The sequence below is a fragment of the Streptomyces sp. SLBN-31 genome, assembly GCF_006715395.1.
In the GTDB taxonomy this organism is placed as follows: domain Bacteria; phylum Actinomycetota; class Actinomycetes; order Streptomycetales; family Streptomycetaceae; genus Streptomyces.
Genome location: NZ_VFNC01000002.1, coordinates 3,174,454 through 3,232,124 on the forward strand (window position 1 = coordinate 3,174,454; position 57,671 = coordinate 3,232,124).

General features: G+C 71.5%; 47 protein-coding genes and 2 tRNA genes (2 of these 49 only partly in view). 10 read left to right on the forward strand and 39 right to left on the reverse strand.

Annotated features, from left to right (window positions below; genetic code table 11):
- From FBY22_RS34465 to hrcA, 8 genes are all read right to left on the reverse strand, one after another.
- Positions 1-665 carry the 5' portion of a ribonuclease Z gene (locus FBY22_RS34465; RefSeq protein ID WP_142151892.1) on the reverse strand. The gene continues 241 nt to the left of window position 1, outside the view, so the window shows 665 of its 906 coding nt (coding positions 1-665); it begins with the start codon at positions 663-665; the stop codon falls past the left edge of the window.
- A 10-nt stretch (positions 666-675) separates the two neighbouring features.
- The gene (locus FBY22_RS34470) at positions 676-1,029 is read right to left on the reverse strand and encodes a histidine triad nucleotide-binding protein (protein ID WP_142151893.1); all 354 of its coding nucleotides are present in this window, start codon (positions 1,027-1,029) and stop codon (positions 676-678) included.
- Positions 1,030-1,123: 94 nt separating this feature from the next.
- Positions 1,124-4,324, reverse strand: coding sequence for a S41 family peptidase (locus FBY22_RS34475; protein WP_142151894.1), 3,201 nt, complete (start codon positions 4,322-4,324; stop codon positions 1,124-1,126).
- A gap of 45 nt (positions 4,325-4,369) precedes the next feature.
- Complete coding sequence (locus FBY22_RS34480) at positions 4,370-4,933, reverse strand: hypothetical protein (protein WP_174267332.1); 564 nt, start codon at positions 4,931-4,933, stop codon at positions 4,370-4,372.
- A gap of 106 nt (positions 4,934-5,039) precedes the next feature.
- A complete protein-coding gene (locus tag FBY22_RS34485; protein ID WP_142151896.1) occupies positions 5,040-5,792 on the reverse strand; it encodes a 16S rRNA (uracil(1498)-N(3))-methyltransferase in 753 nt (250 codons plus the stop codon).
- A complete protein-coding gene (locus tag FBY22_RS34490; protein WP_142151897.1) occupies positions 5,789-6,865 on the reverse strand; it encodes a nitronate monooxygenase in 1,077 nt (358 codons plus the stop codon). The genes FBY22_RS34485 and FBY22_RS34490 overlap by 4 nt, the downstream gene beginning before the upstream one ends.
- A 237-nt stretch (positions 6,866-7,102) precedes the next feature.
- Entirely contained in the window at positions 7,103-8,239 is a 1,137-nt protein-coding gene (dnaJ, locus tag FBY22_RS34495; protein WP_142151898.1) for a molecular chaperone DnaJ, read from the reverse strand.
- On the reverse strand, positions 8,240-9,256 hold the full coding sequence (hrcA, locus tag FBY22_RS34500) for a heat-inducible transcriptional repressor HrcA (RefSeq protein WP_142151899.1): 1,017 nt from the start codon (positions 9,254-9,256) through the stop codon (positions 8,240-8,242). It abuts the gene before it with no gap.
- Positions 9,257-9,406: 150 nt separating this feature from the next.
- Here hrcA and FBY22_RS34505 point away from each other — a divergent pair, with 150 nt between their 5' ends.
- Together FBY22_RS34505 and FBY22_RS34510 are read left to right on the forward strand one after the other, a co-directional pair.
- Positions 9,407-10,138: an MBL fold metallo-hydrolase gene (locus FBY22_RS34505; RefSeq protein WP_142151900.1), complete on the forward strand. Its 732-nt coding sequence runs from the start codon at positions 9,407-9,409 to the stop codon at positions 10,136-10,138.
- 31 nt (positions 10,139-10,169) lie between these two features.
- Positions 10,170-10,979, forward strand: coding sequence for a DUF3097 domain-containing protein (locus FBY22_RS34510; protein ID WP_142151901.1), 810 nt, complete (start codon positions 10,170-10,172; stop codon positions 10,977-10,979).
- Between the two features lie 12 nt (positions 10,980-10,991).
- Here the strand turns inward: FBY22_RS34510 and hemW are convergent, their stop codons facing one another.
- Together hemW and FBY22_RS34520 are read right to left on the reverse strand one after the other, a co-directional pair.
- Positions 10,992-12,224, reverse strand: coding sequence for a radical SAM family heme chaperone HemW (hemW, locus tag FBY22_RS34515; protein ID WP_142151902.1), 1,233 nt, complete (start codon positions 12,222-12,224; stop codon positions 10,992-10,994).
- Between the two features lie 31 nt (positions 12,225-12,255).
- The gene (locus tag FBY22_RS34520) at positions 12,256-14,172 is read right to left on the reverse strand and encodes a SpoIIE family protein phosphatase (RefSeq protein ID WP_142151903.1); all 1,917 of its coding nucleotides are present in this window, start codon (positions 14,170-14,172) and stop codon (positions 12,256-12,258) included.
- Positions 14,173-14,274: 102 nt separating this feature from the next.
- Between FBY22_RS34520 and FBY22_RS34525 the strand changes: the two genes are divergently transcribed.
- Complete coding sequence (locus tag FBY22_RS34525) at positions 14,275-18,447, forward strand: HAMP domain-containing protein (RefSeq protein ID WP_174267333.1); 4,173 nt, start codon at positions 14,275-14,277, stop codon at positions 18,445-18,447.
- Between the two features lie 12 nt (positions 18,448-18,459).
- Entirely contained in the window at positions 18,460-19,014 is a 555-nt protein-coding gene (locus FBY22_RS34530) for a two-component system response regulator (RefSeq protein ID WP_142151904.1), read from the forward strand.
- A gap of 237 nt (positions 19,015-19,251) precedes the next feature.
- Here the strand turns inward: FBY22_RS34530 and FBY22_RS34535 are convergent, their stop codons facing one another.
- Both FBY22_RS34535 and lepA read right to left on the reverse strand, forming a co-directional pair.
- A complete protein-coding gene (locus tag FBY22_RS34535) occupies positions 19,252-21,126 on the reverse strand; it encodes a long-chain fatty acid--CoA ligase (protein WP_142151905.1) in 1,875 nt (624 codons plus the stop codon).
- A gap of 279 nt (positions 21,127-21,405) precedes the next feature.
- A complete protein-coding gene (gene lepA / locus FBY22_RS34540) occupies positions 21,406-23,274 on the reverse strand; it encodes a translation elongation factor 4 (protein WP_142151906.1) in 1,869 nt (622 codons plus the stop codon).
- Between the two features lie 222 nt (positions 23,275-23,496).
- Between lepA and rpsT the strand changes: the two genes are divergently transcribed.
- Entirely contained in the window at positions 23,497-23,763 is a 267-nt protein-coding gene (gene rpsT / locus FBY22_RS34545; RefSeq protein WP_015660447.1) for a 30S ribosomal protein S20, read from the forward strand.
- Positions 23,764-24,177: 414 nt separating this feature from the next.
- Here rpsT and holA read toward each other — a convergent pair whose 3' ends face one another.
- From holA to leuS, 8 genes are all read right to left on the reverse strand, one after another.
- Positions 24,178-25,167 carry a DNA polymerase III subunit delta gene (gene holA, locus FBY22_RS34550; protein WP_186363028.1) on the reverse strand — a complete coding sequence of 330 codons (990 nt, stop codon included), beginning with the start codon at positions 25,165-25,167 and terminating at the stop codon, positions 24,178-24,180.
- 78 nt (positions 25,168-25,245) lie between these two features.
- Positions 25,246-25,491: a hypothetical protein gene (locus FBY22_RS34555; protein ID WP_142151908.1), complete on the reverse strand. Its 246-nt coding sequence runs from the start codon at positions 25,489-25,491 to the stop codon at positions 25,246-25,248.
- A 29-nt stretch (positions 25,492-25,520) separates the two neighbouring features.
- Positions 25,521-26,318, reverse strand: a complete 798-nt coding sequence (locus FBY22_RS34560) for an arylamine N-acetyltransferase (protein WP_142151909.1) — start codon at positions 26,316-26,318, stop codon at positions 25,521-25,523.
- A 4-nt stretch (positions 26,319-26,322) separates the two neighbouring features.
- On the reverse strand, positions 26,323-28,752 hold the full coding sequence (locus FBY22_RS34565; RefSeq protein ID WP_313905471.1) for a ComEC/Rec2 family competence protein: 2,430 nt from the start codon (positions 28,750-28,752) through the stop codon (positions 26,323-26,325).
- A 317-nt stretch (positions 28,753-29,069) separates the two neighbouring features.
- Positions 29,070-30,194: a ComEA family DNA-binding protein gene (locus FBY22_RS34570; protein WP_142151910.1), complete on the reverse strand. Its 1,125-nt coding sequence runs from the start codon at positions 30,192-30,194 to the stop codon at positions 29,070-29,072.
- Positions 30,195-30,332: 138 nt separating this feature from the next.
- Complete coding sequence (locus FBY22_RS34575) at positions 30,333-31,178, reverse strand: DegV family protein (RefSeq protein ID WP_142151911.1); 846 nt, start codon at positions 31,176-31,178, stop codon at positions 30,333-30,335.
- 72 nt (positions 31,179-31,250) lie between these two features.
- A complete protein-coding gene (locus FBY22_RS34580) occupies positions 31,251-31,982 on the reverse strand; it encodes a hypothetical protein (protein ID WP_142151912.1) in 732 nt (243 codons plus the stop codon).
- A 131-nt stretch (positions 31,983-32,113) separates the two neighbouring features.
- A complete protein-coding gene (leuS, locus tag FBY22_RS34585) occupies positions 32,114-34,996 on the reverse strand; it encodes a leucine--tRNA ligase (RefSeq protein ID WP_142151913.1) in 2,883 nt (960 codons plus the stop codon).
- Between the two features lie 419 nt (positions 34,997-35,415).
- On the opposite strand from leuS, the gene FBY22_RS34595 reads away from it, so the two are divergent.
- Positions 35,416-36,735, forward strand: coding sequence for a ferric reductase-like transmembrane domain-containing protein (locus FBY22_RS34595; protein ID WP_174267334.1), 1,320 nt, complete (start codon positions 35,416-35,418; stop codon positions 36,733-36,735).
- Positions 36,732-38,348: an NADH-quinone oxidoreductase subunit NuoF family protein gene (locus FBY22_RS34600; RefSeq protein WP_142151915.1), complete on the forward strand. Its 1,617-nt coding sequence runs from the start codon at positions 36,732-36,734 to the stop codon at positions 38,346-38,348. Before FBY22_RS34595 ends, FBY22_RS34600 begins: the two co-directional genes overlap by 4 nt.
- 132 nt (positions 38,349-38,480) lie before the next feature.
- Here the strand turns inward: FBY22_RS34600 and FBY22_RS34605 are convergent.
- The 4 genes from FBY22_RS34605 to FBY22_RS34620 all read right to left on the reverse strand — a co-directional run bounded on the left by FBY22_RS34605 (position 38,481) and on the right by FBY22_RS34620 (position 40,512).
- Positions 38,481-38,553: transfer RNA gene (locus tag FBY22_RS34605), tRNA-Ala, on the reverse strand.
- Between the two features lie 114 nt (positions 38,554-38,667).
- Complete coding sequence (locus tag FBY22_RS34610; RefSeq protein WP_003976229.1) at positions 38,668-38,901, reverse strand: hypothetical protein; 234 nt, start codon at positions 38,899-38,901, stop codon at positions 38,668-38,670.
- 3 nt (positions 38,902-38,904) lie between these two features.
- Complete coding sequence (locus tag FBY22_RS34615; RefSeq protein ID WP_142151916.1) at positions 38,905-39,078, reverse strand: hypothetical protein; 174 nt, start codon at positions 39,076-39,078, stop codon at positions 38,905-38,907.
- A gap of 69 nt (positions 39,079-39,147) precedes the next feature.
- On the reverse strand, positions 39,148-40,512 hold the full coding sequence (locus FBY22_RS34620; protein WP_260845335.1) for an MFS transporter: 1,365 nt from the start codon (positions 40,510-40,512) through the stop codon (positions 39,148-39,150).
- 238 nt (positions 40,513-40,750) lie between these two features.
- On the opposite strand from FBY22_RS34620, the gene FBY22_RS34625 reads away from it, so the two are divergent.
- A complete protein-coding gene (locus FBY22_RS34625) occupies positions 40,751-41,659 on the forward strand; it encodes a helix-turn-helix transcriptional regulator (RefSeq protein ID WP_142151917.1) in 909 nt (302 codons plus the stop codon).
- A 68-nt stretch (positions 41,660-41,727) separates the two neighbouring features.
- Here FBY22_RS34625 and FBY22_RS34630 read toward each other — a convergent pair.
- The 7 genes from FBY22_RS34630 to FBY22_RS34655 all read right to left on the reverse strand — a co-directional run bounded on the left by FBY22_RS34630 (position 41,728) and on the right by FBY22_RS34655 (position 46,053).
- Positions 41,728-41,800 (reverse strand) — tRNA-Ala (locus tag FBY22_RS34630).
- A gap of 71 nt (positions 41,801-41,871) precedes the next feature.
- Positions 41,872-42,543 (reverse strand): histidine phosphatase family protein, encoded by a 672-nt coding sequence (locus tag FBY22_RS34635; RefSeq protein WP_142151918.1) that lies wholly within the window; start codon positions 42,541-42,543, stop codon positions 41,872-41,874.
- On the reverse strand, positions 42,543-42,986 hold the full coding sequence (rsfS, locus tag FBY22_RS34640; RefSeq protein ID WP_142151919.1) for a ribosome silencing factor: 444 nt from the start codon (positions 42,984-42,986) through the stop codon (positions 42,543-42,545). Before rsfS ends, FBY22_RS34635 begins: the two co-directional genes overlap by 1 nt.
- Before the next feature lie 123 nt (positions 42,987-43,109).
- Positions 43,110-44,795, reverse strand: a complete 1,686-nt coding sequence (locus FBY22_RS34645) for an LCP family protein (protein ID WP_142151920.1) — start codon at positions 44,793-44,795, stop codon at positions 43,110-43,112.
- A gap of 17 nt (positions 44,796-44,812) precedes the next feature.
- Positions 44,813-45,511 (reverse strand): nicotinate-nucleotide adenylyltransferase, encoded by a 699-nt coding sequence (nadD, locus tag FBY22_RS34650; protein WP_142151921.1) that lies wholly within the window; start codon positions 45,509-45,511, stop codon positions 44,813-44,815.
- A gap of 80 nt (positions 45,512-45,591) precedes the next feature.
- A complete protein-coding gene (locus FBY22_RS44325) occupies positions 45,592-45,747 on the reverse strand; it encodes a hypothetical protein (protein WP_174267336.1) in 156 nt (51 codons plus the stop codon).
- Between the two features lie 144 nt (positions 45,748-45,891).
- Positions 45,892-46,053, reverse strand: coding sequence for a hypothetical protein (locus tag FBY22_RS34655; protein WP_133041023.1), 162 nt, complete (start codon positions 46,051-46,053; stop codon positions 45,892-45,894).
- A 128-nt stretch (positions 46,054-46,181) separates the two neighbouring features.
- Here FBY22_RS34655 and FBY22_RS34660 point away from each other — a divergent pair, with 128 nt between their 5' ends.
- Positions 46,182-47,294, forward strand: coding sequence for a M48 family metallopeptidase (locus FBY22_RS34660; protein WP_142151922.1), 1,113 nt, complete (start codon positions 46,182-46,184; stop codon positions 47,292-47,294).
- Between the two features lie 25 nt (positions 47,295-47,319).
- On the opposite strand, the gene FBY22_RS34665 is transcribed toward FBY22_RS34660, so the two are convergent.
- The 5 genes from FBY22_RS34665 to proB all read right to left on the reverse strand — a co-directional run bounded on the left by FBY22_RS34665 (position 47,320) and on the right by proB (position 52,277).
- The gene (locus tag FBY22_RS34665; protein ID WP_142151923.1) at positions 47,320-48,390 is read right to left on the reverse strand and encodes a hypothetical protein; all 1,071 of its coding nucleotides are present in this window, start codon (positions 48,388-48,390) and stop codon (positions 47,320-47,322) included.
- A 113-nt stretch (positions 48,391-48,503) separates the two neighbouring features.
- Positions 48,504-49,070, reverse strand: coding sequence for a hypothetical protein (locus FBY22_RS34670; protein WP_260845250.1), 567 nt, complete (start codon positions 49,068-49,070; stop codon positions 48,504-48,506).
- Between the two features lie 138 nt (positions 49,071-49,208).
- A complete protein-coding gene (locus tag FBY22_RS34675) occupies positions 49,209-50,495 on the reverse strand; it encodes a glutamate-5-semialdehyde dehydrogenase (protein ID WP_142151925.1) in 1,287 nt (428 codons plus the stop codon).
- 61 nt (positions 50,496-50,556) lie between these two features.
- Entirely contained in the window at positions 50,557-50,985 is a 429-nt protein-coding gene (locus tag FBY22_RS34680; RefSeq protein ID WP_058925325.1) for a hypothetical protein, read from the reverse strand.
- A 185-nt stretch (positions 50,986-51,170) separates the two neighbouring features.
- A complete protein-coding gene (gene proB / locus FBY22_RS34685) occupies positions 51,171-52,277 on the reverse strand; it encodes a glutamate 5-kinase (protein ID WP_142151926.1) in 1,107 nt (368 codons plus the stop codon).
- Positions 52,278-52,489: 212 nt separating this feature from the next.
- On the opposite strand from proB, the gene FBY22_RS34690 reads away from it, so the two are divergent.
- The gene (locus tag FBY22_RS34690; RefSeq protein ID WP_142151927.1) at positions 52,490-53,893 is read left to right on the forward strand and encodes a polysaccharide pyruvyl transferase family protein; all 1,404 of its coding nucleotides are present in this window, start codon (positions 52,490-52,492) and stop codon (positions 53,891-53,893) included.
- 5 nt (positions 53,894-53,898) lie between these two features.
- On the opposite strand, the gene FBY22_RS34695 is transcribed toward FBY22_RS34690, so the two are convergent.
- The 3 genes from FBY22_RS34695 to FBY22_RS34705 all read right to left on the reverse strand — a co-directional run.
- A complete protein-coding gene (locus FBY22_RS34695; protein WP_399212344.1) occupies positions 53,899-55,047 on the reverse strand; it encodes a glycosyltransferase family 2 protein in 1,149 nt (382 codons plus the stop codon).
- A 215-nt stretch (positions 55,048-55,262) separates the two neighbouring features.
- Positions 55,263-57,374: a CDP-glycerol glycerophosphotransferase family protein gene (locus FBY22_RS34700; protein WP_260845251.1), complete on the reverse strand. Its 2,112-nt coding sequence runs from the start codon at positions 57,372-57,374 to the stop codon at positions 55,263-55,265.
- A 141-nt stretch (positions 57,375-57,515) separates the two neighbouring features.
- Positions 57,516-57,671: the 3' portion of a bifunctional cytidylyltransferase/SDR family oxidoreductase gene (locus FBY22_RS34705; protein ID WP_142151929.1), read on the reverse strand. The gene runs 1,341 nt beyond the window's last position; 156 of the gene's 1,497 nt are visible here — the last part of the coding sequence; its start codon lies off the right edge, out of view; the stop codon is at positions 57,516-57,518.

Consider the following 57,671-nt stretch of genomic DNA (forward strand, 5'->3'; position numbering starts at 1 on the left):
ACGAGCAGGTCGCAGCCGTCGGCCAGCGCGTACACGCCCTCGCACAGGCGGGTGTCCATGACGAACGCGAACCGCTGGCCGCGGCGGACCTCGCTGACGTCGTCGAGCGAGACGCCGTCCAGCGAGCCCTCGCGCTGCAGCCGGCCCACGTCCGGGCCCTTGACGCCGTGCGCGGCGAGACGGTCGGGCAGCATGCGGCGGCCGTCGGGCTCGGTGAGGCGGTAGCCGAAGGACTCCACGGGGTGGGAGAGCCGGTGGGCGTCCAGGGTGTACGACGGGGTGGTGGCCAGCGGGCCGTCGCGGTCCACCGGCGCCTCGGTGAGGCCGACGGTCTCGCGGTACGCCGTCGCGTACCGCAGACGGTCGAAGAAGCGCTGCCCGGACTTCGGGTAGTGGGCGGTGACCTCGTGCGGGACCTTGTCGAGGTTGATCCGCTGGATGACGCCGGCCAGCCCGAGGGAGTGGTCGCCGTGGAAGTGGGTGACGCAGATGCGGTTCAGGTCGTGCGCGGCGACCCCGGCGCGCAGCATCTGGCGCTGGGTGCCCTCGCCGGGGTCGAAGAGGATGCCCTCGCCGTCCCAGCGGAGCAGATAGCCGTTGTGGTTGCGGTGCCTGGTCGGGACCTGGCTGGCCGTGCCGAGGACCACCAATTCGCGTACGGACACGGTGCGTCGGCTAGCCGGGGGGCCACTGCAGGCCGCGGCCGCCGAGGACGTGGGCGTGCGCGTGGAAGACGGTCTGGCCGGCGCCTGCGCCGGTGTTGAAGACGACGCGGTAGCTGTCGAGCTTCTCCTCGTCGGCGACGGACCGGGCCTCTCGGAGGACGTCGGCGGCGAGGGTCGGCTCGGCGGCGGCCAGCACGGCGGCGTTCTCGTAGTGCGCCTTGGGGATCACCAGGACGTGGGTGGGGGCCTGGGGGTTGATGTCCCTGAAAGCGATGGTGGTGTCGGTCTCCTGGACGATCGTCGCGGGGACGTGCCCTGCGATGATCTTGCAGAACAGGCAGTCGTCCTGCGGTTCCCCGGCCATATCGGTTCCTCCAGGCGGTTGATCGTCTACGTGGGCATCGTATCGTCGCCGGGTGCGGGTGGTGCGTGGTTGATCGCGCCGTTCCCCGCGCCCCTCAGGTCGGCAGACCGGGCGGCGTTTTCGCCGGACGCTCCTCCAGGGCCTCCAGCGCCAGCCGGATCGCCTCGTCCAATTGCACGTCCCGGCCGGCCGCGTAGTCCTGCGGGCGCTGTACGACCTCCACGTCCGGGTCGACGCCGTGGTTCTCCACGCCCCACTCGTAGCCCTCCAGCCAGAACGCGTACTTCGGCTGGGTGACGAGCGTGCCGTCGACCAGGCGGTAGCGGCTGTCGATGCCGATGACCCCGCCCCAGGTGCGGGTGCCCACGACCGGGCCGATGCCGAGGGCCTTGATGGCCGCGTTGACGATGTCGCCGTCGGAGCCGGAGAACTCGTTGGCGACGGCGACGACGGGTCCCCGGGGGGCGTCCTCGGGGTAGCTGTAGGGGCGCAGGCCGCGGGGGAGGTCCCAGCCGACGATCTTGCGGGCCAGTTTCTCGACGACGAGCTGGGAGGTGTGCCCGCCTCGGTTCTCGCGGACGTCGACGACCAGTCCCTCACGGGCGACCTCGATCCGCAGGTCGCGGTGGATCTGGGCCCAGCCGGGGGCCTGCATGTCGGGAACGTGCAGGTAGCCGAGGCGGCCGCCGGACTTCTCGTGGACGTAGGCGCGGCGGTCGCCGACCCAGGCGTGGTAGCGGAGGGGTTCCTCGTCGGCGACGGGGACGACCACGGCGTGGCGGGGGTCGCCGCCGCCGGAGGGCAGCACGGTGAGTTCGACCGGCTTGCCCGCCGTGCCGACCAGGAGGGGGCCGGGCCCCGTCACCGGGTCGACCGGCCGGCCGGCCACCGCGACGATCGCGTCACCGGGGCGTACGGCGACGCCGGGCGCGGCGAGCGGGGAGCGCGCGTCGGGGTCGGAGGTCTCGGCGGGCAGGATCCGGTCGATGCGCCAACTGCCGTCCTCGTGACGGGAGATGTCGGCGCCGAGGAGCCCCTGGCGCTCGCCGTGGCCGTGGCCGCCGCGCGGGGTGACGTAGGCGTGCGAGGTGCCGAGTTCACCCTGCACCTCCCAGAGGAGGTCGACCAGGTCCTCGTGGGTGGCGACCCGGTCGAGGACGGGGCGGTAGCGGTCGAGTACGCCGGCCCAGTCGACGCCGCCGAGGTCGGGACGCCAGAAGTTGTCCCGCATGAGCCGGCCGGTCTCGTCGTACATCTGGCGCCACTCGGCGGCCGGGTCGACGGTCTGGCGGATGCGGGAGAGGTCGACGGTGATGTTGGTGTCGCTCTCGTCGTCGTTCGAGGCCCGCCGGTCGCTGGGGACGACCTTGAGTTTGCCGTCGGTCCACAGCAGGACGCGCTTGCCGTCGCCGCTGACGGCGAAGTGGTCGGCGTCGGAGGCCAGGTGCTCGATGCGCTGCTGGGCCAGGTCGTAGCGTTCGAGCCGGCTCTCGGGGTCGGGGTCCTCCGGGTTGGCCCGGGAGGCGCCGAGGACACCGCGCACCGGGTGGCGCAGCCACAGCACGCCGTCCTTGGCGGCGCGCAGGGTGGAGTAGCGGGCGGCCTCGACCGGGAACGGCACGATCCGGTCGGCGAGGCCCTCGAGGTCGATACGGGTGCTGGGGGCGCCCTCGCTGTCCGGCGTCTCGTCCTTGTCCGGCGCCTCGAAGGGGCGGCCGTGACGCTGCGGGCCGAACGGGGACGGGGTGGTCGCCGCCAGGGTGATCAGGTGCGGGCGGGACCCGCCGACGAACGCCAGGTCGAAGACGTGCTCGTCGTAGACGGGGTCGAAGGAGCGCGCCGAGAGGAAGACGAGGTGCTTGCCGTCCAGGGTGAAGGTGGGCGAGTAGTCCCGGAAGCGGAGCGGGGTCGCCTCGGTGACCGACAGGTCGGTGGTGTTGGCCAGCCGGAGCTGGCGCAGCGGACGCGGGCCGGGGTGGGACCAGGCCAGCCAGCCGGAGTCGGGCGAGAAGACCAGGCCGCTCACGTCTCCGTCGGCGCTGCGGTCGACCTCGCGGACCTCGCCGCTGTCCCGCTCGACGAGCAGCACGCGGCCGTCGTGGGTGGCGACCGCGACCCGGCTGCCGTCGGGGGCGACGGCGAGGCCGAGGACCCGGCCGAGTTGTCCGGCGGCCAGCCGGCGCGGGGTGGCGCCGGGCGCGGTGCCGGTGGCGGGCGCGAACTCCAGGGCGTCGTCGCCCTCGGCGTCGGTCACCCAGACGACGTGCTCCTCGCCGTCGGCGCGGAAGGTGCGCGGCAGCCGGGCGCGTACGCCCGGTTCGGCGGCGAGGGCGCGGGCGGGGCCGGAGCGGTGGGTGACCCAGTGGACCGAGCCGCGGACGGCGACCGCGCTGCCGCGGGCGGTGTGGTCGGGGTGGGCGGAGCCGAACCAGCGGACGGTGTTCACCGGGAACGGCTGGAGGTCGACGCGGGGCCCGCCGAGCCGGACGTCGAGGCGGCGGGGCTCGGCGCCGTCGAGGTCGTCGAGGATCCACAGCTCACCGGCGGACATGTACACCAGCCGGCCGCCGTCACCGGCCAGGTGGCGGGCGTAGAAGCCGTCGGTGGGGGTGTGCCCGCGCAGATCGGAGCCGTCGGCGAGGGAGGAGTACACGGCGCCGACGCCCTCGTGGTCGGAGAGGAAGGCGATGCGGTCGCCGGCCCAGACGGGGCTCTCCAGATTGCCGTCCAGCTCCTCGTGCAGGCGTACGAACTCGCCGTCGCCCTCCCGGTCGATCCACAGCTTGCCCGCCGTACCGCCCCGGTAGCGCTTCCACCAGGCGGCCTCGCGGCCCATCGGCGCGGACAGCAGGACGGTGGCGGGGCCGAAGGCGACGTCGCCGACGGGGCCGTGCGGGAGGGTGGTTGCCGGGCCGCCGTCGAGCGGGACGGCGCGCGCCCAGCTGCGGCGCAGGCTCGCCTGGCCGTGGGTGCTGATGGCGAGGACGTGGCCGTCCGGGGTCCAGCCGCGCACCTGGGTGCGCGAACTCCCCCAGTGGGTGAGGCGTTTGGCGGGGCCGCCGTCGACGGGGGCGACGTGCACCTCGGGGGCGCCGTCGCGGGCGGAGGTCCAGGCCACGGTGGCGCCGTCGGGCGAGATGCGCGGGTGGTCGACGGGGACGTTGTCGGCGCTGACCCGCCAGGCCCGGCCGCCGTCGAGGGGCGCGATCCACACGTCGTCCTCGGCGGTGAAGGCGATCAACTCGCCGTGCAGGTGCGGATACCGGAGATACGCGGAAGCTGCGAGCTGAGTCACCCGATCACTCTAGGCAGCCGCACCGTCGCGGGACAGGGGTTTGGATCACTTGCCCTGGACCGGCCAGCACTTCGGGTCGCCCTTGCACCAGATGGTCCGGGTGACGGTCACGGTGACCGTCGGGCCGGGCCGGTTGCCGCCCCCGGGGTTGTTGGCGATGGGCGACGGCGTGGAGGTGCAGTTGCCCAGTCCGCTGACGTGGAACCAGGTCTTGCCGCCGACCTTGGCGGTGAGATCGCCGCGCACACAGGCGCCGTCGACGGCGCGCGTGACCTTTCCGGTGACGGTGATCTCCTTGCCGTCCTTGGTCTGCCCCTGGCAGTCGACGTCGGCGACGGTGGTCTCGCTCGCCGAGGGCATCGAACTGCCGGAGGTGGAGTTCTTGTTGTTGTCGCCGTAGTTGGCCGTACAGCTGAGCCACTGGACGTTCACGTGCTGCCGCTTGAGCTCCGCCGTCGCCGTCTGGTCGGTCGTGTAGGCCACGGACGCGGCGCTGAGCCCGGCCGGATCACAGGCCACGACCCCGCCGAAGGCCAGCAGGGCAAACCCCGCCACAGCCGCCACCCGCCGTCCCCGCGGCCGCCGCCAGTTCCGCCTCAACGCCCCCATGGAGGGCAGCCTGCCACTGACAGCGGTCGCGCGGTAGAGCGCATACGGCCACGAAAGCGCCCCCCGCGCCCCGTTCCCCACGAGCGCAGGTCCTACCCGGCCGGTGTCACGACCAGCGGCCGGTGCGGCCGAGGAGCAGGGCGGTGGCCGCGGTGCCCGCCGTCGAGGTGCGCAGCACGCTGCGCCCGAGCCGGTACGCCTTCGCTCCCGCCTCCTCGAAGAGCGCCAACTCCTCCGGGGAGACGCCTCCTTCGGGCCCGACGACCAGCAGGATCTCGCCCTGGGCGGGCAGTTCGGCGGTCGCCAGCGGCTCGCTGCCGTAGTCCCGGTCCTCGTGCAGTACGGCGGCGAAGTCGGCTTTGGCGAGAAGTGCCGCAACCTGCTTGCTCGTCGCCGCGTCCGCGACCTCCGGGAAGCGCAGCCGACGGGACTGCTTGCCGGCCTCGCGGGCGGTGGCCCGCCACTTGGCGAGGGCCTTCAGTCCCCGCTCGCCCTTCCACTGGGTGATGCAACGGGCGGCCGACCAGGGGACGACGGCGTCCACGCCGGTCTCGGTCATCGTCTCGACCGCCAGTTCGCCGCGGTCGCCCTTGGGCAGGGCCTGGACGACGGTGATCCGCGGGGACGGCTCGGGTTCCACCGGGAACTCGAAGGGCTCGACGACGAGACGGTCCTTGCCGAAGACGCTGAGGACGACTCCGGCCGCCCCGCGGCCCCTGCCGTCGGTCAGCACCACGTCCTCGCCGGCCTGCAGCCGCCGTACCGACACCGCGTGCCGCCCCTCGGGCCCCTCCACCTCCACGACCGAGCCGGGGCCGACGCCCTCCAGCGAGTCGACGACGAACACCGGCGCGGTCATCGCAGTCCTCCCTTGTCCGACAACGCTGTCCGGGCCGCGTCGAGTTCGGCGGCCAGGACCTCCACCAGCTGTCCGGCGGGCATCTCGCGCGCCATGCGGTGGCCCTGCCCGGCCCACAGCGCCATGCCCTGCGCGTCCCCGCCCGCGGCGGCCTTCTTGCGCAGCGGCGCGGTGAGGTGGTGGACGGCGGGGTAGGCGGCGGGGGCGTACGGGCCGTGCTCGCGCAGGAAGCGGTTGACCAGGCCGCGGGCGGGGCGGCCGGAGAAGGCGCGGGTCAGTTCCGTACGCACGAACAAGGGGTTGGTCAGGGCCTGCTTGTGGACAGCGGCCGCACCGGACTCGGGGGTGGCGAGGAACGCGGTGCCGAGCTGGGCCGCGGTCGCGCCCGCCGCGAGGACGGCGGCGATCTGGCTGCCGCGCATGATGCCGCCGGCGGCGACGATCGGCAGGCCCACGGTCTCGCGGACCTGCGCGACGAGGGAGAGCAGGCCGATGCCGGAGCCGTCGTTCTCGGGGAGGTCGCGGTGGCTGCCCTGGTGGCCGCCGGCCTCCACGCCCTGCGCGATCACCGCGTCGGCGCCGGCCCGCTCGACGGCGAGGGCCTCCTCGGCGGTGGTCGCGGTGACGAGGGTGTAGGTGCCGAGGCGGTGCAGCGAGTCGATGACCTCCTGGCTCGGCACGCCGAAGTGGAACGACACCACCGGCACCGGGTTGTCGAGCAGGACGGCGAGTTTGGCGTCGTAGCCGTCGTCCCGGCCGCTGTCGGGGTCGCCCAGCTCGGTCTCGTACCAGGCGGCCTCGCCGGCCAGCTGGTGGGCGTAGACCTCGACGGCGGACCGGTCGGTGTGGTCGGGCTGCGGCATGAAGAGGTTGACGCCGAAGGGGCGCTTGGTCAGTCCACGGAGCTGTTTGATCTCCTGGTACATGCCGTCGGCGGTCTTGTACCCGGCGGCCAGGAACCCCAGCCCTCCGGCCTCGGACACGGCCTGCGCGAGATGCGGTACGGAAACGCCACCCGCCATGGGGGCCTGCACGATCGGGTGTGGGAAGAGATCGGTCAGCGCGGAGGACATGCCCGCATGTTGTCACGTCCCCCGAACAAGTCCGAATCGGGCCGTCCCCTTGGCGCACGGGGCCGCATCACGGCTGGTCCGTCGCTACGAGACGGGGGCCGGCCCAGGGCTTCGCCGTGGCGCCGGCCCGCGCGATTCCAGCCCGTCCGGCGGTTGAGGACGAGGCCCGTTCAGGGCCGAAGCGGGGATCCGGGGGCCGCGGGCCCCCGGCCACGGCGAGCGACCCCCACCCCCGGCTCAGCGACCGTTGAACGCGTCCTTCAGCCGCGAGAACAGCCCCTGCTGCCCCGGTTGGAACTGCCCCTGCGGGCGCTCCTCGCCGCGCAGCTTGGCCAGCTCGCGCAGCAGCCGCTCCTGCTCGGGGTCGAGCTTGTTCGGGGTCTGGACCTCGACGTGGACGACGAGGTCGCCCCGGCCGCCGCCGCGCAGATGCGTGACGCCCCGGCCGTGCAGCGGGATCGACTGGCCGGACTGGGTGCCGGGCCGGATGTCGACCTCCTCCATGCCGTCCAGCGTCTCCAGCGGCACCTTGGTGCCGAGGGACGCCGCCGTCATCGGGATCGTCACCGTGCAGTGCAGATCGTCGCCGCGCCGTTGGAAGGTGGAGTGCGGCAGCTCGTGGATCTCGACGTACAGGTCACCGGCCGGGCCACCGCCCGGACCGACCTCGCCCTCGCCCGCGAGCTGGATGCGGGTGCCGTTGTCCACGCCGGCGGGGATCTTGACCGTCAGCGTGCGACGCGAGCGGATGCGGCCGTCGCCGGCGCACTCCGGGCACGGCGTCGGCACGACCGTGCCGAAGCCCTGGCACTGCGGGCAGGGCCGGGAGGTCATGACCTGGCCCAGGAAGGACCGGGTCACCTGCGAGACCTCACCGCGGCCGCGGCACATGTCGCACGTCTGCGCGGAGGTGCCGGGGGCCGCCCCCTCGCCGTTGCAGGTGTTGCAGACGATGGCCGTGTCGACCTGGATGTCCTTGGTCGTGCCGAAGGCCGCCTCGTCCAGCTCGATCTCCAGCCGGATCATCGCGTCCTGGCCGCGCCGGGTGCGCGAGCGAGGACCGCGCTGGGACGCCGTACCGAAGAAGGCGTCCATGATGTCCGAGAAGTTCCCGAAGCCGCCGGCGCCGAAGCCGCCCGCGCCACCGCCGCCCGCCTGTGAGAGCGGGTCGCCGCCGAGGTCGTAGACCTGCTTCTTCTGCGGGTCCGACAGCACCTCGTAGGCGGCGTTGATCTCCTTGAACCGCTCCTGGGTCTTCGGATCGGGGTTGACGTCCGGGTGCAGCTCGCGTGCGAGCCGCCGGAAGGCCTTCTTGATCTCTTCCTGCGACGCGTCGCGGCGCACGCCGAGAACGGCGTAGTAGTCCGTGGCCACTTACGACTCCGCCAGGATCTGTCCGACGTACCGTGCCACTGCGCGTACCGCTCCCATCGTTCCCGGGTAATCCATGCGGGTCGGTCCGACCACGCCGAGCTTGGCGACTGCCTCGCCGCCCGAACCGTAGCCGACCGAGACCACGGACGTGGAGTTGAGTCCCTCGTAGGCGTTCTCATGACCGATGCGTACGGTCATGCCCGAATCCCCGGCCTCGCCAAGCAACTTGAGGAGCACGACCTGCTCCTCCAGCGCCTCGAGCACGGGCCGGATGGTGAGGGGGAAGTCATGTCCGAAGCGGGTCAGATTGGCGGTTCCGCCGATCATCAGCCGCTCCTCGTTCTCCTCGACGAGGGTTTCGAGGAGGGTGGAAAGCACTGTCGAGACGGTGCCCCGGTCCTCCACGTCGAAACCCTCGGGCAGGTCCTCGACCAGCCGCGGCACGTCCGTGAACCGGCGTCCCGCGACCCTGCTGTTCAGCCGCGCCCGCAGGTCCGCGAGCGAGGCCTCCCCGAAGGGCGCCGGGCAGTCGACCATCCGCTGCTCCACCCGCCCGGTGTCCGTGATCAGCACGAGCATCACGCGCGCGGGGGCGAGCGAGAGCAGCTCCACGTGCCGCACGGTCGAGCGGGTCAGCGACGGATACTGCACGACGGCGACCTGCCGCGTCAGCTGCGCGAGCAGCCGCACGGTGCGGGCCACCACGTCGTCCAGGTCGACGGCGCCGTCGAGGAAGTTCTGAATCGCGCGCCGCTCGGGCGCGGTCATCGGCTTGACGCCGGCGAGCTTGTCGACGAACAGGCGGTAGCCCTTGTCGGTCGGGATGCGCCCGGCGCTGGTGTGCGGCTGGGCGATGTACCCCTCGTCCTCCAGGGCCGCCATGTCGTTGCGGACCGTGGCCGGGGAAACACCGAGGTTGTGCCGCTCGGTCAGGGCCTTGGACCCGACCGGCTCCTCCGTGCCGACATAGTCCTGGACGATGGCGCGCAGTACCTGGAGCCGTCGTTCACTCAGCATCGCGCACACCTCCAGATGTCGTCCCCTGTTGCCTGGCCTGGCACTCTGTCCGTCCGAGTGCCAGCACTCCCCGGCCCAGTGTACGGCGGTCGGGTACCACCAGGGCAAGGTCGGTCCCGCCCCACCGGCTCCTGCGGCTAGCGTCGCCGTATGACGGTGACTTGGGAAGAGCTCGGGTGGGAGCGGCTGGCGGCCGGGGTCGGGCGGTGCCGGCTGCCCGGCTGGGACTGCACGGCGGGGCTGGTCGTCGGGGACGGCGCGGCCCTGGTGATCGACGCGGGGTCGAGCCTCGCGCAGGGCGCGCTGCTGCGTTCGCAGGCCGTGGAACTGGCCGGTCAGCGTGTGACCCATCTCGCGCTGACCCACCCGCATTTCGACCATGTTCTCGGTGCGGCGGCGTTCGCGGGCGCGGAGGTGTACGGCGCGGTGGGCATGGACGCGCTGCTCGGCGCCCGGCACGCGCGCGAGGCGCTGCGCGAGGACGCGGTGCGCAACGGGCTGGACGCGCGCGTGGCCGACGAGGCGGTGGACTCCCTGGCCCCGCCCCGGCATCACGTCTCCGGCGAGTGGACCCTGGACCTGGGCGGCGACCGGCAGGTGCTGCTGGCGAACGTGGGGCCCGGCCACACAGCCCGCGACCTCGCCGTCCTGGTGCCCGGCTCCCCCGAGGTCGTCTTCTGCGGCGACCTGGTCGAGGAGTCCGGCGAGCCGCAGGCGGGTCCCGACGCCGTACCGTCCCACTGGCCCGCTGCCCTCGACCGCCTGCTCGACCTGGGAGGCGAGGACGCGTTGTACGTGCCCGGTCACGGAGCGGTGGTGGACGCGGGGTTCGTCCGGGCGCAGCGGGACGCGCTGGCAGCGCGTTTCGGCGTGTCGCGGTGATCGTCGGGACGCTTCTCCTATCGTCGTTCGAATGCGCCAGTACTCTCCGGACCTGACCCCGCCGTGGAAGAAGCCCAAGCCCGTCGCCGAGGTCCCGGCGGAGCCCGGTCTGGTGGTCGAGGAGGCGGGGACCGGTTTCTGCGGCGCGGTGATCCGCTGCGAGGCGGGCACGGTGACCCTGGAGGACCGCTTCGGCAAGCACCGGGTGTTCCCGATGGAGCCGCGCGGGTTCCTGCTGGAGGGCCGCGTGGTGACGCTCGTCCGTCCGGCGGGCGGCGCTCCGGTACGGCCCACGCGGACGGCGTCCGGCTCGGTCGCCGTCCCCGGCGCACGCGCGCGCGTGGCCCGCGCCGGGCGGATCTACGTCGAGGGCCGGCACGACGCCGAGCTGGTGGAGAAGGTCTGGGGCGACGACCTGCGGATCGAGGGCGTCGTCGTGGAGTACCTGGAGGGCGTGGACGACCTGCCGTCGATCGTGGCCGAGTTCGCGCCGGGACCGGACGCCCGGCTGGGCGTCCTGGTGGACCACCTGGTGCCGGGCACGAAGGAGTGGCGGATCGCCCAGCAGGTGAGCAGCGAGCACGCGCTGGTCGTCGGGCACCCCTACATCGACATCTGGGAGGCGGTGAAGCCGTCGTCCCTGGGCATCGAGGCGTGGCCGCGCGTCCCGCACGGCCAGGACTGGAAGACGGGGGTGTGCCGGGCGCTGGGCTGGCCGTCGGAGAACACGGGTGCCGTGTGGCAGGCGATCCTGAAGCGGGTGGGCTCCTACAAGGACCTGGAGCCGGAGCTGCTGGGCCGCGTGGAGGAACTGATCGACTTCGTCACCGCTCCGCAGTGACCCGGGCGGCGGTCAGTCGACCAGGTCCCTGACCACCGCGTCCGCCAGCAGCCGCCCCCGCAGGGTCAGCGCGGCCCGGCCCTCCTCGTACGTGCCCTGCCGCAGCAGTCCGTCGGTCAGGGCCCGGCGCGCCGCCGCGAGCCCTGCCGGCCTCAGCAGCTCCAGGGGCGCGCCGTCGCGCAGGCGCAGCTCCAGCAGGACGCGCTCCACCCGCCGGTCCTCCTCCGACAGCACCTCGCGGCCGGCCCCCGGGGACCTGCCCGCCGCCAGGGCCGCCGCGTAGGCGCCGGGGTGCTTCACGTTCCACCAGCGCACCCCGCCGACGTGCGAGTGCGCCCCGGGGCCCGCGCCCCACCAGTCGGCGCCGCGCCAGTACAGCTCGTTGTGCAGGCAGCGGGCGCCGTCAGCGGTCGCCCAGTTGGAGACCTCGTACCAGTCGAAGCCCGCGCCCGACAGGACGTCCTCGGCGATCAGGTACCGGTCCGCGTGGACGTCGTCGTCGGTCATCGGGATCTCGCCCCGCCGGATCCGGCGGGCCAGCTGCGTGCCCTCCTCGACGATCAGGGCGTACGCCGACACGTGGTCCGGGCCGGCGCCGATCGCCGCCTGGAGCGAGGCCCGCCAGTCGTCGTCCGACTCGCCCGGGGTGCCGTAGATCAGGTCCAGGTTGACGTGCTCGAAGCCCGCGGCCCTGGCCTCCGCGACGCACGCCTCGGGGCGGCCGGGTGTGTGGGTGCGGTCCAGGACCTTCAGCACGTGCTGCCGCGCGCTCTGCATGCCGAAGGAGATCCGGTTGAAGCCGCCCTCGCGGAGGGCGGCCAGGTAGGCGGGGCCGACCGACTCGGGGTTGGCCTCCGTGGTGACCTCGGCGTCCGCCGCCAGTCCGAACTCGTCGCGGATCGCGCCGAGCATCCGTACGAGGTCGTCCGCGGCCAGCAGCGTCGGGGTGCCGCCGCCGACGAAGACCGTGCGGACCTGCCGCGGGTCGTCGCCCAGGACCTTGCGGGCCAGGCGGATCTCGTCGATCAGGGTGTCCGCGTAGTTGTCGCGGGAGGCCAGGACACCGCCGGTGCCGCGCAGCTCGGTGGCGGTGTAGGTGTTGAAGTCGCAGTAGCCGCAGCGGGTCGCGCAGTACGGGACGTGCAGATAGAAGCCGAGGGGGCGGGTGGCGGCCCCGGCGAGTGCGGACGCGGGCAGTGCGCCGTCGGCGGGGACCGGCTCGCCGTCGGGGAGTGCGGAAGGCATGCCTTCCATTGTCCCGTACCGCCGCGGCTGCTCACTCCGCCTGCAGCACCAGCAGCGCCAGGTCGTCCTCGGGCGGCCGTCCGCCGAACTCGTGCACCAGGCGTCTGATGCGCTCCGCGATCAGCTGGGCGCTCAGGCCCGCGCAGCCGGCCAGGGCGGAGGCGAGGCCGTCGGCGTCGTCGAACTGGGCGGAGCCGGAGCGGCGCTCGGTGACGCCGTCGGTGACGCACAGGAGGCTGTCGCCGGGGCGCAGCGCGAAGCTCTCGCTGCTGTACGTCTCGTCCTCGACGACGCCGAGGAGGGTCTGCGGCCGGGCGGCCGTACGGACGTCCCCGTCGGCTCCGAGCAGCAGCGGCAGCGGGTGGCCGGCGGAGGCGAGGGTGCAGCGGACGCCGCCGTCGAAGGGCGTCAGCTCGCCGTAGAGGAGGGACAGGAAGCGGGTCTGCGGGCCGTCGGCGGGGCCGACCGGCTGGACCAGGGCACGGGCCGCCGCGTCCGCGGCCTCGGTCGCGTCGTCGAGGAGGAGCCGGTTGAGGCGGTCGAGGACGCCGGCGACGCCGTATCCCTCGCGGGCCAGCAGCCGCAGCCAGGGGCGGGCGAGGCCGATGACGACGGCGGCCTCCGGCCCCTTGCCCTGGACGTCCCCGACGGCGAAGGCCCAGCGGCCGTCGCCGGCCGGGAAGAGGTCGTAGAAGTCGCCGCTGGGGCCGCCCTTGTCGCACGGCTCGTAGACGAGGGCGCTGCGCACGCCGGGGATCTCGGCGACGGCGGCGGGCAGCAGGCCGCGCTGCAGGACCTTGCTGATGGTGGCCTGGCGGGCGTACTGGCGGGCCGCGCCGATGGCCAGCGCCACGCGGCGGCTCAGGTCCTCGACGAGCCCGGTGACCTCGTCGGGGAAGCGCAGCAGTCCGGCGCGGCCGATGACCAGGGTGCCGAGCGGGCGGCCGCCGGCGATCAGGCGGTAGGCGAGCGCCGCGCCGTGGGCGTCGCGCGGGTCGAGCGCCCCGGCCGGCCAGGGGTGGGCGACGGGCCCCGACTGCAGGGCTCCGGGCGGGAGCGGCGGGTCCTTCTCCAGGACCCGGCGCAGCTCCTCGATGCGGTTCTCGCTGCCGTGCCAGACCCGGGCCAGCCGCGGCCCGGTGCCGGCGCCTCCGTGCGGCGGCGGACCGGGGTCGAGCGTCTCCCAGCGGCCCATCACCTCGTCCTCCAGCCATACGGCGCACCAGTCGGCGAGCCGCGGCACGATCAGCTGGCCGGTGAGGGCGGCGACCAGGTTCTCGTCGAGCTGCCCGGCGAGCAGGTCGGAGGCCTCGGCGAGGAAGGACAGGGCGCCCCGGTTGAGCCAGTCCGAGTCGCGGTCGGCCTGCTGCGGCTCGGGGGCGAGGAATTCTGTGACGTCGAGGCCGTACTCCACCGCGCCGCCCGCGCCCTCGTCGGCGCTCGCGCCCTCCTCGGCCGGCAGCCGCGCCCACACGGTCTTGGCGCCCCTGCTGTAGGTGACGCCCCAGGACTCGGCGAGCTCGGCGACCAGGCGCAGTCCGCGGCCGTACTCGTGCGACCCGAGCGAGGGTTCGGTGTCCGTGCCGCGGGGCGGCCGGGAGGGGTGCTGGTCGCGGACCTCGACGAGGAGGGTGCCGGCCGTCTCCTCCAGCCGGCAGATCACGTGGACGTCGGTGCCGGCGTGCACGACGGCGTTGGTGACGAGCTCGCTGACGACGAGCAGCGCGTCCTCGGCGAGCCGGCCGGCGAGGCGGTCGGCGCCGGGCAGTTCGGCCTCCGTCCACTGGGCGAAGGCGGCGCGCAGGAGCGCGCGGGCGGATGCGGGCGCGACCGAGCTCCCGGGCAGGGTGGCGTGCGCCCGCGCGCCCGCGTGTTCGCGCGCCTCCTCGTGCGCGGGCACGTCGAGGGCACGGGCAGCGGTCTTCCGTTGGATCGGAACGGCCCCCATGTCCAGCTCCCCGAGCAGTTCGGACGAATACGCCTCGGTCGATGCGGACAGAGTGACAGACTGACCACGCCCATAAGCGCCGAGTTACCGAAGTGGGCCGCCATGAGTGAGAACAGTGCTATGCGTACGCTCGAAGACGGACAGAAACCGGAACAAGTCCGAGCATCGGAGCTGCGCCCGCTGCTCGCGGCGATGACGGCGGCCCGGGACGGCGACTTCACGAAAGTGCCCGAGACGGGGCACGGCATGGTGGCCGAACTGACCGCCGTCTTCAACCAGATCGCCGACCGGAACATGCACTTCAACCGGGAGGTGCAGCGGGTCAAGCGGGAGCTGGTGCGGCACGGGCGGCTCGACGAGCGGCTGTCGGCGAGCCCGGGACAGGGTGCCTGGGCCGCCCGGGTCACCGACGTCAACCAGCTGCTGGACGCCCTGGTGGCCCCGGCGGCGAACGCGACCCGGGTGCTGGACGCGGTGGCCGGGGGAGATCTGACGCAGCGGGTCGACCTGCACGACGGCAACCGCCAGCTCAGGGGTGACCTGCGGCGGCTGGGCCGGGCCGTGAACAAGATGGTCGACCAGCTGTCGCTGTTCACCGGCGAGGTGACCCGGGTCGCGCGCGAGGTGGGCACCGAAGGGCGGCTCGGCGGGCGGGCCAAGGTACAGGGTCTGTCCGGGAGTTGGCGGGACGTGACCGAGGCGGTCAACACGATGGCGGCCCGGCTGACCGCTCAGGTGCGGGACATCGCCCTGGTGACGACGGCGGTGGCGCGCGGCGACCTGACCCGTACGGTGACGGTCGAGGCGACCGGCGAGCTGCTGGAACTGAAGCTCACCGTGAACACGATGGTGGACCAGCTCTCCGCGTTCGCCGACGAGGTCACCCGCGTCGCCCGCGAAGTGGGCACGGAGGGCCAGCTGGGCGGCCGGGCCCAGGTGCGCGGGGTATCCGGGGTCTGGAAGGACCTCACCGACAACGTCAACTTCATGGCGTCGAACCTCACTTCGCAGGTCCGCAACATCGCCCAGGTGACGACCGCCGTGGCCAACGGCGACCTGTCGCAGAAGATCACCGTGGACGCGAAGGGCGAGATCCTGGAGCTGAAGTCGACGATCAACACCATGGTCGACCAGCTCTCCGCCTTCGCCGACGAGGTCACCCGCGTCGCCCGCGAGGTCGGCACCGAGGGCAACCTCGGCGGCCGTGCGCAGGTGCGGGGCGTCTCGGGCGTCTGGAAGGACCTCACCGACAACGTCAACTTCATGGCGGACAATCTGACTTCGCAGGTGCGCAACATCGCCCTGGTGTCGACGGCCGTCGCGCAGGGCGACCTCGGCAAGAAGATCACGGTGGAGGCGAAGGGCGAGATCCTGGAGCTGAAGTCGACGATCAACACGATGGTGGACCAGCTCTCCGCCTTCGCCGACGAGGTCACCCGCGTCGCCCGCGAGGTCGGCACCGAGGGCAACCTCGGCGGCCAGGCGCAGGTGCGGGGCGTCTCGGGCGTCTGGAAGGACCTCACCGACAACGTCAACTTCATGGCGCTGAACCTGACTTCGCAGGTCCGCAACATCGCCCAGGTGACGACCGCCGTCGCCAACGGCGACCTGTCGAAGAAGATCACCGTCGACGCGCGCGGAGAGATCCTGGAGCTGAAGGACACCGTCAACACGATGGTGGAGCAGCTGCGCGCCTTCGCCGACGAGGTGACCCGTGTGGCCCGCGAGGTCGGCACGGACGGCCGGCTGGGCGGGCGCGCCCAGGTGCTGGGGGTGTCCGGCGTCTGGCGGGATCTGACCGACAACGTCAACTACATGGCGGACAACCTGACTTCGCAGGTGCGCAACATCGCCCAGGTGACGACCGCGGTGGCCAACGGCGACCTGTCGAAGAAGATCGACGTGGACGCGCGCGGAGAGATCCTGGAGCTGAAGACCGCCATCAACACCATGGTCGACACGCTCTCCTCCTTCTCCTCGGAGGTCACCCGCGTCGCCCGCGAGGTCGGCTCGGAGGGCCAACTCGGCGGCCAGGCACGGGTGGAGGGCGTGTACGGCACCTGGAAGCGCCTGACGACCAACGTGAACGAACTGGCGTCGAACCTGACCACCCAGGTCCGCGCGATCGCCGAGGTGGCCTCCGCGGTGGCCCAGGGCGACATGTCCCGCTCGATCACCGTGGAGACCCAGGGCGAGGTCGCCGAGCTCAAGGACAACATCAACCTGATGGTGGCCAACCTCCGCGAGACGACCCGCGCCAAGGACTGGCTGGAGTCCAACCTGGCCCGCCTCGCGGCCCTGATGCAGGGCCACCGGGACCTGATGGAGGTCGCCGACCTGATCCTGCGGGAGCTGACGCCGCTGGTGAACGCCCAGTACGGGGCGTTCTTCCTGGCCGACCCGGACGAGGACGGAGCCTCGATCCGCACCACCGTCCCCGCGAAGGGGCTGGCGTTCATCGCGGGATACGGCTCGGCGCAGGGGGCGACCGTCGAGACCGGTGGCCTGCCGGTGCACGGCCTGGTCAGGCAGGCGGCCCGGGAGAAGAAGCGGATCCTGGTCGAGGAGGCCCCGCCGGACTACATCAAGATCAACAGCGGTCTCGGCGAGGCGGCCCCGACCAGCGTCGTGATCATCCCGATCCTCTTCGAGGACAAGCTCCTCGGCGTGATCGAACTCGCCTCGTTCTCCCGCTTCTCCGACGTCCACCTGGCGTTCTTCGACCAGTTCGTGAACACCATCGGCGTCGCGATCAACACCATCATCGCCAACTCCCGCACCGAGTCCCTGCTCGGCCAGTCGCAGCGGCTGGCGATGCAGTTGCAGGAACGCTCCGACGAACTGCAGAAGCAGCAGGCCGAGTTGCAGCGCTCGAACGCCGAACTGGAGGAGAAGGCGGCCCTACTGGCCACCAGCTCGCAGTACAAGTCGGAGTTCCTGGCGAACATGTCGCACGAGCTGCGGACGCCGCTGAACTCCCTGCTGATCCTGGCCCGCCTGCTGTCGGACAACCCCGACGGTCATCTCTCGGACCAGGAGGTGCAGTTCGCGTCGACGATCCACCGCTCCGGCTCCGACCTGCTGCAACTGATCAACGACATCCTGGACCTGTCGAAGATCGAGGCCGGCCGGATGGACGTACGCCCGAAGAAGCTCCCGCTGATCAAGCTCCTCGACTACGTGCACGCCACCTTCCGCCCGCTCACCCTGGACCGCGGGCTCGCCTTCGAGGTGGCGGTCGGCGAGGACGTGCCGCGCGAGATGTACTCGGACGAGCAGCGCCTGCAGCAGATCCTGCGCAACCTGCTCTCCAACGCGATCAAGTTCACCGCGAACGGCCGGGTGGAGCTGCGGGTCAACAGGGTGCAGGACCCCGAGCACCGAGGGGGGTCCCCCCGCTCGAGCGAAGCCGAGAGTGGGGGAGTCCAGGGCAGCGACCAGGTGATCGCCTTCGCCGTCTCCGACACCGGTATCGGCATCGCACCGGAGAAACTCCCGGTGATCTTCGAGGCGTTCCAGCAGGCCGACGGCACCACCAACCGCAAGTACGGCGGCACCGGCCTCGGCCTGTCCATCAGCCGGGAGATCGCGGGCCTGCTGGGCGGCCGCATCGTCGCCGAGAGCGAACCGGGCAAGGGCTCCACCTTCACGCTCTACGTCCCCGTCGTCAGCCCGGGCCACCCGGCCACCGGACCGGTCGCCGAGGACCGCCCGCTGCCGGTGCCCGAGCAGCTGTCGGCCGAGCCGTACACGGCCACGCACGACGTGGACGACTCCTGGCCGGCCCCCACCAAGCTGGAGGCCTGGAAGTCGGGCCGGGCCGGTCAGGTCCTGCCGGGACGGCGGGTGCTGATCGTCGACGACGACATCCGCAACGTCTTCGCCCTCACCCATGTCCTCGGCCGCGTCGGCATGCCGGTGCTGTACGCAGAGAACGGCCGCGAGGGCATCGAGACCCTGGAACGCAACCCGGACGTCGAACTCGTCCTGATGGACATCATGATGCCGGAGATGGACGGCTACGAGACGATCTCCGCCATCCGCCGCGCCCCGCGCTGGACCGGCCTGCCGATCGTCGCGCTCACCGCGAAGGCGATGCCCGGCGACCGCGAGAAGTCCATCGCGCGGGGCGCGAACGACTACGTACCCAAGCCGGTGGACGTCGACCAGTTGCTTACCGTCGTCTGCGGCCTGCTGGATCCGGAGGGCGCGGGGGCCGCGGAACAGACGGACGTCGAGGAGGCGGCGGCGACACCGACGCCCGAAACCGAATGAGGCACAGTCACCATGAGGCTTGAGGCACCGACCTACGAGCGCGCCAGCATCCTCCTCGTCGACGACATGGAGGACAACCTGATCGCACTGGAGGCCGTCCTGGGGTCCCTCAACGAGCCGCTCGTACGGGCCCGTTCCGGCGAGGAGGCGATGAAGGCGCTGCTGCGGCAACAGTTCGCCCTGGTCCTGCTCGACGTCCGGATGCCGGGCATGGACGGCTTCGAGACGGCCGCCAACATCAAACGGCTCGACCAGACCAAGGACGTCCCGATCATCTTCCTGACCGGCGCCGACGACGACTCCGGCTACGCCTTCCGAGGCTACGCCACCGGGGCGGCGGACTACCTGACCAAGCCGTTCGACCCCTGGGTGCTACGGGCCAAGGTCAGCGTCTTCCTGGACCTGCACCGCAAGAACCAGCAACTGGAGCGGCTGCACGGAGAACTCGGCCACCGGCTGGCGGAGTTGGAGGAGCAGTTCACCGGAGAGCAGCCCCCGGACCTGGAACGCCTGCACGCCCAGGTCCGGGACTTGCGCCGCCTGCTACCCCCCGGCCACCCGCTGTGACGGGCCCCGAGGCCCACGCCTCGCGACCAGGGGACGCGAATCCCTACGCCTCGCGGGTCCCCGCATACAACGCCTACGCCTCGCGGGCACCCACGTACACCACCTACGCCTCGCGTGTGCCCGCGTACATCTCGTCGATCAGGTGCTTGGCTGCATCACCGCGGGGGACGACCCCCGCACCCCCAGCAGAGGGCGCGGGCGCCGCCGACTCCCACGACACACCCGCGCGGCACGGTCCTACGCCTCGCGCGTGCCCGCGTACATCTCGTCGATCAGGTGCTTGTACTCGCGTTCCACCACCGGTCGCTTCAGTTTCAGGCTCGGGGTGATCTCGCCGTGCTCGACGTCGAGGTCGCGCGGCAGGAGCCGGAACTTCTTGATGGTCTGCCACTTCTGCAGGCCCGCGTTGAGTTCCTTGACGTAGCCCTCGACCATGGCGACCGTGGCCGGCGCGGCGACGACGTCGGCGTAGGACCTGCCCTCCAGGCCGTTCTCCTTGGCCCACTCCAGGATGGACGGCTCGTCCAGCGCGATCAGCGCCGTGCAGAAGTTCCGGTCGGCCCCGTGCACCAGGATGTTGGACACGTACGGGCACACCGCCTTGAACTGTCCCTCGACCTCGGCGGGCGCGATGTACTTGCCGCCGGAGGTCTTGATGAGGTCCTTCTTGCGGTCGGTGATGCGCAGGTAACCGTCGGGCGAGAGCTCGCCGATGTCGCCGGTGTGGAACCAGCCGTCGGGCTCCAGCACCTCGGCGGTCTTCTCGGGCAGCCCGTTGTAGCCCTGCATGATGCCGGGGCTGCGCAGCAGGATCTCGCCGTCGTCCGCGATGCGCACCTCGGTGCCGGGCAGCGGCTTGCCGACCGTGCCGGTGCGGTAGGCCTCGCCGGGGTTGACGAAGGAGGCCGCCGAGGACTCGGTGAGGCCGTAGCCCTCCAGGATGTGGATGCCGGCGCCGGAGAAGAAGTAGCCGATCTCGGGCGCGAGCGCCGCCGAACCGGAGACGCAGGCCCGCAGGTTTCCGCCGAACGCCTCCCGGATCTTGGCGTACACCAGCGCGTCGGCCGCCTTGTGCTTCGCACCGAGCGCGAACGGCACCGACGCCGTCCCGGTACGGCGGAAGTTGTCCTGGGCGACCTTCGCGTACTCGCGGGCGACCTCCGCGGCCCACTGGAAGATCTTGTACTTGGCACCGCCGCCCGCACGGGCCTTCGCGGCGACCCCGTTGTAGACCTTCTCGAAGATCCGCGGCACGGCTGCCATGTACGTTGGCTGCACGACCGGCAAGTTCTCGATGATCTTGTCGACGCGGCCGTCCACCGCGGTGACGTGACCGACCTCGATCTGCCCGGAGGTGAGCACCTTGCCGAAGACGTGCGCGAGCGGCAGCCACAGGTACTGCACGTCCTCGCTGCTGACCAGCCCGGTCGCGGCGATCGCCTTCGCCATGTACGACCAGCTGTCGTGCGCGAGCCGCACACCCTTGGGGCGACCGGTGGTGCCGGAGGTGTAGATCAGCGTCGCGAGCTGGTCCTTGGTGATCGAACCGACCCGCTCCCTGATCAGGTCGGGGTCCTTCTCCAGCCGGGCGGCGCCCCGGGCCTCCAGCTCGGCGAGGGTCAGGATCCAGTCACCGGTCTCCACACCCGCCGCGTCGATCACGACGACGTGCGTGAGGGCGGGCAGCTCGGCGCGCTTCTCCACGGCCTTGGCGAGCTGGGCCGCGTCCTCGGCGATCAGCACCCGGCTCTCGGAGTCCGACAGGATGAACGCCGACTCGTCGGCGTTGGTCTGCGGGTACACCGTGGTGGTCGCCGCGCCGGCACACATGATGCCGAGGTCGGCGAGGAGCCACTCGACCCGCGTGGAGGCGGCGAGCGCCACACGCTGCTCGGGCTGGACGCCCAGCTCGATGAGGCCGGCGGCCATCGCGTACACCCGCTCGGCCGCCTCGGCCCAGGTCAACGACTTCCACTCGTCCGGGCCCTGGCCCGCGGCCGGCGGCACGGGATAGCGGTAGGCCTCGGCGTCCGGGGTGGCCGCGGCGCGCTCCAGGAAGAGGTTCGCCACGCTCGGCGGACGGTTCTCGATCAGTGTCTGTGTGTCGCTCACGACATCCTCCGGGGCCCGCGACTGTGCGGCTGGCTCAAAAGCGGCGGTATTGACTGCGGCGGTCTGACTACGGCTGGCTCGCTCGCGGGCCGTTGTTTAACTCGCGAGTAACCATCGAGCAGAGATCAGGGTAGAGCCCGACCGGCCGGTTCGTAAGGGGCGACGGCCTGTCACTTCCTACAGAGAGCGACCCTACGCACGCGTAGGGGCCCGTCACGCTTTCGCACGACGGGCCCCCGTTGTGCCCGGTTTGCGGACGTGAGCCTCGGTTACCCGAGGTTACTTCTTGCTCTTGGCCGACCCCGCGCTGTCATCGCTGCTCAGCACGGCGATGAAGGCCTCCTGCGGAACCTCCACGGAACCCACCATCTTCATCCGCTTCTTGCCCTCCTTCTGCTTCTCCAGCAGCTTCCGCTTACGGGAGATGTCACCGCCGTAGCACTTGGCGAGGACGTCCTTGCGGATGGCGCGGATGGTCTCGCGGGCGATGACCCGGGAGCCGATGGCGGCCTGGATGGGCACCTCGAAGGCCTGCCGCGGGATGAGTTCGCGCAGCTTGGCGACGAGCCGCACACCGTAGGCGTAGGCGGCGTCCTTGTGCGTGATCGCGGAGAAGGCGTCCACCTTGTCGCCGTGCAGCAGGATGTCGACCTTGACCAGGCTGGAGGTCTGCTCGCCCGTGGGCTCGTAGTCCAGCGAGGCGTAACCGCGGGTCTTCGACTTCAGCTGGTCGAAGAAGTCGAAGACGATCTCCGCGAGCGGCAGCGTGTAGCGGATCTCCACGCGGTCCTCGGACAGGTAGTCCATGCCGAGGAGGGTGCCGCGCCGGGTCTGGCACAGCTCCATGATCGAACCGATGAACTCGGTCGGCGCGAGGATCGTGGCCCGTACGACGGGCTCGTACACCTCGTTGATCTTCCCCTCGGGGAACTCGCTCGGGTTGGTGACGGTGTGCTCGCTGCCGTCCTCCATCACGACCCGGTAGACCACGTTCGGCGCGGTCGCGATGAGATCGAGCCCGAACTCGCGCTCCAGCCGCTCCCGGATCACGTCCAGGTGCAGCAGGCCCAGGAAGCCGACGCGGAAGCCGAAGCCCAGCGCGGCCGAGGTCTCCGGCTCGTAGACGAGCGCGGCGTCGTTCAGCTGGAGCTTGTCGAGGGCCTCGCGCAGCTCCGGGTAGTCGGAACCGTCCAGCGGATACAGCCCCGAGAAGACCATGGGCTTGGGGTCCTTGTAGCCGCCGAGCGCCTCGGTGGCCCCCTTCTGCTGGCTGGTGACGGTGTCACCGACCTTGGACTGCCGCACGTCCTTCACACCGGTGATGAGGTAGCCCACCTCGCCCACGCCGAGGCCGTCCGCGGCCAGCATCTCCGGCGAGTTCGTCCCGATCTCCAGCAGCTCGTGGGTGGCGCCGGTCGACATCATCTTGATGCGCTCGCGCTTGTTGAGCTGGCCGTCGATGACACGGACGTACGTCACGACGCCGCGGTAGGAGTCGTAGACCGAGTCGAAGATCATCGCGCGGGCGGGGGCGTCCGCGACGCCGACCGGCGCCGGGATCTCCCTGACCACCTTGTCGAGCAGCGCGTCTACGCCGACACCGGTCTTGGCGGAGACCCTGAGCACGTCGGCGGGGTCGCAGCCGACCAGGTTGGCCAGCTCCTCGGCGAACTTCTCGGGCTGCGCGGCCGGCAGGTCGATCTTGTTGAGCACGGGGATGATCGTGAGGTCGTTCTCCATCGCCAGGTAGAGGTTGGCGAGGGTCTGCGCCTCGATGCCCTGAGCGGCGTCGACGAGGAGGATGGTCCCCTCGCAGGCGGCGAGCGACCGCGAGACCTCGTAGGTGAAGTCGACGTGCCCCGGGGTGTCGATCATGTTGAGGATGTGCGTGTTGCTCTTGTCGTGGGTCGGGGCCCACGGCAACCGCACCGCCTGGGACTTGATCGTGATGCCGCGCTCGCGCTCGATGTCCATGCGGTCGAGGTACTGGGCACGCATCTGGCGCTGCTCGACGACGCCGGTCAGCTGGAGCATCCGGTCGGCGAGCGTGGACTTGCCGTGGTCGATGTGCGCGATGATGCAGAAATTGCGGATCAGAGCCGGGTCGGTACGGCTCGGCTCGGGCACATTGTTAGGGGTCGCGGGCACGCAGGGTCCTGTCTCTTGAGGCGCCTTATGCCTCGGGTCGGATCGATACGTAGGCTCCATGGTCCCACGGCGGGCGACCGGGGACCGTTTTGGGCCGTCGGCCGGGCCACTGGTAGCCTGGGTGGCTGTGCCTCATGCCCTCTCAGCGCGAGGCGCACCTCAGAAAATCACCTGGCCCGGGTCCCGTGCGGTCCCGTGCCTGAACCTGAAAAGGCTCAATCAGTGGCGAACATCAAGTCCCAGATCAAGCGGATCAAGACCAACGAGAAGGCCCGGCTGCGCAACAAGGCCGTCAAGTCCTCCCTGAAGACCGCGATCCGCAAGGCCCGTGAGGCCGCTGCCGCGGGTGACGTCGAGAAGGCCACCGAGTACCAGCGCGCTGCCGCGCGTCAGCTCGACAAGGCCGTCTCGAAGGGCGTCATCCACAAGAACCAGGCCGCCAACAAGAAGTCGGCGCTCGCTTCCAAGGTCGCGTCCCTCAAGGGCTGACACCTTCCTTTGATCTGACCGCCGGAGGGACCCAGAGCGGGCCCTCTCTCATCCGCTCCCGTCCGGCACCCAGAGCCTGTACGCGGCCTGCGTTCGCCACGCGGGTACAGGCTCGCCATCTCGAACCGAGGACCCCGGTCCCCGCCCTTCCCCAGGGTGGGACGGGGTCTTTGTTCGTTGCGGGCGGAGGGGGCGGGGTCTTCGTCTTTCTGGGAGGGGCAGGACCAGGTGGTGCCGGTCGTGCCGGTCGTGCCGGTCGTGCCGGTCGTGCCGGTCGTGCCGGTCGTGCCGGTCGGCACATCCCAGCCCGTCCGGCTTTGATGACGAGGCCCCTTCAGGGCCGAAGGTGGGCCTGGGGGCAGAACCCCCGGCAACGGCGCCCAGCCCCCGGCAAGGGCACCGAAAAACGCGACCTCACCCCCTCCCTCGCGACCGCGCAGCCCGCGCGATCGTCACCACGGCCTTTTCCAGCGCGTACTCGGGATCGTCCCCCCCGCCCTTCACTCCCGCGTCCGCCTCCGCCACCGCCCGCAGGGCGACGGCGACCCCGTCCGGCGTCCACCCCCGCATCTGCTGCCGCACCCGGTCGATCTTCCACGGCGGCATCCCCAGCTCCCGCGCCAGGTCCGCCGGCCGCCCCCCACGCGCCGACGACAGCTTGCCGATCGCCCGCACTCCCTGCGCCAGCGCACTGGTGATCAACACCGGCGCCACCCCGGTGGCCAGCGACCACCGCAGCGCCTCCAGCGCCTCCGCCGCCCGCCCCTCGACGGCCCGGTCGGCGACGGTGAAGCTCGACGCCTCCGCCCGGCCGGTGTAGTACCGCCCCACGACCGCCTCGTCGATGGTCCCCTCGACGTCGGCGACCAGCTGGGACACCGCCGAGGCCAGCTCCCGCAGATCGCTCCCGACGGAATCGACGAGCGCCTGACAGGCCTCGGGTGTCGCGGACCTCCCGGCCGTCCGGAACTCCCCGCGCACGAAGGCCAGCCGATCCGCCGGCTTGGTCATCTTCGGACAGGCGACCTCCCGTGCCCCGACCTTCCGGGCGGCGTCGAGAAGCCCCTTGCCCTTGGCTCCGCCCGCGTGCAGCAGCACCAGGGTGATCTCCTCGGCCGGCGCCCCGAGGTAGGCCTTCACGTCCTTGACCGTGTCGGCCGAGAGATCCTGCGCGTTGCGTACGACCACGACCTTGCGCTCCGCGAAGAGCGACGGGCTGGTCAGCTCGGCGAGTGTGCCGGGCTGCAACTGGTCCGGGCTCAGGTCACGGACGTCCGTGTCGGCGTCGGCGGCCCTGGCGGCGGCCACCACCTCCTGCACGGCCCGGTCGAGCAGCAGGTCCTCCTGGCCCACGGCAAGCGTCACCGGGGCGAGAGGGTCGTCATTCGCAGTCTTCTTGGCCATCGCGCCAAGCATGGCACGCACCACTGACAACACCCCCTCACAGGTCCGCCCCACGGCCGAGGCCAAGGCTCGGGGAGGCTACGGCTCCTCCCGCCACCCCTCCCACTCCCCCGCGAACGCGTCCAGCTCCCCGGGGTCCAGCCGTCCCTCCTCGTCCCGCAGGACGAGCAGCCACTGCGCGTCCTCGGCGTCGTCCTCACCGGCCAGCGCGTCCCGCACGAGCTGCGGCTCCTCCCTGACCCCGAACCGCTCCCCCAACGCCTCGGCCGCCTCCTCGGCGGCGTCCCGGTCGGGCAGCACCAGCACATGTCTCACATCGCTCACCCGCCCATTCTCGGCCACCCGACCGGACCTCAGTCCTCACGCACAACCGGCACACGACCCAGCTCGATCCCGAACGTCTCCCGGTACACCGCGAGCACCTCCTCGTCCGTGCCCAACTCGCGCTCGTCGCGCCGCCCGTCGCCTCCGGTCACCTTCAACGTGCGCCCGCCGAGGGTGATCCGCCCTCCGTCCTCCGTCACCCTGGAGCACACCAGTGACCGCACGAAGTGGGAGGCCGGCGAAGTGCTGTGCCACCACGCCCCGGCCACGAAGTCACCGAGCTCACGCGGCCGCGTCTCCAGCCGGTACTGCGGTTCACCGTTCATGACGACGTCCAGATCCGGCCCCCTCTCCACGATCCGGAACACCCCACCGGGATCCTCCTGCTCACCCCTCTCCCCGAACGCCAGCGGGAAGTGACTGAACGCCCCGAACCCGACGTCGGCCAGCCACTCGCTCCCGTCCACCGTCCGTACCCCCAGCGCGAGATGGTCGTACGGGATCCCCAGCCGCCCCTCGCCCCCGTGCACCCGCGCCGCGAGCAGCGTGACCTCGAACCCCAGCGCGCCCAGCAACGCCGCGAAGGCCCCGTTGAGTTCGTAGCAGAAGCCGCCCCGCCGCGCGCCGACCACCTTGTCCCACAGCCGTTCCTCCTCCAGCACGATCTCCTCGCCCAGGTGGACGGAGAGGTTCTCGAAGGGCACGGTCCGCAGATGGCGCAGTTGGAGTGCGCGCAGCGCGGCGGCCGTGGCGGTGGCGTCGGCGGGGGGCTCCGGGTGCTCCACTCCCAGCCGGCGGAGGTAGGCATCGACCTGTGAGGCATTCATGCCCTCAGTCTCGCGCCACGCTCAGCCGCCCGCCCGTGTCCGCGACGGCGAGCGCCCCGTCCCGGTCGGTGCGCAGCACCACGGCGCCCAGTGCCCGCAGCGCCGCCACGGTTCCGGGGGCGGGATGCCCGTACGGGTTGTCCTCCCCGCAGCTGATCAACGCGACCCGCGGCGCCACCCGACGTATCAGTTCCGGGTCCTGGTAGGCGGAACCGTGATGGGCGACCTTCAGGACGTCCACGCCGCCCAGCAGCGCACCCTGGGGGGACCTCAACAGGGCCTGCTGGGCCGGCGGTTCGAGATCCCCGAGGAGGAGCAGCCGCAGACCCGCCGAGCGGACGAGCATGGCCACGCTGGCGTCGTTCGGCCCGTCCTCCTCCGGTGCCACTTCCGCCGGGGGCCACAGCACCTGCCAGGACAGCGCGCCGGTGCGCCGCTGTTCCCCGGCGACCGCACGGGTGACCGGAATGTGCCGCGCCGCCGCCTGCCCGCGCACTAACGCGACCTGGTCCGCGGGCTCCTCAAGGCCCGTCGTCTCGATCGCCCCGACGGAACGCCCCCGCAGCACTCCGGCCAGTCCGGCCACATGATCGGCGTGGAAGTGGGTGAGCACGACGAGCGGAATCCTCGTGATCCCCAGCTCGCGCAGGCAGTGGTCGACGAGCTCGGGGTCCGGCCCGGCGTCCACGACCACCCCGCTGCCCGGCCCTGCCGCGAGTACGGTCGCATCGCCCTGACCCACATCGCACACCGCGAACCGCCAGCCCGGCGGCGGCCACCCCGTGATCACCCTGGTCAGCGGCGGAGGCTGCACGACCACCAGCACGAGCAGTGTCAGGCAGGCCCCGCACAGCCAGGGATGCCGGAGCAGCCGTCGGCCGATCAGCAGCACGGCCACCGTGACCAGGGCGAGCAACAGCGCCCCCGCCCAACTTCCCGGCCAGTCCACTCCCCCGCCCGGCAACGCCGCCCCGGTCCGGGCGATCTCCGCGATCCACCCCGCCGGCCAACCCGCCACCCACGCGAGCATCTTGGCCACCGGCAACACCACCGGCGCCGTCGCCAGCGCCGCGAAGCCCAGGACCGTGGCCGGCGCCACCGCGACCTCCGCCAGCAGGTTGCACGGCACCGCCACCAGGCTCACCCGCGCCGACAGCACGGCGACGACCGGCGCGCACAGCGCCTGCGCCGCGGCCGCCGCGGCGAGCCCTTCGGCCAGCCGTGGCGGAACCCGGTGCCGCCGCAGCGCCTCGCTCCACCGCGGTGCGAGCGTGAGCAGCGCGCCGGTTGCCAGCACCGAGAGCAGGAAGCCGTAACTGCGGGCCAGCCAGGGGTCGTAGAGCACCAGCAGCAGTACCGCCGTCGCCAGCGCCGGGATCAGGGATCTGCGGCGCCCGGTCGCCAGGGACAGGAGCACCACCACCCCGCAGGCCGCGGCTCGCAGCACGCTCGGATCCGGTCTGCATACGACCACGAACCCGAGGGTGAGGGCCCCGCCGAGCACCGCGGTCGCCCGCAGCGGGATGCCCAGCCGGGGTGCGAGCCCCCGCCGCTCCACCAGTTGCGCCATGCCTGGCGGCCCGATGAGCAGGGCGAGGATGATCGTGAGGTTGCTCCCGGACACGGCGAGGGTGTGCGCCAGGTCGGTCTCCTTGAACGCCTCGTCCAGCTCCGGTGTGATGCGCGAGGTGTCCCCGACGACCAGGCCGGGCAGCAGCGCCCGCGCGTTCGCCGGTAACCCGTCGGTCGCCTCCCGCAGCCCGGCCCGTAACCGGCCCGCGAAGCTCTGCGCTCCCGAAGGTCCGCCCACCACCTCCGGCGCGGCCCTCCCCCGCACCCGCAGCACCCCCGCGACCCGGTCCCCGCCCAGCAGCGGTGGAGCCATCCGCGCCTCGACACGCACCCGTGTGGAGGGCAGCAACTCCAGCCAGGGCGACCGCGACCGGTCCCCGGAGGCGGGCCCCACGCCGCCGGGCGCCCCCGCGGCGACGATCACCAGCACCGGCGTCCGCGTCACCACCGCCGCCCCGTCGCCCTCCCACACCTGTCGCACCTCGCCCTCCACCAGGACGGAGGTCGGGGCGGCGTGATCCCCTCTGATCCGGGGCCGGGTCAGCCGTGGATCGGAGGTCACCTCGACCTCGGCGGTCACCATGGCGTACCGCCGGGCCAGCTCGGGCACGGGCCCGCGTCGCACATCGGCTCCGTGCAGCCCGGCGGACACGGCGGCCGCGGCGACGCAGAGCAGCACGGCGGCGACCGAGACCCGCGGCCACGCCCCCTTCACGGCCGGCCCGGCGCGCACTCTCCCCCGTCGCGCCCCCAGCAGTAGCACCGCCGCGCTCAGACAGCCGACGGCTGCACCCGCGACCCACCCGGGGCTCGCGTCCAGCATGAGCGCCGCCGTCACCCAGACCGCGAGCGCGGGCGGCACGAGCCGCAGATCCGTCGGCCCCTCCTGCCGAGGGTGAGCGGCTCCGAGGCGCTTCCCGGAGGTGCTGTGGACGGCTGGGCGGTGAGGGTGGCGGTCGCGAGGTGGGGCGTCGTCCGGGCGGACGGTGCGGCGGTCGTGCCGAGGGCCATCGTCCGGGCGGTCACTGCGGCGGTCGGCCCGAGGGACATCCTCCGGGCGTTCAGCACGGCGGCCGCGCGGAGGAACCTCCGCCGTGCGGTCAGTGCGGCCATCACCCGGCCCAAGCTCGTCCGGCCGATCAGCGCGACCATCATGCTGCGCGAACTCGCTCCGGCGCCTCATGGCCGTACGAGATTTCGTAGATCGGCGAACCGGCGGTCGCCGATGCCGTTGACCTCGCGCAGCTCGTCCACCGTGCGGAAACCGCCGTGCCGCGTGCGGTAGTCGACGATGTGCTGGGCCAGCACGGGGCCGACCCCGGGGAGGGTGTCGAGTTGTTCCGCGGTCGCCGTGTTGAGGGAGACCGGGGCCACGGGTGCCGCGCCCGCCGGGCCTCCCGCTGCCACGCCGACCGGTCCGGGTGCCGGGGCGGCGGGACCCCCGACGACGACCTGCTCCCCGTCCACGAGGAAACGTGCCCGGTTGAGTCCCCGAAGGTCGGTGCCGGGCCGTACGCCACCGGCGGCCCGCAGCGCGTCGGTGACCCGTGAGCCGGGTGGCAGGCGATGGATGCCGGGCCTGCGGACCTTGCCGCTGACGTCCACGACGATCTCGGCCCCGCCCCCGGTCGCCCCCGCAGGGGCCGGGGTCCGGCCCGAAGTCCCCGGCCCGGGCTCCGCACTTGCCTTCTCCGCGCCGAACGGCACCGCCGCCCGCACCACTTCGGGCGCCCGCACGGACTGTGTCCGTCCGGCCCAGAAGTGCTGCACGGCGAGGACGGCGGCGACGACGAGCAGCACCGAGAGCGCCACGACGCCGCGCCGCTCCAGCCCACACCTGGTCTGAAGCCACAGCGGCATCCGCTCCCGGACGGCCAGCCCGGCGCGCGCCCGCCACGCCTCCCCGGCCCGTCGAGGCTCCGGTTCCCCGATCTCACCCTCTGCCGACACAAGGTCCTGCACGTCCGCTGCCGGCACGAAGTCCTGCACGTCCGGAGCCGATACGAGATCCCGCACGCCTGGTTCCGAGACAAGGCCCGCCACGTCCCCTACCGAGACACCCAGGTCCTGCTCGTCGCCCTCCTCCAGCGGCGCAGCCGGCGGCCCCGCCCCCGACTCCCGCCCGTCAGGCGTCCGCTCGGGGAACAACAGCTGGGCACGCCGCCGGAGTTCCACCGACGCCTGCCTGCGCCCGGCTCGGCCGCGCACCGGCGCCCGGCGGTGCCGGACCCGGCCGTCGGAGGCGGGAGCGCGCCCCGGTCCACTGGTCGCTGTCGCTGTGCGTGTACGTGATCGAAGTGCCATGCGACGAGGATGGGACATCCACCACCCTCGCGATGATCTTGCTCAATTCCCGTGGAAAAACGCCCGGTTGTGGATATCTCCACCACCCACACGAGTGAGCAGCCCTCTCAGCGCCCCTTCACCGCGGCTCACCGCCCCTCACCGCGGCGAGACCACAACCCCCAGCAGACCGGGCCCGGTGTGTGCCCCGATCACCGCTCCGACCTCGCTCACATGCAGGTCGCCCACCGAAGGCACCCGGGCCCGCAGCCGGTCCGCAAGGGCCGACGCCCGCTCGGGGGCGGCGAGATGGTGGACAGCGATGTCGACCTCCGCGCTGCCGGCGCGGTCGGCGGCGATCTCCTCGAGGCGGGCGATCGCCCTCGACGCCGTCCGCACCTTCTCCAGCAGCTCGATCCGGCCGCCGTCCAGCTGCAGCAGGGGCTTGACGGCGAGGGCCGAACCCAGCAGCGCCTGCGCGGCGCCGATCCGGCCGCCGCGGCGCAGATAGTCGAGGGTGTCGACGTAGAAGTAGGCGGACGTGCCCGCCGCCCGTTTCTCGGCGGCGGTGACGGCCTCGTCCACCGTGCCGCCGGCCTCCGCCGCCTCCGCCGCTGCGAGGGCGCAGAACCCGAGGGCCATCGCGACCGTCCCGGTGTCCACCACCCGCACCGGCACGGGCGCCTCGCGCGCCGCGAGGACCGCCGCGTCGTAGGTGCCCGACAGTTCGGCGGAGAGGTGCAGGGAGACGATGCCGCAGGCGCCGGACTCGGCGACCCTGCGGTAGGTGTCGGCGAAGAGCCGGGGGCTGGGCCGTGAGGTGGTGACGGGGCGTCGCCTCTGCAGGGCCTGGGCCAGGGAACGGGTCGAGATCTCGGTGCCCTCGTCCAGGGCCTGGTCGCCGAGGACCACGGTCAGGGGAACCGCTGTGATGCCGTGGCGCTCCATCGTCCGGGGCGGCAGGTAGGCCGTTGAATCGGTGACGATCGCGACATGGCGGGACATGAGCTGGAGGTTACCTGGCGTAGCGGTCGGAGGGCAGCCCGGCCCCTCCCACCTGGTCCGTCCTTGACCGGATCAAGTGGTGCTCTCGGGACGGGGTTTCTTCTGCCACGGGTAGGTGGGGCGCTGTGCGGGCGGGTCGATGGCGGCCCTCGTGGGCTCCTCGGCCGGGCCGGACCGGGGCGTCTCCGGCAACGTCTGCCCAGCGGCCCCGCCTTCGGCCGCGGGGGCTTCGGGCCACGGCGGCGGGGCGACGGACGGCTCGTCCTTCGTCCAGTGCCGCAGGGCGCCGGCCTCGACGTCTATCTGCGCGCTCAGCGTGTCCAGGTCGTCGTCGGCGAAGCGGCGGGCCCGGTCGCGGGCCGCCCAGCGCAGGGAGTCGGCCGACTGCGTGATGCGCTCGGCACGGGCGCGCAGATCGGGCAGCCGCTGGGCGAGCGCGGCGCGGTCGGGGTCGGACTCCAGGCGCTTGAGCTCGCCGTCCAGTTCGTGTCCGTGTGCGCTCAGGCGCTGGAAGAGCGCCAGGGACTCCTTGAGTGACTCATCCTCGGGCGCGCCCGCCTCCAGCGCGTCCTGCGTGGCCCGCATGGAGGTGCGCAGCTTCAGGCGCAGCTGGGCGACGTCGCTCACCGGGCCCGGCACGAACGTCTTGGCGCGCAGCGTGTGGTCCTCGACCGTGCGCCGGGCCTGGTCGATGGTGCGATCGACACCGCGCTTGGCGGCGCCCACCGCCTTCACCGCCGCGTAGGTGCCCAGCACCAGGAAGAGGACGAAGAGCAGGACGAACACCGCGATCACTGCTTCCACCGTGCTCCTCCTCCGGCCCGCGCGGCCTTGTCCGCGTCTTCCTTCACCGTAAACGAGACGGGCAGGCCCCGAGTTCCGGAGGAACCCCGAACCTGCCCGTAGGGGACTACCCCGAGGCGCGGCTGCCAGACCTACATGGGAACGATGTTGACCAGCTTCGGCGCCCGCACGATCACCTTGCGGATGCCCGCCCCCTCCAGCGCCGCGACGACCTTCTCGTCGGCCAGGGCGATCTTCTCCAGCTCCTCCTCGGAGATGGACGGCGGCACCTCCAGGCGCGCCTTGACCTTGCCCTTGATCTGCACCACGCAGGTCACGGCCTCGTCCACGACGTACCGCGGGTCGGCGACCGGGAAGTCCCGGTGGACGACGGAGTCGGTGTGACCCAGCCTGCGCCACAGCTCCTCGGCGATGTGCGGGGCCAGCGGGGCGACCAGCAGCACCAGCGGCTCGGCGACCGAACGCGGCACCGCCCCGCCCGCCTTGGTCAGGTGGTTGTTCAGCTCGGTGACCTTGGCGATCGCGGTGTTGAACCGCATGCCCTCCAGGTCGCCGCGCACGCCGTCGATCGCCTTGTGCAGGGCGCGCAGCGTCTCCTCGTCGGGCTCGGCGTCGGTGACGGTCACCTCGCCGGTCGCCTCGTCGACGATGTTGCGCCACAGCCGCTGCAGCAGCCGGAACTGGCCGACCACCGCGCGCGTGTCCCACGGCCGGGAGACGTCCAGCGGGCCCATCGCCATCTCGTACAGGCGCAGCGTGTCGGCGCCGTACTCGGCGCAGATCTCGTCCGGGGTGACCGCGTTCTTCAGGGACTTGCCCATCTTGCCCAGCAGCCGGGAGACCTTCTCGCCCTGGTAGTAGTAGGCGCCGTCGCGCTCCTCCACCTCGGCGGCCGGTACGGCGATGCCACGGGCGTCGCGGTACACGTAGGCCTGGATCATGCCCTGGTTGAACAGCTTGTGGAACGGCTCCGCGGAGGAGACGTGCCCCAGGTCGAACAGGACCTTGGACCAGAAGCGGGCGTACAGCAGGTGCAGTACGGCGTGCTCGGCGCCGCCGACGTACAGGTCGACGCCGCCGTGCGGCTGGCCCTCGCGCGGGCCCATCCAGTACTGCTCGATCTCCGGGTCGACCAGCTGGTGCTCGTTGTGCGGGTCCAGGTAGCGCAGCTCGTACCAGCAGGAACCGGCCCAGTTGGGCATGGTGTTGGTCTCGCGCCGGTACTTCCTCGGCCCGTCGCCCAGGTCCAGGGTGACGTTGACCCAGTCCTCGTTGCGCGACAGCGGGGTCTCGGGCTGGGTGTCGGCGTCGTCGGGGTCGAAGGTGCGCGGGCTGTAGTCCTCGACCTCGGGCAGCTCCAGCGGCAGCATCGACTCGGGCAGCGCGTGGGCGATGCCGTCCTCGTCGTAGACGATCGGGAAGGGCTCGCCCCAGTAGCGCTGCCGGCTGAACAGCCAGTCGCGCAGACGGAAGTTGACGGTGCCCTCGCCGATGCCCCGGCGCTCCAGCCACTCGGTGATGCGCGCCTTGGCGTCGACGACGCCCAGGCCGTCCAGGGAGACGCCCTCACCCACGGAGTTGACGATCTTCGCGTCGTACGACACGAAGGCCTCGTCCCAGCTGGAGGTGTCCGTGCCGCGGCCGTCGGTCGGCTCGACGACGCACTCGATCGGCAGCTCGAAGGCGCGCGCGAACTCGAAGTCACGCGTGTCGTGCGCCGGGACGGCCATGATCGCGCCGGTGCCGTAGCCCATCAGCACGTAGTCGGCGATGAAGACGGGGACCTGCTCGCCGTTGACCGGGTTGGTGGCGTACGAGCCGATGAACACGCCGGTCTTGTCCTTGGCCTCGGCCTGCCGCTCGACGTCGGACTTCGAGGCGGCCTGCGCGCGGTAGGCGGCGACGGCCTCGCCCGGGGTGGCGTGGCCGCCGGTCCACACCTCGTGGGTGCCCTCCGGCCAGGCGGCCGGGGTGAACTTCTCCACCAGCGGGTGCTCGGGCGCCAGCACCATGTAGGTCGCGCCGAACAGGGTGTCGGGGCGGGTGGTGAAGACGGTGATGTGCTCGCCGTCGATGGGGAAGTCGACGCGGGCGCCCTCGCTGCGGCCGATCCAGTTGCGCTGCTGCAGCTTGATGGCCTCGGGCCAGTCCAGCGCCTCCAGGTCGTCCAGCAGCCGGTCGGCGTAGGCGGTGATGCGCATGTTCCACTGGCGCAGCTTGGCCTTGAAGACGGGGAAGTTGCCGCGCTCGCTGCGGCCGTCGGCGGTGACCTCCTCGTTGGCCAGCACGGTACCCAGGCCGGGGCACCAGTTGACCGGCGCGTCGGAGGCGTAGGCCAGCCGGAACTCGCCCAGGACGTCGGCCCGCTCACCGGCGCTCAGCTCGTGCCACGCGCGCGTGTGGCCCGGTACGGCCCGGTCACCGCTCTCGAACTGGGCGATCAGCTCGGAGATCGGGCGGGCCTTGTTCGCCTCGTCGTCGTACCAGGAGTTGAAGATCTGCAGGAAGATCCACTGGGTCCACTTGTAGTAGTCCGGGTCGATCGTGGCGAACGACCGGCGCTTGTCGTGGCCCAGGCCCAGCCGGCGCAGCTGGGCCGTCATGTTCTCGATGTTGGCCTCGGTGGAGACACGCGGGTGCGTGCCGGTCTGCACCGCGTACTGCTCGGCGGGCAGGCCGAAGGCGTCGAAGCCCAGGGTGTGCAGGACGTTGTGCCCGGTCATGCGCTGGAAGCGCGCGAAGACGTCGGTGGCGATGTACCCCAGGGGGTGGCCGACGTGCAGGCCCGCGCCGGAGGGGTAGGGGAACATGTCCATGATGAACTTCTTGGGGCGGGCGACGATCTCGGGGTCGCCCGCCAGGTCACCCTTGGGGTTCGGCGCCGCGTACGTGCCCTCGGTGTCCCAGAAGTCCTGCCAGCGTGCCTCGATCTCGGCTGCCATGGCGGCCGTGTAGCGGTGCGGCGCGGCATCCACCGACATACCAGTGGCGCCAGCGGGGTTCGTCTCGCTCATGATCCTTAAGCTCCATCGATCGTCTCTGCCAGCGGCTTCGTCGTTCCGGAAACGAAAAATCCCCTCGCACAGGAGGGGACGCCGCGCCGATTCCGACCAGGCGGTTCGCCGGTGGTCGGGACTGATCAGCGCGGCTCGCTAAGCAGAAGGCGTACGGCACGCATGGCGTTAGGGTACCGCAGCGCTTGAGCAGGATGCGACGCGCTTGCGTATGCATCCTTGGCACCGGGCCACCCCTCCCGGCGACAACTGAATCAAGGACGCGGCTTACTTCGCGTAACACCCATTACCCGGACATCACAACAATCGCAACGTCTCCTGATAACAACGCAATAACTCAAACCTCGTACCGATCGGTATGGCGCCACTTAAAGTTCGGCAGCGGGACCGCTTTCCCGAAACTGCTCGGAGTTGCCCCCATGAACCCTCGTCGTAGTAACACTTCGCTCCCCAGGCCGGGCCGGTCGGCCTACGGGGTGGCGACGGCTGTCGTCCTGCTGCTCATACCCGTCGTCGTGCTGCTCGGAGGCGGCTGGCTGCAGCAGTTCTTGAACTTCGGTGCGGGCGTCCTGTCGCTCGTCTGCCTCACCTGCTCGTGCATCTGGGGACTGGTCGCCCAGGACCGGCTGCTGCTCAACATCCGCCAGCGGATCGTGGCGCAGGCCATCCACCGGGTGACGGCGGTGGGCTCGATCGCCTTCCTGGTCGTGCACATCGGGATCAAGCTCGCACTGGATCACGCCGACTGGATCGCGGCCCTGATCCCCTTCGGCTGGGTGCTGACGGGCAGCGGTGGCGCCAACCCGGGCAGCGCGACCCTCATCGGCATGGGCTCCCTGGCCGCGTACCTCATGATCTTCGTCGGCATCACCGGCGCCCTGCGCAACCAGTTCGCCTCCCCGGCGCCCGTCGCGGCGCGCTGGCGCGCGATGCACATGCTGGCCTACCCGGCGCTGTGCTTCGCGGTGATCCACGGCCTGTTCGCGGGCCGCCCGGCGAAGCCGTTCTTCATGATCTCCTACGAGCTGTGCCTGGTCGGGATGATCGCGGCACTGGGCCTGCGGGCCGCGCCGCGTCCGGTCAAGCGCAAGATCGCCGACCGTCTCGCCGTACTGCTGGGAAATGACCCGATGGCGGCCCGCGACGAGCTCGAGGCCAGCCGCGCCCGTCTCTCCGACACCGGCTCCCTCCCCGGCTACGAGGCCGCCCGGGGACCGAAGCCGTCCCCCGCGCAGCCGGCGGCGACCCCGGGGGCCGCGTTCTACGACACCGCCGCCTCCCGCGCCATGACCCCGGAGCCCTCCAACGGCTTCGCCGCCGCCTATCGCGCGGTCACGCCTCAGCAGCCCCTGCAGCAGCCCTTCACGGTCGACCAGACCGCACGCATGGACCTGCCCATGGAGATGCAGGCCACCGCGGCCGTCCCGCGGGTCGACGGCAGCACCTCGGGCAGCTGGCCGGTTCCCTCGCCCCCGCCGGTCGGCGAGGCGCCCCCGTCGGCGTACGACCCCCTGCAGGACACCGGCTTCAACAACATCCCGACCTACGGCAGCACGGGCACCGCCGCGTACCGGAACAGTGATGTGTACGACACCGGTGAGACGAACACCGGCTACGGCGCGTACAACCAGAACGACACGTACAACAGCGGTCCCGCCAATCAAGCAAGGCCCGGTGAGTCCTTCGACGCATCGGGCTCGGGCGAACCTTGGAACACGCCTTCCGGAGGCTATAGGTGAACGAGGCCCTGCCCGACGTCCCAGAAGTCCGCGTGGTCGGTCTTCCTCAGCTCACGTCGGGCTTCGACCTTGTGGAACGACTCGACCTGTCCATGCACCTGAAGGTGCACGGACCGCTCGAACCCCTCGGTGGCGAGCAACTGGCCAAACTCTCCGAGGACATCAACCTGAAGGGCCGCGGCGGCGCGGGCTTCCCCTTCCACAAGAAGCTGCGCTCGGTCGCCGAGGCGGCGATCAAGCGCGGTGTACGGCCGGTCGTGGTCGTCAACGGCAGCGAGGACGAACCGGCCTGCCGCAAGGACACGGTGCTGATCAACCGTGCCCCGCACCTGATCCTCGACGGCGCGCTGCTGTGCGCCGAGGCCCTGGGTGCCCGCACGCTCGTGGTGGGGGTCACCCGTGAGTCGACGCAGCGCTCCATGGAGGCGGCCCTCGCCGAACGCGGCCTGAGCAACGGACGCCGCTCGGCCCTGAAGGCCTTCGTCCAGCGCAACCCGGTCCGCATGGTCACCGGCGCCGCGGCGTCGCTGATCCGCTCCGTCGACGGCGGCCCGGCGATCCCGCCCGGCCGCAAGGTCAGCGCCTCGCAGAACGGCGTCGGCGGAGCACCCACGCTGCTGTCGAACGCCGAGACGTTCGCCCAGCTGGCGATCGCCGCCCGCATCGGGCCGGAGCGCTACGGCAACACCGGCCTGTACGACGAGCCGGGCACCGTCATGCTCACCGTCTCCGGCGCGGTCGCCCGCCCCATGGTGATCGAGGTCCCCACGGGCGTGCCGCTGCGCTACGTCCTGCAGCTCGCCGGCGCCCCGCAGGTCCCGCAGGGCGTGCTGACCGGCGGCTACCACGGCAAGTGGATCGACGCGGCGACCGTCAACGAGGCGATCATCTCCCGCAACAACCTGGACGCGGTGGGCGGTGCGCTGGGCGCCGGCGCGATCCTGCCGATCAGTCAGGAGACGTGCCCGCTGGGCGAGTCGCTGCGCGTGGCGCAGTGGCTGGCCGAGGAGAGCGCCGGCCAGTGCGGCCCCTGCTACCTCGGCCTGCCCGCCGCCGCGCGCGGCATGGAGGACATCATCAACGGCGGCGGACCGGCCGCGTTGGAGGCCCTCAAGCAGGTCGCCAAGAACGTCAAGCGCCGTGGCGCGTGCTCGCACCCGGATGGCTCGGCGATGTTCCTGGAGTCGACCATCAAGGCGTTCACCGACGACCTCGCCGCCCACGTCCTCGGAAACGGCTGCGGACGGCCAGTGGAGGGCGTTCTTCCGCTCTTCGAGGGGGGCAGGGCGCCCACGGGCATCCCCGGCGGCGCGGAGGCGCCCGAGCAGAGCGGAGCCAGCAGGCAGAAGATCTACGTCGACTGGACGCTGTGCCGCGGCCACGGCCTGTGCGCGGACATCCTCCCGGAGGTCTTCGAACTCGGCGCCGACGGCTTCCCGACCGTCGCCCAGGCCCAGGTGCCGCGCTACGCGGAGGCCAAGGCGGTGCGCGCGGTGCGCCGCTGCCCCGCGCTGGCCCTGCGCATCGAGGAGGAGGCTCCTCGGGACCGCGCACCGTCGCGGAACCTGCCGGTCCTCTCCCAGGGCCGTGGACGGCGCGCCCTGGGCCGCTGAGGCACACGTCACGAAGGGCCGCCCGGACCGACCGGGCGGCCCTTCGGCGTTTTCGAACTGCCCCGGCCCGGGCGGGATTCACGGGAAACGAAAGATCCCGCCGGATCGATACGATCCGGCGGGATCTTGCTGTGGAGCTAAGGAGAATTGAACTCCTGACCTCCTGCATGCCATGCAGGCGCTCTACCAACTGAGCTATAGCCCCTTGCTGTGTCGCCCCGGTTTCCCTGGCGGCGACGCCAACATTACACGGTCGACGGGGTGGAACACCAAATCGTTTCCCGCGGCCCGCTCGCGACGGAGCGCGCCGACGGGGCCCTCAGGCCGTCACGAACGAGTAGAACCGCTTGAGGGTGCAGTGCTCCTCCAGAAGGCGGCCGTAGATCGGCTCGCCCTCCAGTTCACGGTACGTCTCGATCGGGTCGCCTTTTATGATCAGCGCCCGCGCGCACTCCTCGCACCAGTACTGGTAGTCGGGGTTGACCGGTTCCATGTCGCGGACGATCGGCGTACCGCTGCCGCACCAGTCGCACTTTCGCCTGTGTGCACCCATCGATCAGCTCCAGCTGTGGCCGCAGGCCGTGCACACGTAGGAGATTCCGCCGTTGTCGCCGAGAACCTGGGCGACATGGGCGGAACCGCAGGAAGGGCAGCTCAGGCGGGTGACCGTGTCCCGTTTCGACGCCGCTTCGAGGAGGTGGCCGACCTCCTCGAGGATGCTCGCAGGCATCACTGCTCCCTCCCGTCGGGCCGCGCCCCCTTCCGGCCGTTTGATTCTGCCACGGCCGGGCCGATACGGTCAGCGACGCCTCAGTACCAGTCCGGACACGGCACCCACCGCGGCCGTCGCGGCCAGCGCGAACATGCACGCCAGAAGCGCCTTCGCAGAGGTATACGCCTCCGGGGCCCCAAGTGACTCAAGCCGGTTCAGGAACAGTGTGCCGAACGCGGCGACTCCGGTCAGCTGTCCGAGCTGCGCGACCGTGGCGAGCAGCCCGCTGGCGTCGGCCGCGTCCTCGGGGCGTACGGCGGCCAGGGCCCCGGTGAGGGTCGGGCTGAAGCCGAGCGCGAGCCCCGCCCCCACGCCCGCGTAGGCGACGTACAGCCACGCTCCGCCGTCGCCACCGCCCTTCAGGACCAGACCGACAACGGCCACGGCCAGCGCCGTCAGCACGAACCCGGCGGGGCTCAGATGCCGCTGCCAGGACGCCGGCCAACGGCGCCAGGTCAGCCCGACCAGGCCGAACACGACCGCCGTGGGCGCGAAGGCGAGACCGGCACGCAGGGCGCTGTAGCCGAGGCCGCCCTGGATGTGCAGGGTGAGTGCGAACAGGAAGCCGCCGTTGACGGCCATGACCGCCAGGATGCGGAACACGGCCAGGCCCATGCCGGGCAGCCGCAGGACGCGCGGGGCGATGAGCGGGGCGCCGCCGCGGCGGGCGAGCCGGGACTCGTAGGCGCAGAACAGTGCGAACAGGAGCACGGAGGCGGCCAGCGACGTCCACGACCACAGCGGCCAGTCCTCCTCCTGGCCGAGCACCAGCGGCACCGTGAGCAACGACACGGCCGCGCCGAGCAGCAGCAGTCCCGGCAGGTCGAGGCCGCGGGTCCGCTCGCGTTCCGCCGCGTCCCGGGCCGGCAGCACGCGGCCGCCGAGGGCCAGGAGGGCGAGGCCCACCGGCACGTTCACCAGGAACACCGGCCGCCAGCTCGTGCCGAACAGGTCGGTGTCGACCAGGACTCCGCTCACCACCTGCCCGGCCGCGGCGCCGACCGCGATGACCGCCGAGTAGGCGCCGAGCGCCCTGGCCCGGGCCTCCCCGGCGAAGTTGCGCTGGATGAGACTGAGCACCTGCGGGATCATCACGGCCGAGCCGGCGCCCTGCACCAGCCGGAAGACGATGAGTTGGGCGGCGCCCTGGGCCAGCCCGCAGGCCAGCGAGGCCGTGGTGAACAGGGCGAGCCCCGCGAGGTGGACGCGGCCGTGTCCGAACCGGTCGCCGAGGCGGGCGCCGGTGATCAGCAGCACCGAGTAGGTGATGGTGTAGCCGGCGATCACGAGCTGCAGATCGGCGCCGGAGGCGTGGAGTTCTCCGCCGATGGTCGGGGCCGCGACGTTCACGATGAACACGTCGAGGACGGCCATGAACTGGGCGGCGAGCACGAGCGCCAGCAGCGGCCCGGGCCGGTTGTCAGTGGCGGGTGCTTCACTTTTCGCAGGACCTGGAACGGGCGTCGAACCCGTCCCGGTCTCGGATGTGGTCGTCATGCCGTCGAGCCTGACGACGCGCCGGTACGGGTGCCGAGAGCCCGCCGATGCTGGTACTGACAGCACCTGGCACCGGACAACTCCGGCATCGAGGATGGTCGTACGACGGGGACGTGACGTGGGGGACGTGGCGATGACGACGACACAGCGACGGCGGCCCGAACTGGCCGCGTTCCTGCGAGGCAGGCGGGCCCGGGTGACACCGGCGGACGTGGGCATGCCGCCGGGTTTCCGGCGCCGCACACCGGGGTTGCGGCGCGAGGAGGTCGCCCAGCTCTCGGGCGTCGGCGTGACCTGGTACACATGGCTGGAGCAGGGCCGCCCGATCAACGCCTCCGCGCAGGTCCTGGACGCGGTGGCGCGCACCCTGCGGCTCGATCCGCCGGAGCGCGAGCATCTGTACCGCCTGGCCGAGGTGCCCTTCGAGCCGGACCCGGAACGGATGACCCAGACCGTCGGCCCCGAGGTGCAGGGCATCATCGACGCCCTCGATCCGATGCCCGCGGTGGTCTACAACTCGCGGTACGACGTCCTCGCCACGAACCCGGCCTACCGCGACCTGTTCACGGTGCCGCAGGCGCACGGCCTCACGGTCCCCAACGTGCTGTGGACGCTGTTCACGGTGTCCGAGGAGGCCTGCCCCGTGGTGCACCGGGAGCGGGAGCTGCCGGTGATGGTGGCGACGCTGCGGTCCCACTACGGCAGGCATGTGGGCGAGCCGGCCTGGGAGGGGTTCGTGCGCCGACTGTCGGCGGCCAGCCCGTACTTCGCCGAGCTGTGGGCGAGCGGCGAGGTCATACAGCCGGGCCGTCGGGTCAAGACGTTCCGTCACCAGGCCGTGGGCGAGGTGCGGATGAACTCGCAGTCGCTGTCGGTCGACGGCATGCCGGAGTGCCGCATCGTGGTCTACACGCCGGCGGACGACATGAGCCGGGCGAGGATCGCATTGCTGCGGCAGCACAGGGAGCCGCTGTGGCCGCCCACCGAGGAGGGGGTGCACGAGATCATCCGGGTGTGGCAAACGGAAAATCCCGCCTCCTGAAGGAGACGGGATCCTCGTCCACCGATCTTTGACAACTCCAGAGAGTGCCGATCAGCCTCACCTATGTGTGGAGCTAAGGAGAATTGAACTCCTGACCTCCTGCATGCCATGCAGGCGCTCTACCAACTGAGCTATAGCCCCGTGTTCTTCCCCGCCGGGCGGGGCGAACAAGAAGAACTTTAGCCTGCGACCTGCCGGAAAGTGAAATCCGCTCAGTCGTCGTCGCCCAGCACCGGCTCCGGCAGCGTGCCGGCGTTGTGCTCCAGCAGGCGCCAGCCGCGGGCGCCCTCGCCGAGGACGGACCAACAGCAGTTGGAGAGGCCACCGAGGCTCTCCCAGTGGTGGGCCTCCAGACCGAGGAGACGGCCGATGGTGGTGCGGATCGTGCCGCCGTGGCTGACCACGACGAGCGTCCCCTCGTCGGGCAGCTTGTCGGCGTGCCGCAACACGACCGGGGCGGCGCGCTCGGCCACCTCGGCCTCCAGCTCGCCACCCCCGCGCCGCACCGCCTCGCCGCGTTTCCAGGCCGCGTACTCCTCGCCGTACCGCTCGATGATCTCCTCGTGCGTCAGCCCCTGCCAGACGCCCGCGTAGGTCTCGCGCAGTCCCTCGTCGTGGGCGATCTCCAGGCCGGTGAGCGCGGCCAGCTCGGCGGCCGTGTTGGCGGCGCGCTGGAGGTCGGAGGCGACGATCGCGTCGGGCTTGAGGGCGACGAGCAGCCGGGCGGCGCGGCGGGCCTGGGCCACGCCGGCCTCGGTGAGCGGGACGTCCGTGGTGCCCTGGAAGCGGCGCTCCACGTTCCAGGACGTCTGGCCGTGGCGCCACAGGATGATGCGGCGCCCCCGGCCGGTCCGACCCGCGGAGACCTCGCCGGTGGCGCTCATCACCACTCACCGCCCAGGTCGGCGGCCTCCTCGGCGGCCTGCAGCTTGGCGTGCTCCGCGGCCTTGCCGCGGGTGGCCTTGGCGTCGGCGGGCAGCTCCAGCTCGGGGCAGTCCTTCCACAGCCGCTCGAGGGCGTAGAAGACGCGCTCCTCGCTGTGCTGGACGTGGACGACGATGTCGACGTAGTCGAGCAGGACCCAGCGGGCTTCGCGGTCGCCCTCGCGGCGCACCGGCTTGGCGCCGAGCTCCTTCTGCAGCCGCTCCTCGATCTCGTCGACGATCGACTTGACCTGGCGGTCGTTGGGGGCGGAGGCCAGCAGGAAGGCGTCCGTGATCGACAGCACGTCGCTGACGTCGTAGGCGATGATGTCGTGCGCGAGCTTGTCGGCGGCCGCCTGGGCGGCGGTGTGGATGAGCTCGAGAGATCGGTCAGTGGCGGTCACTACATGGCTTTCGGTCGGCGGTCATTTGGCATCAAGGGTCTCACGGACCGCCGGGAGCACCCCACGTGATTAAGGGATCACATGGGGCGTCCGCCCGTGCCACCTGCCGTTTCCCGCGGGTTCCTAGGACGAGGACGGCTTGTAGTCCTGGCCGAGGGTCACCGAGACGTCCGCGTTCGAGGCGGTCTTGCCCTTGACGACGGAGCCGGTGGGCAGGCCGAGGGTCTTGGCGACCTCGGTGGCGTTCTGTTTGTCGGCGGCGTCCGCGTAGACGACCTTGGAGGTGGCCGTGGGGGTGGCGGTGCCGCCGCCCAGGAAGGTGAAGCCGCCGTTGAGGAGGACCACGCGGGCCTTCTCGGTGTCGTCCTTCACACCGCTGGCGTTCGCGACGGAGACGCGGACGGCGGAGCCCTGGTCGGGGCTCTTGGCGGTGCCGCCGAGGACGTCCTTGACCACACTGGCGGCGGCCTGCGCGCTGAGCGTGCCGTCGCCCTGGACGGGCAGCAGGGCGGTCTTGTAGTCGCCGCCCTTGGCGAGGTCGGCGAGCTTGGCGAGGAAGGTGCCGAGATCCTTGTCCGTGAGGGACGGGTCGAGGATCTGCGCCAGCGTCTGCACGGTGGTGGTGGCCGCCGTCGGGTCGGAGGACATCTTGCGCAGGACGCCCTGCATGACCTGGCCGAACCGCTCCAGCTGGGCGTTCTGGGCCTCGCCGGAGGCGCGGTAGGTGGCGTAGGCGACGGCCATCTTGCCGCTGAGGGTCTGGCCCGAGCCCTTGTGGACGAGGGGGGCGGTGCCCTTCTTCTTGGCGTCCGGGTCGGGCACGTCCGCGTTGGTGTCGACCTCGATGTTGCCGACGAGGTCGACGAGGTTCTGCAGGTAGGGGGTGTCCAGCCGCCAGGTGCCCTCGATGTTGGTGCCGAGGACGGTGTCGAGGGCGTCGCGGGTGCCGGAGGAGCCGTCCTCGTCGACCGACTTGGCGAGGGTGGTGGAGGTGCCGTCCTCGTCCGTGACGGCCAGGGAGTTGGGCAGCAGGACGGTGGTGCCCTGCTTGGTGGTGGTGTTGTCGACGAGCAGCGCCGTGGCGGTGCCGCCCTTCTTGGTGTTGTGCAGGTGGACGACGATCACGTCGCGGTTCTGGGCGCCCGCGGCCGTCGCCGTGCCGGTCTTGGAGTGCGAGGTGGACAGGCCGGGCAGCTTCCCGGCGTACCAGAGGTAGCCGACGCCGCCGACCGCGACCAGCGCCAGGACGACCACGAAGGCGACGAGCCGGCTGCGGGCGCGGCGCTTGGCCTCCTCGCGGCGCTCGGTGCGGTTCTCGGTGAAGTTCAGCCAGTCGATGACGTCTTCGGGGTCGCCGTCGGCCTCCTCGACGAAGGCGAACTGCTCGGTGCGGTAGTCCCGTTCGGGCCGGGAGGGAGGTGCGGTGTCCTCGGCCGGCGAGGCCTGCTGCGGGATGTACGCGGTCTGCTCGGCGACCCGGGGCTGCTGACCGCCGGCCGCGGCCTGCCCGTAGGGGTCGTACGGCTGGGCCGGCGCACCGCCCTGGGGGCCGCCGGTGGCGTAGGGGTCGTAGGAGGGCACGGCCTGCTGCCGACCGGTGCCGTACTGGTCGTAAGGCGGCGCCTGCTGCGCGCCCGTCGCGTACGGGTCGTAGCCGTAGCCCTGCTGCGCGTACGGGTCGTACTGCTGCTGGGACGCCTGCTGCGGGGCGACCTGCCGGTACACGGGCCGGCCGTACTCGTCGTAGCCGACGAGTTCGTACTGGTCGCCCTGGTCGCCGCCGTGGCCCGCGTCGTATCGGTCGTTCACCGGTAGCCCCTCTCGGCTCACTCGCCGCGGTACAGCTCGCGCTTGTGGATATAGCGCACGACTCCGTCCGGCACCATGTACCAGATGGGGTCTCCCTTGGCGACTCTCGCACGGCAGTCCGTGGAGGAGATGGCCAGTGCGGGAACCTCCACCAGAGAAACACCGCCCTCGGGCAGGCCGTGGTCGGTCAGATGGTGGCCGGGGCGGGTGCAGCCGATGAAGTGCGCGAGGGAGAACAGTTCCTCCGAGTCGCGCCAGGTGAGGATCTGACCCAGGGCGTCGGCGCCGGTGATGAAGAAGAGGTCGGTGTCCGGGTTGAGCGCGCGCAGGTCGCGCAGGGTGTCCACGGTGTAGGTGGGGCCGCCGCGGTCGATGTCGATGCGGCTCACCGAGAACTGCGGGTTCTCGGCGGTCGCGATGACCGTCATCAGGTAGCGGTCCTCGGCCGGGGAGACATGGCGGTGGGTCTTCTGCCACGGCTGGCCGGTGGGTACGAACACCACCTCGTCCAGGTGGAACTGCGCGGCGACCTCGCTGGCCGCCACGAGGTGCCCGTGGTGGATCGGGTCGAACGTTCCGCCCATGACGCCGAGGCGGCGCTTGCCGGGGTTCGACGGGCCGTTCACCGGGCGGGTCTCGGTGCCGCTCGCGCGGCGGGCCGTGGTGCCCCTCGCGATGTCCGTCGCCGGACCGGTAGGCATGTCCTGCTCTCCCATGCGTGCAGACCCTACCGGCCCGGCCTGAGCGCTCCGTTCGACGGATGCCCGGGTTGTCCCGGTACCGGGCGGTGCGGGATTCAGCGGTCGCGGTTGAAGCGGGTGGTGATCCACAGCAGGAGCAGCAGGACGACAAGGGCGCCGCCGCCGGTGATCGCGGGGTTGAGGCTCTCGTGGTTGCCGCCCTCGGCTTCGGCGAGGGTGACCAGGTGGGCAGCGGTGGTGTGGAGGCTCATCTTCGGCAGGACCTATCGTCGGGGTTCCCCCGCTCGAACGGAGTCGAGAGACGGGGGAGGGCGGGATAAGACGTCGGCCCATGGTAAGCGGGGGCCGTGTCGGCGATCACGCCGACTCCGCCGTCGGGGAACCCTGGGCGGCCCTCAGTCGTCTTTCCGCTTGTAGCCCCGCAGCAGGAACCACCCGGTGAACGCACAACCCAGGATCATCACCACCAGCACGACCCGGAGCAGGTAGCCCGATCCCTGGTGCTGGGGGGCGCTGGCGGCCGCGGCGAGCCAGGCGGCTGCTGGGATGTGCTCCATGGTGCGGGACTCTCCTTCGGTGTGGTGCCCGTCCACGGTAACTCCGCCTAGGCTGGGCCTTGCTTCGGGGGCGCAAAGGGCCGCACAAGGGTCCGCAAAGGGCCACTCACACGCACATGGGGGAAGACATGTCCGACGACGGCCACGAGCACAACGGGCACGAGCACGTACCGAGCAGGCAGCGCCGGCGCTTCCCGGGGATCTCCTCGCGTGCGTACGAGCACCCGGCCGACCGCAGCGCGCTCGTGGCGCTGCGCAAGCTGAGCGGGTTCGACACGGTCTTCAAGGCCCTCAGCGGCCTGCTGCCCGAGCGCAGCCTGCGGCTGCTGTTCCTCTCGGACTCGGTGCGGGTGTCCGACGAGCAGTTCGCCCACCTCAACGACATGCTGCGGGACGCCTGTTACATCCTGGACCTGGAGAAGGTCCCGCCGATGTACGTCAACCAGGACCCGCAGCCGAACGCGATGTGCATCGGCCTGGACGAGCCGATCATCGTCGTCACCACCGGGCTCGTCGAGCTGCTCGACGAGGAGGAGATGCGGGCGGTCATCGGCCACGAGGTGGGCCACGCCCTGTCCGGGCACTCGGTGTACCGCACGATCCTGCTGTTCCTGACGAACCTGGCGATCCGGGTCGCCTGGATCCCGCTGGGCACGCTCGCGATCATGGCGATCGTGACGGCGCTGCGCGAGTGGTTCCGCAAGTCGGAGCTGTCGGCCGACCGGGCGGGGCTGCTGGTCGGGCAGGACCTGCGGGCGTCGATGCGCGGCCTGATGAAGATCGCGGGCGGCAACCACCTGCACGAGATGAACGTGGACGCGTTCCTGAAGCAGGCCGAGGAGTACGAGTCGGGCGGCGACCTGCGCGACTCGGTGCTGAAGATCCTGAACCTGCTGCCGCGCTCCCACCCCTTCACCACCCTCCGGGCGGCGGAGCTGAAGAAGTGGTCCGAGAGCCGGGACTACCAGCGGATCATGGACGGCCACTACCCGCGGCGCAGCGAGGACAAGGACACCTCGGTCTCGGACTCGTTCCGTGAGTCGGCGGCCAGCTACGCCGGCAATGTGAAGAGCTCCAAGGACCCGCTGATGAAGCTCGTCAGCGACATCGCCGGCGGGGCCGGGGGCCTCGGCGGCCGGGTGCGGCGCGGCTTCGACGGTTTCACGAGCTCGGCACCGGGCGAGGAGCGGCCGCCGCGGGACGAGCCGCCCACGGACGCTCCGCCGCGCACCGAGGACTGACCGGCGCCGGGCACCCCGCGCCCTGTCACACCTTCGGCTGCGCCCCGGCGGCCAGCGTCCCGCACAGCGCCGTGGTGCCGCCCGTCGCGTACGGGTCGGTGCCCGCGGGGCCGCCCGACCTGGCCGTCTGGCCGGCCAGCAGCGGGTGGAAGTGGTTGGTGGAGTCCTCGGCGCAGGACAGCGGGCCGGCCTGGACGTAGGAGACGACGAGCTGTGCCTGGTGCAGGCGCAGGTCGTCGCGGTCGAAGCGGAAGTGCAGCTCGCGCCGGACGGTGAACAGGGAGGCCGGGGCGTTCGCGGCGGAGCCGGTCGGCTTCAGCGCGTACACGAAGGTGTGGTCCGCGCTGACCTCCAGGGTGGCGGAGTCGGTCTCGGCGGCCTCCATGGAGCCCTGGACGCGGATCCTGCGGTCCGCGAGTTCGGCGCGGGTCTGGTCGAAGCGAACCAGCCAACCGGTGGGCTGATGGCGCCCGTCGGCGGTCGGGCGGGCGAAACTCTGGTCGAACTGGTCGAGTTGGGCGCCGTCGAGCATGACGCGCACGGCGCGCACGTCCTGACTGCCGATCACCTCGGGGTAGAGCGAGGAGCGGACGATGTAGTCCTTGGCCGTGGTCAGGGCGGCCACCACCTGGCTGTCGGAGAAGTGCGCGGTGCGCCGGGCGGCGGGAAGCGGTATGCCCTCGGCGCCGATGCGGAACTGCGCGGCGGGGCTGTGCTCGTACAGGTACTCGGCGTCGGCCTTCCCGGGCACCTTGCCCTGTGGGGTGAGCGGGATGACGGTCATCCGCAGGGGTTCGACGGGCCGGCGGGCGACGGAGGCCTGGTAGGGGTGGCGTACGCCCATGTAGATCGCCGTGCCGAAGGCGACGGCGATCAGCAGGACCAGGATCAGTGCCTGCCGGGACAGGCCCCGGTGCAGGGGCGGGCGGCGGCGTACGGCGGGGGCGTGGTCGGCCATGCGCTCGTGCGCCGAGTACTCCTGGAGGCGGGCAGCGCGGACGAACGACTCGTCGAAGACGACGGATCGGTACTCGTCCTCTGCACCTCCGGGGCCGCCCTCGGGTGTCCCCTCAGGTGGGTCTCCAGGCCCGCCCATACATTCAGGGTAGGTCTCCGGACGCTCCGGTAAACGCCCTGGTACACGACAAGTTCTGACAGGTTCTCACCAGGACCGGAGCCGTGCGTGGCCGGATCGCCAGGGGCCCCCGCTCAGGGGGTGCGCGGGATGACCGGTATGGCCGGCTGGGAGGTCTCGGCGGAGGCGGAGGGCGGAGGCGCGCTGCCCTGCTCCAGGCCGGTCGACGCGGGCGGTGGAACCTGGTCCCGGCTGCTGGAGGAAGCGCCCCGGTAGACGGCCGTGAAGGCCAGCGCGACCATGCCGATCCCCATGACGAGGGCGAGCATCCAGGCGACCGGGCGGTGCCAGCGGACCTGCTTGCCGTAGGGGCCGGAGGTGCCGTAGCGGCCCTCGAGGACGTCGGTGTCGTCCAGGTCGTCGAGCTCTGGATCATGGCCGAATCCGGAGGGTCGGTATCCCTCCTCGTACCGCTCGCCCCGTCCGTGGGCCCGGCGGGCCTCCGCCTCGGAGGCCTCGGCTCTCGCCTGGGCTGCGGCCAGGAGGCGCTCGACGGCGGTCGGCTCGTGCACCACGGCCGCCCGTACGAAGGCCTCGTCGAAGACCACGGAGGCGAACTCTTCGTCCGACACCCCGCGGTCGTGGTCGTCGTCGGGCTCCCAGCCGTCAGGGAACGGCGTGCCCCCCACGTCCTCCGGCACGGATCCAGAGTAGACCTGGGGGGTCAATTTGGGCAGACGGTATGGAAATTCATCCGCTGTGTGAGACACCTCTCGCGGGCAGGGGCGCATGCGGGGCGCATCTGCCCGATGCATATGCGCCCCGTCGCGGGCCCGGTCTCAGCGGCGGATGTGGCCGTCCCCGGTGACGATGTACTTGGTGCTCGTCAGCTCCGGCAGGCCCATCGGGCCGCGCGCGTGCAGCTTCTGCGTGGAGATGCCGATCTCCGCGCCGAAGCCGAACTGGCCGCCGTCGGTGAATCGGGTGGAGGCGTTCACGGCGACGGTGGTGGAGTCGACCAGCTGGGTGAAGCGGCGGGCGGCCTGCTGGGAGGTGGTGACGATCGCCTCGGTGTGACCGGACGACCACAGCCGGATGTGCTCGACGGCCTTGTCGAGGGAGTCGACGACGGCGGCTGCGATGTCGTAGGAGAGGTACTCGGTGTCCCAGTCGTCCGGGGTGGCCTCGACGACGGTCGCCTTGGTGTCCTCGGCGTACTTCAGCACCCGCGGGTCGGCGTGCACGGTGACGCCGGCCTCCGCGAGGGCGTCCAGCGCGCGCGGCAGGAACTCGGGGGCGATGTCCCGGTGGACCAGGAGGGTCTCGGCGGCGTTGCAGACGCTGGGCCGCTGGGCCTTGGAGTTGATCAGGATGTCGACGGCCATGTCGAGGTCGGCCTGCGCGTCGACGTAGACGTGGCAGTTGCCCGTGCCGGTCTCGATGACAGGGACGGTGGACTCGTTCACCACGGTCTGGATCAGCGAGGCGCCGCCGCGCGGGATCAGGACGTCGACCAGGCCGCGGGCCCGCATCAGCTCGCGCACGCTCTCGCGGCTCTCGCCGGGCACCAGCTGGACGGCGTCGGCGGGCAGCCCCGCCCCGCCCACGGCGTCGCGCAGCACGCGCACCAGGGCGGTGTTCGACTCGTACGCGGAGGCGGAGCCGCGCAGCAGCACCGCGTTGCCGGACTTCAGGCACAGGGCCGCGGCGTCCACGGTGACGTTCGGGCGGGCCTCGTAGATGATGCCGACCACGCCGAGCGGGACGCGGACCTGGCGCAGGTCGATGCCGTTGGGCAGGGTCGAGCCGCGGACGACCTCGCCGACCGGGTCGGGCAGGGCGACGACGTCCCGCACGTCGGAGGCGATGGCGCGCACCCGCTCCGGGGTGAGCGTGAGCCGGTCGACGATGGCCTCGCTGGTGCCGGCCTCGCGGGCCTTGGCCACGTCCTTGGCGTTGGCCTCGACGATCTCGCTCGTACGGACCTCCAGCGCGTCCGCGATGGCGGCGAGCGCGTCGTCCTTGACCGCGCGCGGCAGCGGGGCGAGGTCGGCGGCGGCGGCCTTGGCGCGGTACGCGGCCTGGGCGACCGGGGACATGGAGTCGTACGGCGAGAGCGTGGTCATGAGGGAAGGGTAGTGCGCCGGACCGGGCCTTTCACCGCTCGTCCCACACCCCGAGACGGTGTCAAAAGGGGTGAACTCCGACAGGGGTCGCCGGTGGCGGCCCGTACCCCTCCGCGAGGCGCTGGTGGTAGGTCTCGCGGTCGATGACCTCCAGGCCGACGATCTCCCACGGCGGCAGCTTGGCGGTCTGGCGGTGCTCGCCCCACAGGCGCAGGGCGACGGCGGCCGCATCGTGCAGGTCGCGTGCCTCCTCCCAGTAGCGGATCTCCGCGTGGTCGTTGGCATACCTGCTGGTCAGCAGAAAGGGGTGGTCGTGGGCGAGCTGTTCGAGGGCGCGCCGGACCTCGTGCAGCGGGGCGGCCTGACCGGAGACGCTGAGGGTGACGTGCCACAGCCGGGGCAGGTCGGCCGGCTCCTCGTAGGACTCGCCGGCCGTGACGCTGGTCAGACCACCGCGGGACGCCGCCGCCCCAGGGCGTACTCGTCTCACGACGGCCTCCTTTGCGCGGCATCGAGCGGTGCTCGTGCGGAACGGGTCCCTGAGTCAAAGTTGAGCAGGCCGCAAGGGCTCATGGGGCGGTTTTGCGGAACGTCCACCTCAGGGCGGGCCGTTTTGCGGGTCGTTCACCCTGTTTTCGGCGGCGGAACGCCCTGGCCGGGCCTGCGGTGGGCGCGTCAGGGACGAAGGATCACCAGGTCGTCACGGTGGACGACCTCGCGTTCGTAGGCCGGGCCCAGTTCGCGCGCCAGCTCCCGCGTCGAACGCCCGAGCAGCTGGGGGATCTCCTTGGCGTCGAAGTTGACGAGCCCGCGGGCCACCGCGCGCCCCTCGCCGTCGCGCAGCTCGACCGGGTCGCCGGCGACGAAATCGCCCTCCACGCCGGCGATGCCGGCCGGCAGCAGCGACTTGCGCCGCTCGACGACCGCCCGTACCGCCCCCTCGTCCAGGGTCAGGTGACCTTGCGGGGTGGAGGCGTGCTGCAGCCACAGCAGGCGGTCGGCGTAGCGCTTGCCGGTGACGTGGAACCAGGTCCCGGTGTCCCCGCCGGACAGGGCCTCCGCCGCGTGCACGGCGCTGGTCAGCACCACGGGGATGCCGGCCGCGGCGGCGATACCGGCCGCCTCGATCTTGGTGACCATGCCGCCCGTGCCGACGCCGGCCTTGCCCGCGCTGCCGATCTCGACGTGCGCGAGATCCTGCGGGCCGCGCACCTCGGCTATCCGCGAGGTGCCGGGCCGGCCGGGGTCGCCGTCGTAGACGCCGTCGACGTCGGAGAGCAGCACCAGCAGGTCTGCGTGGACCAGATGCGCCACCAGCGCCGCGAGGCGGTCGTTGTCGCCGAAGCGGATCTCGTCGGTGGCGACGGTGTCGTTCTCGTTCACGATCGGGAACGCGCCCATGGCGAGCAGTTTGTCGAGGGTGCGCGAGGCGTTGCGGTGATGGGCGCGGCGGCTCATGTCGTCGCTGGTCAGCAGCACCTGGCCGACGCGGACGCCGTAGCGGGCGAAGGAGGCGGTGTAGCGGGCGACGAGCAGGCCCTGGCCGACGCTGGCGGCGGCCTGCTGGCGGGCCAGGTCCCGGGGGCGGCGGCGCAGGCCCAGCGGGGCGAGTCCGGCGGCGATGGCGCCGGAGGAGACCAGGACGATCTCCCGCTCTCCCCCGCTGCGGCTCTTGGCGAGGACGTCGACGAGCGCGTCGACCCGGTCGGCGTCCAGACCGCCCGAGGCGGTGGTCAGCGACGAGGAACCCACCTTGACGACGATCCTGCGGGCTTCCGCCACGCCCTGCCTTACCCCTGCCACCTGCTTGTCCGTCCCCTCGCGCGCTCGGGTTGCCCCGCCAGGCAATCTACGCGAAGGGGCACGGGCGGCGCGCATCGGTCCACTCACCGGACACGCGCCACGTAACCGGTTGCTCACGCAGTGCGTACGGCAAAAAGGTTGCACTGGTTGCCTATAGAAATAAAAGTCCCGGCAAACTTAATTTGAATGTCGTGTCACCCAGAGATCACCAGGTCCGTCCTGCCCAGCGCATCCTCCTCCGGTCGGGGAAGAGTCCCTATGACGTCTTCTCGGTGGAGGAGGCACTGCACCAGGACGTCATCGCCACCAACTCCGGCAACCTGATCTTCAGCGACGCCGCTCACAAGATCCTCGAGACCCCCGGCACGGAGGTGGTCTCGAACGGCATCCGCACGGATGTGTCGGCGGCGGAACGGATCAACGAGGAGTTCGACGTCTTCGTCGTGCCGCTGGCCAACGCCTTCCGGCCGTCCTTCGAGGGGCAGCTGAAGCGGCTGACGCGGCTGATCCGCCGGCTGCGCGTCCCGGTGGTGGTGCTGGGCGTCGGCGCGCAGGCCGGGCTGAGCTACAACGCGGAGCGGCTGAAGCCCATGGAGGAGTCGGTGCGCGACTTCGTCTCCGCGGTGCTGGACCGCAGCGCGTCCATCGGGGTGCGCGGCGAGTTCACCGAGAAGTACCTGCGGGGCCTGGGCTTCCACGACGTGGAGGTCATCGGCTGCCCGTCGCTGTTCCTGTACGGCGATCGGCTGCCCGTGGACAAGCGGGTGCCGGAGCTGACCGCCGCGTCGCGGATCGCGGTCAACGGTTCGCACAGCGCGGTGCAGAAGCAGGGGCTGGGCAAGGTCATCGACCGTGCCCACGCCCGCTATCCGCACCTGACCTTCATCGGCCAGAACCTCAGCGACGCACGGCAGTTGCACTGGCGTGACCTGTCGCACCCGAACGCCACGGTGACCGCCATTCCGACCCACCCGGACCACCCGATGTACCGGGAGGACAAGGTCCGCGTCTACGTCGACCCGGTGACCTGGATCGACGACCTGCGCGGCTACGACTTCTCGTTCGGCTCCCGCATCCACGGCAACATAGCGGCGCTGCTGGCGGGCACGCCCGCGACGGTGCTGTGCGGCGACTCGCGGACGCTGGAGCTGTGCCGCTACTTCGACATCCCGCACCGCAGGATCGACAAGCTGCCCGAGGACCTGGACCCGGCCCGGCTGTACGAGGAGGCCGACCTCTCCGGCCTGACCGGCGGCCACGCGGAGCGGTTCGAGCGCTTCACGGCGTTCCTCGGCCGCAACGGCCTGGAGAACACGTTCACCCACGGCGACGGCGGCGCGGCCTTCGAGGCCCGGATGAGGAAGCTGTCCTTCCCGGCGGGCATCCGCCCCTGGAACGACGCCGACCTGGCCTCGCTCACCTCCCGGTTCGGCTGGATGCAGACCCGGCTCGCCGAACTGTCCCTGGACAACGACCGGTTGAGGCGCGAGCTGGAGCGCACCGCCACGACACCGGCCCCGACGTCCGTCTACCGCAAGGCCCGCCGCGTGGTGGCCCGCCCGATCAGACGAGCGCTGCAGACGGGCCGCCAGTAACGGTGTCAGGCCGCCGCGGGCACCTTCAGCACCCGCCGGGCCTTGCGCACCGCGCGGCGCAGGACCGAGGAGGGTGTGTGCTCGCGGTAGCCGGGGAAGGCCCTGGCCTCGCGCGGGGTGGCGAGGTAGACCGAGTCGGGTATGCCCGCCGAGGCGTCACGGAAGTGCGGGTAGGCCAGGTAGACGTGGTGGCCCCGCTTCTCCAGCAGGGCCGCCGCCTGCTTCTTCGCCTTCACGAACTCCACCACGGGCAGCAGGAGTTCGGGCTTGTCCTCGGCCACCAGGTGCAGCCGCAGGCGCTCGTCGACCTTCAGCCGGCGCGCCACTCCCTCGGTCCAGAACTGCTCCATCAGCGGCTTGGCCAGCTCGAACTTGTGCCGCCGTACCTTCTCGCTGTCCTTGAGGTACTTGGGGCCGAACTGCGGCAGGAGGGTGACCACGAAAGGCCGGTGCATGAGGGAGTCGCGCCGCTCCCCGGGCGGCACCATGTCGGCTATGAGGTTCATCAGGGCGCGCGCGGAGTCGAAACGCAGGGCGTAACCGCCGCTCTTGGTCACGTGCTTGCCGTCGTCGCGGCCGACCAGGTAGTAGCAGGTGTGGTCGGCGATCACGGAGACGCCGTCGGCCCGCAGATAGGCCTCCATCGTGAACAGCGCGTCTTCGCCGGTCCACAGGGACTCGTCGAAGCGCATGCCGTGCCGCTCCAGGAGCTCCCGCCGGAACAGCTTCTGCGCGCTCAGCGTGAACTTGATGTTGGAGGAGAAGACGTCCGTGCGTTCCAGGGTCTTGCCCCACATCGACTGCGGCGGCTTGCGGTTGATGCCCTCGACCCTGCCGAGAACGACGTCCGTGCCGTTGCGGTCGGCCATGTCGACCATGCGTTCCAGAGCCTCGGGGCCGAGCCGGTCGTCGGCGTCGAGGAAGAACACATAGCGCCCGGCGGCCTTGCTCAGGCCGACGTTGCGGGGGCCGCTGGGGCCGCCGGAGTTGGCCTGCCGGATCACGGTGACGGACATGGAGACGCGGTCGGCGAACTCCTCCAAGTACTCCCCCGTGCCGTCGGTGGAGCCGTCGTCCACCGCGATCACCTCGATGCGCCCCGGGTCGATGGTCTGTGCCTCGACGGACGCGAGGCATTCGACCAGGTAAGGCATCGCTTCGTACGCTCCGATGACGACAGTCACATCAGGCTGCGCCACGGTCACATTTCCCCCTCGTCACGGGATCTTTCCCCCGTATCGTCTTATTGCCTACCTGCTAGACGGCCGACCATGGGTGCGGGTTGCCCGTACGTACGTAAAAAGGGCCCGGTTTTCGAGGATCACTCCTCGGAAACCGGGCCCTTCTCACCGTTTTCACATACGGGGGCTCACGCGGTGGTGGGCGGCTGCGCCGACAGCGCGTCCGACAGTTCGTCGGCGCCGGGCGTGCCCGCCGCGGCGGCGCGGGACTCCTGGCCGAGGTTGCGGGTCTCGGCCTTGAGCGCCAGGTCGGCGACCGCGGTGTTGAACTGCTCGATGGAGGTCGGCTCGTCCGGGCCGAGCAGGTACTCCTTGAGCTCCTTGCGGTCCTCGGCCAGCGGGTCGGCGGCGGGGTCGCGGACCGCGGCCAGCAGCTCGCCCAGTTCGGCGGCGGAGTTGGACAGGATCGTGGCCGCGCGCACCGCGGTGTTCTGCCGCTTGAACTCCTCCACGCCCAGCTCGGCGGAGTCCGTCACCGCGTACGGCTTGCCGCTGGCGATGAAGTCGGAGACCACGCTGGAGATGTCGGAGACCATCGCGTCGGAGGCGTTGAAGCAGTCGTACAGGCGCGGCTCGGCGCCCGTGATCACGCGGTGCTCGAAGCCGCCGCAGGAGCGCCAGTAGGCGTCGTTCCACTCGGTGCGCAGCCGGGCGACCTCCTCGTGCTTCTTGAGGTCGACCACGCCGTCACGGGTGGCCTCGGCCTCGTCGCCGCGGTCGCCCGCGGTGCCGGAGAGCTCGGCCAGGCGCGCCTCGATACGGGCCAGTTCGGCCTTGGCCTGCGCCTGGGCGGCGGTGTCGGCGGTGAAGCGGGGGTCGGCTGCGCGCTCGGCGGCGGCCTTCTCGACCAGCGCGGTGATGCGCTGGTGCGCGGCGCCGGCCTCCTTGCTGACGGTGCCGGTGAACGGGTGCGGCTTGTACAGCACACGGACCGGCGGGTCGGCCTTGATGAGCTTCTTGACGATGTTCTCGCCGGCCAGCACCAGCGAGGTGTTGCCCGGGTTGCCGTCCCATCCCTCCCAGGTGGGCGCGTACAACACGGTGGGGATGCGTGCGTCGGCGGCTCCGCCGCGGGGGCCGTCGGGGACGTCCTGCCGGCCCTGGATCGGCGCCAGCTGCGGACGGCCGACCTCCACGATGTCGTCGTCGCGGACGCCGACGTCGGCGATGGCGTAGCGGTCGCGGCCCGCGCGGCCCGCGGTCCACACCTCGTCGTACACCTTGCTGAAGGGGTTGACGCTGGCGAGCTTGTCGCTGTCGCCGTGGCCGATGAAGACGTGCTTCATGGTGGGCACGCGCAGCAGGTGGATGTTCTTGCCGACGTTGGCCGCGTACAGCGCGACGCGCACGGTGGTCAGGTCCATGTTCATCAGATGGACACCGCCGGGCACGCAGATGACCGGGGCCGTGGTGGGCGCCAGGTTGGCCAGGATGACCCGCTCGCGCAGGATGACCAGCGGCCGGGAGTCGAGCTGCTCCATCGTCTCCAGCCACATGTTGACCTGGTAGGCGGAGTCCTTGGAGCCGGAGAAGTACAGCACCGTCTCGGGCTTGTACTCGCGCAGCCAGTCGTCGACGGCCGCCAGGACCTTCTCGGCGTTCGGCGGGATCTTGCTGCCGCGGACGTACGGCATCAGCGCGAGGACGTACAGACAGCCCAGGAAGATGGTGACGCCGATGCCGATGAAGCCGGGCACCGACGACTTCATCTCAGCGGCGACCAGGATGCCGGCGACGGCCCCGAGGTCGAGATGGAGCATCTTCTCGGCCGAGCGGTTCAGCAGGAAGCGCGGCGGGGCGTCCGGGATGCGGATGCGGGACTTCAGGTCGACGTTGCGGGTGGCGACCGGCATCCGGCGGCGGTTGCGGATCAGGGTGACCAGGGCGCCGTGCGGGGCCTGGAGGCCGTAGAAGGCGATGAAGCAGGCGACCGCGCCGTAGTAGATCAGGTTGCCCGCGAGGGACAGCCGGGCCAGCAGCAGGATCAGCAGCAGCTCTCGGATCAGGAAGCGGATCGAGAGGCCGGCGCGGACCTTGCTGAGCCGGTTGACCAGGTAGCTGCCCTTGCGGTGCAGATAGTGGTCGGCGGCGTACGTCACGGCGGCGGCCGCGGCGAAGGCGGGCACGCTCGGGACGAGCGCAGCCAGCATCAGCGCCGGGAAGCCCAGCATCATGAGCGCCGCCGCGGCCAGCTCGGCCGCGCTGCCCACCCGGGCGACGCGAATAGCGGTGGATATCACGGAGAACCTGCTCTGGGAGGGAGTGCCGGTTTTGAATGTATTCAGGCCCCTGCGAAGACCCGGACGATGCACTGCTCAATGCACTGCATTAACCCCGGAAAGCAGAGGCCTGAATAACGGAAGACTAATTCCCGTTGATTATTACACGCCGTCCTGGCGGTCGAGCACCGAGGCCAGGGCCTGCTCGAAGCCGGAGGCCTTCGCCGCGCCCGCCGTCGGGTCCTGCTGGCGGACGTCGATGACGTGCCCGGTCAGCTCGGACAGCAGCACGTCGAGCGAGGTGCGGGCGACCGCCTC

Coding starts and splice junctions, on each gene's coding strand:
- FBY22_RS34665 (WP_142151923.1), bottom strand. CDS start 48,390: ATGGGCGGGCCTGGAGACCCACCTGAGGGGACACCCGAGGGCGGCCCC.
- FBY22_RS34575 (WP_142151911.1), bottom strand. CDS start 31,178: ATGTCCCGCCATGTCGCGATCGTCACCGATTCAACGGCCTACCTGCCG.
- FBY22_RS34625 (WP_142151917.1), top strand. CDS start 40,751: ATGACGACGACACAGCGACGGCGGCCCGAACTGGCCGCGTTCCTGCGA.
- FBY22_RS34615 (WP_142151916.1), bottom strand. CDS start 39,078: ATGCCTGCGAGCATCCTCGAGGAGGTCGGCCACCTCCTCGAAGCGGCG.
- FBY22_RS34610 (WP_003976229.1), bottom strand. CDS start 38,901: ATGGGTGCACACAGGCGAAAGTGCGACTGGTGCGGCAGCGGTACGCCG.
- FBY22_RS34480 (WP_174267332.1), bottom strand. CDS start 4,933: ATGGGGGCGTTGAGGCGGAACTGGCGGCGGCCGCGGGGACGGCGGGTG.
- FBY22_RS34530 (WP_142151904.1), top strand. CDS start 18,460: ATGAGGCTTGAGGCACCGACCTACGAGCGCGCCAGCATCCTCCTCGTC.
- FBY22_RS34675 (WP_142151925.1), bottom strand. CDS start 50,495: ATGACCACGCTCTCGCCGTACGACTCCATGTCCCCGGTCGCCCAGGCC.
- FBY22_RS34510 (WP_142151901.1), top strand. CDS start 10,170: ATGCGCCAGTACTCTCCGGACCTGACCCCGCCGTGGAAGAAGCCCAAG.
- FBY22_RS44325 (WP_174267336.1), bottom strand. CDS start 45,747: ATGAGCCTCCACACCACCGCTGCCCACCTGGTCACCCTCGCCGAAGCC.
- FBY22_RS34635 (WP_142151918.1), bottom strand. CDS start 42,543: ATGAGCGCCACCGGCGAGGTCTCCGCGGGTCGGACCGGCCGGGGGCGC.
- hemW (WP_142151902.1), bottom strand. CDS start 12,224: ATGCCTTCCGCACTCCCCGACGGCGAGCCGGTCCCCGCCGACGGCGCA.
- holA (WP_186363028.1), bottom strand. CDS start 25,167: ATGGCCAAGAAGACTGCGAATGACGACCCTCTCGCCCCGGTGACGCTT.
- leuS (WP_142151913.1), bottom strand. CDS start 34,996: ATGAGCGAGACGAACCCCGCTGGCGCCACTGGTATGTCGGTGGATGCC.
- FBY22_RS34655 (WP_133041023.1), bottom strand. CDS start 46,053: ATGGAGCACATCCCAGCAGCCGCCTGGCTCGCCGCGGCCGCCAGCGCC.
- FBY22_RS34525 (WP_174267333.1), top strand. CDS start 14,275: ATGAGTGAGAACAGTGCTATGCGTACGCTCGAAGACGGACAGAAACCG.
- FBY22_RS34470 (WP_142151893.1), bottom strand. CDS start 1,029: ATGGCCGGGGAACCGCAGGACGACTGCCTGTTCTGCAAGATCATCGCA.
- FBY22_RS34595 (WP_174267334.1), top strand. CDS start 35,416: ATGAACCCTCGTCGTAGTAACACTTCGCTCCCCAGGCCGGGCCGGTCG.
- FBY22_RS34485 (WP_142151896.1), bottom strand. CDS start 5,792: ATGACCGCGCCGGTGTTCGTCGTCGACTCGCTGGAGGGCGTCGGCCCC.
- nadD (WP_142151921.1), bottom strand. CDS start 45,511: ATGGGAGAGCAGGACATGCCTACCGGTCCGGCGACGGACATCGCGAGG.
- FBY22_RS34695 (WP_399212344.1), bottom strand. CDS start 55,047: ATGCCTTACCTGGTCGAATGCCTCGCGTCCGTCGAGGCACAGACCATC.
- FBY22_RS34490 (WP_142151897.1), bottom strand. CDS start 6,865: ATGTCCTCCGCGCTGACCGATCTCTTCCCACACCCGATCGTGCAGGCC.
- FBY22_RS34570 (WP_142151910.1), bottom strand. CDS start 30,194: ATGGCACTTCGATCACGTACACGCACAGCGACAGCGACCAGTGGACCG.
- hrcA (WP_142151899.1), bottom strand. CDS start 9,256: ATGCTGAGTGAACGACGGCTCCAGGTACTGCGCGCCATCGTCCAGGAC.
- FBY22_RS34560 (WP_142151909.1), bottom strand. CDS start 26,318: ATGAATGCCTCACAGGTCGATGCCTACCTCCGCCGGCTGGGAGTGGAG.
- FBY22_RS34520 (WP_142151903.1), bottom strand. CDS start 14,172: ATGGGGGCCGTTCCGATCCAACGGAAGACCGCTGCCCGTGCCCTCGAC.
- FBY22_RS34660 (WP_142151922.1), top strand. CDS start 46,182: ATGTCCGACGACGGCCACGAGCACAACGGGCACGAGCACGTACCGAGC.
- FBY22_RS34505 (WP_142151900.1), top strand. CDS start 9,407: ATGACGGTGACTTGGGAAGAGCTCGGGTGGGAGCGGCTGGCGGCCGGG.